Origin of the sequence: Bradyrhizobium hipponense, from assembly GCF_008123965.1 — a bacterium.
GTDB classification, from domain to species: Bacteria; Pseudomonadota; Alphaproteobacteria; order Rhizobiales; family Xanthobacteraceae; genus Bradyrhizobium; species Bradyrhizobium hipponense.
On sequence record NZ_VSTH01000035.1, the window covers coordinates 1 to 57,148 of the forward strand.

At 64.3% G+C, this 57,148-nt stretch carries 50 protein-coding genes and 1 tRNA gene (1 of these 51 cut by a window edge); 29 read left to right on the forward strand and 22 right to left on the reverse strand.

The features are described 5' to 3' along the window. Positions 1-99 precede the first annotated feature (99 nt). From FXV83_RS11200 to FXV83_RS11210, 3 genes are all read right to left on the reverse strand, one after another. Positions 100-891 (reverse strand): Bax inhibitor-1/YccA family protein, encoded by a 792-nt coding sequence (locus tag FXV83_RS11200; protein WP_187435826.1) that lies wholly within the window; start codon positions 889-891, stop codon positions 100-102. A 269-nt stretch (positions 892-1,160) separates the two neighbouring features. Continuing rightward, positions 1,161-3,731 carry an ABC transporter permease gene (locus tag FXV83_RS11205; RefSeq protein WP_148739236.1) on the reverse strand — a complete coding sequence of 857 codons (2,571 nt, stop codon included), beginning with the start codon at positions 3,729-3,731 and terminating at the stop codon, positions 1,161-1,163. Then, the gene (locus FXV83_RS11210; protein WP_148739237.1) at positions 3,728-4,450 is read right to left on the reverse strand and encodes an ABC transporter ATP-binding protein; all 723 of its coding nucleotides are present in this window, start codon (positions 4,448-4,450) and stop codon (positions 3,728-3,730) included. Before FXV83_RS11210 ends, FXV83_RS11205 begins: the two co-directional genes overlap by 4 nt. 55 nt (positions 4,451-4,505) lie before the next feature. Here FXV83_RS11210 and FXV83_RS11215 point away from each other — a divergent pair, with 55 nt between their 5' ends. The 12 genes from FXV83_RS11215 (at position 4,506) to FXV83_RS11270 (ending at position 18,646) form a co-directional block, all read left to right on the forward strand. After that, positions 4,506-5,150, forward strand: a complete 645-nt coding sequence (locus FXV83_RS11215; RefSeq protein ID WP_187435827.1) for an arylesterase — start codon at positions 4,506-4,508, stop codon at positions 5,148-5,150. 174 nt (positions 5,151-5,324) lie between these two features. Then, complete coding sequence (gene thpR / locus FXV83_RS11220) at positions 5,325-5,861, forward strand: RNA 2',3'-cyclic phosphodiesterase (RefSeq protein ID WP_148739239.1); 537 nt, start codon at positions 5,325-5,327, stop codon at positions 5,859-5,861. Between the two features lie 183 nt (positions 5,862-6,044). Beyond that, positions 6,045-7,232, forward strand: coding sequence for a cell division protein ZapE (gene zapE, locus FXV83_RS11225; protein ID WP_148739240.1), 1,188 nt, complete (start codon positions 6,045-6,047; stop codon positions 7,230-7,232). Between the two features lie 262 nt (positions 7,233-7,494). Next, complete coding sequence (gene mdh / locus FXV83_RS11230) at positions 7,495-8,463, forward strand: malate dehydrogenase (protein ID WP_148739241.1); 969 nt, start codon at positions 7,495-7,497, stop codon at positions 8,461-8,463. Between the two features lie 220 nt (positions 8,464-8,683). Beyond that, the gene (sucC, locus tag FXV83_RS11235; protein WP_148739242.1) at positions 8,684-9,880 is read left to right on the forward strand and encodes an ADP-forming succinate--CoA ligase subunit beta; all 1,197 of its coding nucleotides are present in this window, start codon (positions 8,684-8,686) and stop codon (positions 9,878-9,880) included. A gap of 4 nt (positions 9,881-9,884) precedes the next feature. After that, positions 9,885-10,364 (forward strand): DUF1579 family protein, encoded by a 480-nt coding sequence (locus FXV83_RS11240; protein WP_148739243.1) that lies wholly within the window; start codon positions 9,885-9,887, stop codon positions 10,362-10,364. A gap of 32 nt (positions 10,365-10,396) precedes the next feature. Then, on the forward strand, positions 10,397-11,281 hold the full coding sequence (gene sucD / locus FXV83_RS11245; RefSeq protein ID WP_148739244.1) for a succinate--CoA ligase subunit alpha: 885 nt from the start codon (positions 10,397-10,399) through the stop codon (positions 11,279-11,281). A gap of 137 nt (positions 11,282-11,418) precedes the next feature. After that, entirely contained in the window at positions 11,419-14,388 is a 2,970-nt protein-coding gene (locus FXV83_RS11250; protein WP_148739245.1) for a 2-oxoglutarate dehydrogenase E1 component, read from the forward strand. Positions 14,389-14,581: 193 nt separating this feature from the next. After that, positions 14,582-15,829, forward strand: coding sequence for a 2-oxoglutarate dehydrogenase complex dihydrolipoyllysine-residue succinyltransferase (gene odhB / locus FXV83_RS11255; protein WP_148739246.1), 1,248 nt, complete (start codon positions 14,582-14,584; stop codon positions 15,827-15,829). A 52-nt stretch (positions 15,830-15,881) separates the two neighbouring features. Then, complete coding sequence (locus tag FXV83_RS11260; protein ID WP_148739247.1) at positions 15,882-16,643, forward strand: SDR family oxidoreductase; 762 nt, start codon at positions 15,882-15,884, stop codon at positions 16,641-16,643. Between the two features lie 37 nt (positions 16,644-16,680). After that, positions 16,681-18,081 (forward strand): dihydrolipoyl dehydrogenase, encoded by a 1,401-nt coding sequence (gene lpdA, locus FXV83_RS11265; RefSeq protein WP_148739248.1) that lies wholly within the window; start codon positions 16,681-16,683, stop codon positions 18,079-18,081. A 34-nt stretch (positions 18,082-18,115) separates the two neighbouring features. Continuing rightward, positions 18,116-18,646, forward strand: coding sequence for a hypothetical protein (locus FXV83_RS11270; protein ID WP_148739249.1), 531 nt, complete (start codon positions 18,116-18,118; stop codon positions 18,644-18,646). Positions 18,647-18,830: 184 nt separating this feature from the next. Here the strand turns inward: FXV83_RS11270 and FXV83_RS11275 are convergent, their stop codons facing one another. Together FXV83_RS11275 and FXV83_RS11280 are read right to left on the reverse strand one after the other, a co-directional pair. After that, on the reverse strand, positions 18,831-19,421 hold the full coding sequence (locus FXV83_RS11275) for a DUF4337 domain-containing protein (protein ID WP_148739250.1): 591 nt from the start codon (positions 19,419-19,421) through the stop codon (positions 18,831-18,833). A gap of 83 nt (positions 19,422-19,504) precedes the next feature. Then, entirely contained in the window at positions 19,505-20,470 is a 966-nt protein-coding gene (locus tag FXV83_RS11280; RefSeq protein ID WP_148739251.1) for a tyrosine recombinase XerC, read from the reverse strand. A 122-nt stretch (positions 20,471-20,592) separates the two neighbouring features. Between FXV83_RS11280 and FXV83_RS11285 the strand changes: the two genes are divergently transcribed. Continuing rightward, complete coding sequence (locus FXV83_RS11285) at positions 20,593-22,803, forward strand: primosomal protein N' (RefSeq protein ID WP_148739252.1); 2,211 nt, start codon at positions 20,593-20,595, stop codon at positions 22,801-22,803. A gap of 254 nt (positions 22,804-23,057) precedes the next feature. Here the strand turns inward: FXV83_RS11285 and FXV83_RS11290 are convergent, their stop codons facing one another. Then, the gene (locus FXV83_RS11290) at positions 23,058-23,549 is read right to left on the reverse strand and encodes a septal ring lytic transglycosylase RlpA family protein (protein WP_148739253.1); all 492 of its coding nucleotides are present in this window, start codon (positions 23,547-23,549) and stop codon (positions 23,058-23,060) included. Positions 23,550-24,184: 635 nt separating this feature from the next. Between FXV83_RS11290 and FXV83_RS11295 the strand changes: the two genes are divergently transcribed. The 10 genes from FXV83_RS11295 (at position 24,185) to FXV83_RS11345 (ending at position 35,705) form a co-directional block, all read left to right on the forward strand. Next, on the forward strand, positions 24,185-24,745 hold the full coding sequence (locus FXV83_RS11295) for a F0F1 ATP synthase subunit delta (protein ID WP_148739254.1): 561 nt from the start codon (positions 24,185-24,187) through the stop codon (positions 24,743-24,745). After that, on the forward strand, positions 24,745-26,274 hold the full coding sequence (gene atpA / locus FXV83_RS11300; RefSeq protein ID WP_148739255.1) for a F0F1 ATP synthase subunit alpha: 1,530 nt from the start codon (positions 24,745-24,747) through the stop codon (positions 26,272-26,274). Before FXV83_RS11295 ends, atpA begins: the two co-directional genes overlap by 1 nt. 172 nt (positions 26,275-26,446) lie before the next feature. Further along, positions 26,447-27,322 carry a F0F1 ATP synthase subunit gamma gene (locus FXV83_RS11305; RefSeq protein ID WP_148739256.1) on the forward strand — a complete coding sequence of 292 codons (876 nt, stop codon included), beginning with the start codon at positions 26,447-26,449 and terminating at the stop codon, positions 27,320-27,322. Between the two features lie 54 nt (positions 27,323-27,376). Beyond that, positions 27,377-28,819: a F0F1 ATP synthase subunit beta gene (gene atpD / locus FXV83_RS11310; RefSeq protein WP_148739257.1), complete on the forward strand. Its 1,443-nt coding sequence runs from the start codon at positions 27,377-27,379 to the stop codon at positions 28,817-28,819. 115 nt (positions 28,820-28,934) lie between these two features. After that, complete coding sequence (locus FXV83_RS11315; RefSeq protein WP_148739258.1) at positions 28,935-29,342, forward strand: F0F1 ATP synthase subunit epsilon; 408 nt, start codon at positions 28,935-28,937, stop codon at positions 29,340-29,342. Between the two features lie 150 nt (positions 29,343-29,492). After that, on the forward strand, positions 29,493-31,124 hold the full coding sequence (locus FXV83_RS11320; protein ID WP_148739259.1) for an adenylate/guanylate cyclase domain-containing protein: 1,632 nt from the start codon (positions 29,493-29,495) through the stop codon (positions 31,122-31,124). A gap of 196 nt (positions 31,125-31,320) precedes the next feature. Continuing rightward, entirely contained in the window at positions 31,321-32,151 is an 831-nt protein-coding gene (locus FXV83_RS11325; protein WP_148739260.1) for an alpha/beta fold hydrolase, read from the forward strand. Positions 32,152-32,577: 426 nt separating this feature from the next. Continuing rightward, positions 32,578-33,783, forward strand: a complete 1,206-nt coding sequence (locus FXV83_RS11335; RefSeq protein WP_148739262.1) for an NAD(P)/FAD-dependent oxidoreductase — start codon at positions 32,578-32,580, stop codon at positions 33,781-33,783. Positions 33,784-33,878: 95 nt separating this feature from the next. Continuing rightward, positions 33,879-34,811, forward strand: a complete 933-nt coding sequence (locus tag FXV83_RS11340; RefSeq protein WP_148739301.1) for an MBL fold metallo-hydrolase — start codon at positions 33,879-33,881, stop codon at positions 34,809-34,811. A 147-nt stretch (positions 34,812-34,958) separates the two neighbouring features. Then, complete coding sequence (locus FXV83_RS11345; RefSeq protein WP_148739263.1) at positions 34,959-35,705, forward strand: SDR family NAD(P)-dependent oxidoreductase; 747 nt, start codon at positions 34,959-34,961, stop codon at positions 35,703-35,705. A gap of 263 nt (positions 35,706-35,968) precedes the next feature. On the opposite strand, the gene FXV83_RS11350 is transcribed toward FXV83_RS11345, so the two are convergent. The 9 genes from FXV83_RS11350 to FXV83_RS11390 form a co-directional block, all read right to left on the reverse strand. Continuing rightward, entirely contained in the window at positions 35,969-36,469 is a 501-nt protein-coding gene (locus tag FXV83_RS11350) for an RNA pyrophosphohydrolase (protein WP_148739264.1), read from the reverse strand. Positions 36,470-36,549: 80 nt separating this feature from the next. Further along, positions 36,550-37,053, reverse strand: coding sequence for an RNA pyrophosphohydrolase (locus FXV83_RS11355; protein ID WP_148739265.1), 504 nt, complete (start codon positions 37,051-37,053; stop codon positions 36,550-36,552). A 73-nt stretch (positions 37,054-37,126) separates the two neighbouring features. After that, a complete protein-coding gene (locus FXV83_RS11360; RefSeq protein WP_148739266.1) occupies positions 37,127-38,347 on the reverse strand; it encodes a divergent polysaccharide deacetylase family protein in 1,221 nt (406 codons plus the stop codon). Positions 38,348-38,502: 155 nt separating this feature from the next. Further along, entirely contained in the window at positions 38,503-39,861 is a 1,359-nt protein-coding gene (locus FXV83_RS11365) for a S41 family peptidase (RefSeq protein ID WP_148739267.1), read from the reverse strand. Then, entirely contained in the window at positions 39,858-41,189 is a 1,332-nt protein-coding gene (locus FXV83_RS11370) for a murein hydrolase activator EnvC family protein (RefSeq protein WP_148739268.1), read from the reverse strand. Before FXV83_RS11370 ends, FXV83_RS11365 begins: the two co-directional genes overlap by 4 nt. 31 nt (positions 41,190-41,220) lie before the next feature. Beyond that, positions 41,221-41,703 carry a 23S rRNA (pseudouridine(1915)-N(3))-methyltransferase RlmH gene (rlmH, locus tag FXV83_RS11375; protein WP_148739269.1) on the reverse strand — a complete coding sequence of 161 codons (483 nt, stop codon included), beginning with the start codon at positions 41,701-41,703 and terminating at the stop codon, positions 41,221-41,223. A gap of 109 nt (positions 41,704-41,812) precedes the next feature. Continuing rightward, positions 41,813-42,169, reverse strand: a complete 357-nt coding sequence (gene rsfS, locus FXV83_RS11380) for a ribosome silencing factor (protein WP_148739270.1) — start codon at positions 42,167-42,169, stop codon at positions 41,813-41,815. Positions 42,170-42,379: 210 nt separating this feature from the next. Next, the gene (locus tag FXV83_RS11385; RefSeq protein ID WP_148739271.1) at positions 42,380-43,024 is read right to left on the reverse strand and encodes a nicotinate-nucleotide adenylyltransferase; all 645 of its coding nucleotides are present in this window, start codon (positions 43,022-43,024) and stop codon (positions 42,380-42,382) included. Positions 43,025-43,043: 19 nt separating this feature from the next. Next, positions 43,044-44,339, reverse strand: coding sequence for a glutamate-5-semialdehyde dehydrogenase (locus tag FXV83_RS11390; protein WP_148739272.1), 1,296 nt, complete (start codon positions 44,337-44,339; stop codon positions 43,044-43,046). Positions 44,340-44,534: 195 nt separating this feature from the next. Here FXV83_RS11390 and FXV83_RS11395 point away from each other — a divergent pair, with 195 nt between their 5' ends. Together FXV83_RS11395 and FXV83_RS11400 are read left to right on the forward strand one after the other, a co-directional pair. Continuing rightward, positions 44,535-44,813: a type II toxin-antitoxin system ParD family antitoxin gene (locus FXV83_RS11395; RefSeq protein WP_148739273.1), complete on the forward strand. Its 279-nt coding sequence runs from the start codon at positions 44,535-44,537 to the stop codon at positions 44,811-44,813. Further along, positions 44,803-45,099 carry a type II toxin-antitoxin system RelE/ParE family toxin gene (locus tag FXV83_RS11400; protein ID WP_148739274.1) on the forward strand — a complete coding sequence of 99 codons (297 nt, stop codon included), beginning with the start codon at positions 44,803-44,805 and terminating at the stop codon, positions 45,097-45,099. The genes FXV83_RS11395 and FXV83_RS11400 overlap by 11 nt, the downstream gene beginning before the upstream one ends. Before the next feature lie 18 nt (positions 45,100-45,117). On the opposite strand, the gene proB is transcribed toward FXV83_RS11400, so the two are convergent. From proB to obgE, 3 genes are all read right to left on the reverse strand, one after another. Continuing rightward, a complete protein-coding gene (gene proB / locus FXV83_RS11405; RefSeq protein WP_148739275.1) occupies positions 45,118-46,239 on the reverse strand; it encodes a glutamate 5-kinase in 1,122 nt (373 codons plus the stop codon). A gap of 466 nt (positions 46,240-46,705) precedes the next feature. Then, entirely contained in the window at positions 46,706-48,340 is a 1,635-nt protein-coding gene (locus tag FXV83_RS11415) for an alkaline phosphatase family protein (protein WP_148739277.1), read from the reverse strand. Between the two features lie 254 nt (positions 48,341-48,594). Further along, on the reverse strand, positions 48,595-49,635 hold the full coding sequence (gene obgE / locus FXV83_RS11420; RefSeq protein WP_148739278.1) for a GTPase ObgE: 1,041 nt from the start codon (positions 49,633-49,635) through the stop codon (positions 48,595-48,597). Between the two features lie 362 nt (positions 49,636-49,997). On the opposite strand from obgE, the gene FXV83_RS11425 reads away from it, so the two are divergent. Beyond that, complete coding sequence (locus FXV83_RS11425) at positions 49,998-50,912, forward strand: DMT family transporter (RefSeq protein WP_148739279.1); 915 nt, start codon at positions 49,998-50,000, stop codon at positions 50,910-50,912. Between the two features lie 219 nt (positions 50,913-51,131). Here FXV83_RS11425 and FXV83_RS11430 read toward each other — a convergent pair whose 3' ends face one another. The 3 genes from FXV83_RS11430 to rplU all read right to left on the reverse strand — a co-directional run bounded on the left by FXV83_RS11430 (position 51,132) and on the right by rplU (position 52,633). Beyond that, positions 51,132-51,725: a GNAT family N-acetyltransferase gene (locus FXV83_RS11430; protein WP_187435828.1), complete on the reverse strand. Its 594-nt coding sequence runs from the start codon at positions 51,723-51,725 to the stop codon at positions 51,132-51,134. Positions 51,726-51,876: 151 nt separating this feature from the next. After that, positions 51,877-52,146: a 50S ribosomal protein L27 gene (gene rpmA / locus FXV83_RS11435; protein WP_008137923.1), complete on the reverse strand. Its 270-nt coding sequence runs from the start codon at positions 52,144-52,146 to the stop codon at positions 51,877-51,879. A 97-nt stretch (positions 52,147-52,243) separates the two neighbouring features. Continuing rightward, positions 52,244-52,633, reverse strand: a complete 390-nt coding sequence (gene rplU / locus FXV83_RS11440) for a 50S ribosomal protein L21 (RefSeq protein WP_148739281.1) — start codon at positions 52,631-52,633, stop codon at positions 52,244-52,246. Positions 52,634-52,966: 333 nt separating this feature from the next. Between rplU and FXV83_RS11445 the strand changes: the two genes are divergently transcribed. After that, positions 52,967-54,091, forward strand: a complete 1,125-nt coding sequence (locus tag FXV83_RS11445; RefSeq protein ID WP_148739282.1) for an ROK family protein — start codon at positions 52,967-52,969, stop codon at positions 54,089-54,091. 580 nt (positions 54,092-54,671) lie between these two features. On the opposite strand, the gene FXV83_RS11450 is transcribed toward FXV83_RS11445, so the two are convergent. Next, positions 54,672-55,535, reverse strand: a complete 864-nt coding sequence (locus tag FXV83_RS11450; RefSeq protein ID WP_148739283.1) for an alpha/beta fold hydrolase — start codon at positions 55,533-55,535, stop codon at positions 54,672-54,674. A 128-nt stretch (positions 55,536-55,663) separates the two neighbouring features. Here FXV83_RS11450 and FXV83_RS11455 point away from each other — a divergent pair. Beyond that, positions 55,664-55,753 (forward strand) — tRNA-Ser (locus FXV83_RS11455). 697 nt (positions 55,754-56,450) lie between these two features. Then, positions 56,451-57,148, forward strand: the 5' portion of a protein-coding gene (locus FXV83_RS11460) for a DUF4062 domain-containing protein (RefSeq protein ID WP_148739284.1). 376 nt of this gene lie beyond the right edge of the window; 698 of the gene's 1,074 nt are visible here — the first part of the coding sequence; the start codon lies at positions 56,451-56,453; its stop codon lies off the right edge, out of view.

Genomic DNA, 57,148 nt, shown 5'->3' on the forward strand with positions numbered 1-57,148 from the left:
GTCCCAACTCGCAATGACGGTGCTTGTGGGTGGAGCATGCCCAAACAAAAACCCCGGCCTTTCGGCCGGGGCTCGTGTCGTCCACTCTGAGCCGGGCGCTTAGTCGCGCTGGCCGAGGAGCTGCAACAGCAGCGTGAACAGGTTGATGAAGTTCAGGTACAGCGACAGCGCGCCGGTGATGGCCGCACGCTCTGCGATGTCACCGCCGGCCGAAGCGTAGCCGTAGATGTAGTCGTTCTTCAGCCGCTGGGTGTCCCAGGCGGTGAGGCCCGCGAACACCAGCACACCGACCACCGACACGATGAACTGCAGCATCGTGCTCGCCAGGAACAGGTTGACCAGGCTCGCGATGATGATGCCGATCAGACCCATGAACAGGAACGAGCCCATTCCGCTCATGTCACGCTTGGTGGTGTAGCCGTAGAAGCTGAGCGCACCGAACGTGGCAGCAGTGATGAAGAACACCCGCACGATGGAGGTGTGCGTGAACACCAGGAAGATCGATGACAGCGAGATGCCCATCAGCGCCGAGAATACCCAGAACAGGATCTGGGCGGTCGAGGGGGCGAGACGGTTGATACCCGCCGAGATCACGAACACCATGGCGAGCGGTGCCAGCATGAACAGCCATTTCAGCGGGCTGACGAACATCGCGTAGCCGAACGGCGTCAGGAACAGCTTGCCGACGCGAACGGCTTCCGCCGTCGGAACGTCGGTTACGGCGGCCATGTAGACGCCGAGCGCGGCCAGGCCGGTGATGGCGAGGCCAATGCTCATGTAATTGTAGATGCGCAGCATGTATGCGCGCAGGCCGGCATCGACCGTCGCGGCGTCAACACGCCCGGCGGCCCTGCCGAAAGGAGAAGCGTAGTTACGGTCTAGGTCCGACATGGTCGAATTCCCGTTGGTTGGCCGGTCCGGCATGAGGGTCGCCATGCCGCCGGTTCGTCAAACTCTATCTCGGATACCGATGCCTGCCGAGTAAATTTTGGCTCACAATCGGGGCTCCGAACCCATTCGATATGTGGGAAACTAACACATCCGCTGCAACCGTCCACGCGCGGCTGAATGTCGCCCTTAGCCACAATCCTGGCGAGCGGACGTGGTTAATCGCAGGAATCGTGCGATTCCGCTCCCGCGCGGCCACCCGCTACATTTTGTCACAAATTCCGCAACACCGTGGCGGGCTTTTTGTTCAACGCCAGCAGCGTACCGGCGAGCCCGAGCCCGACAGTGACGATCAGGGCGGCCGCGACCACGCCGGCAGCGCTTGGCGCCTGCCAGACGAAAGTGAGCGTCATCACCCGTGTAACGATGGTCCAGGCCGCGATGCTGCCGGCGATCACGCCGAACACAGCGGTGGCCAGCCCGATCAGGAGGTATTCGAGGGCGTAGGCGCCGAGCAGCCGCAGCCGGGTCGCCCCTAGCGTCTTCAGGATCACTGCATCGTAGACCCGGTGGCGGTGGCCGGCGGCAAGCGCCCCGCCCAGTACAAGAATCGCCGAGATCAGGGTCACGGCGCTGGCACCGCGGATCGCCAGCGCGAGATTGGTCACGACCGAGCCGACCGTCTCCATCACCTCGCGCACGCGCACGCTCGTGACCATCGGATAGGCGTCGGCGACCTCTGTGATGATCCTGCCGTCGCCGGCGGCGTCTCCGCCGGCTTGCGTCAGCGTCGCGATATGGGTGTGCGGCGCGCCCTTGAAGGCGTTGGGCGAGAACACCAGGACGAAATTGATGCCGAGCCCCTGCCAGTCGATCTTGCGCAAATTGCTGATCTTCGCCGGGATGTCGCGGCCGAGCACGTTGACCACGACCTCGTCGCCGATCTTGAGACCGAGCCCGTCGGCGATCTTCTTCTCCATCGAGACCAGGGGCGGGCCGGAATAATCGGCGCCCCACCACTCGCCGTCGATGACCTCTGAGCCTTTCGGCAGCTCGCCGGTGTAGGTCAGGCCGCGGTCGCTTTGCAGGACCCATTCGGAATCGGTCGACGGCTTCAGGTCTTCGGCACGGACGCCGCGCGCGGCGACGATGCGCCCGCGCAGCATCGGCACGTCCTCAACCTTCGCATCCGGCACGATTCCGCGCAGATAGTGGTCGAACTCGGCGGCCTGGGTGCTCGGGATGTCGATGAAGTAGAAGGACGGCGCGTGATCCGGGAGCGCTGCCAGAAACTGCCGGCGCAGATTGCCATCGATCTGGGTGATGGTGACGAGCACCGCGAGCCCGAGGCCGAGCGACAGCACCACCGAGGGCGTCAGCGCGCCCGGCCGGTGGATGTTGGCGATCGCGAGCCGCAGCATCGGCAGCCGCGTGCGCGGCAACCGGCGCGCGATCGTCATCAGTACGGCGGCGACGCCCCGGAGCAGCGCGAAAACGACGATGGAAGAGACCACGAACACCGCGGCGATGCGTTTGTCGAACGACAGCCCGATCACGACGGTGACGAGCAGGGCGACGACGACGCCCATGAAGGCGAGATAGCGCCAGCGCGGCCGGTGCCATTCGTTGCTGATGGTGTCGCGGAACAGGGCGGCGACTGGCACGTCATGCACCCGCCCGAGCGGCCACAGGCCGAAGGCGAGCGCGGTCAGCAGGCCATAGACGAAGGACAGTGCGAGCTCGTCAGCATGCACCGCCGGGATGACCGGCAGCGGCAGCAGCTTTCCGAACAGGCCGACGATGGCAAAGGGCATCGCGGCACCGAGCGCCAGCCCGATCGCCGAGCCGATTGCGGCCAGCAGCAGGACTTGCGCGAGATAGATGCCGAACACGTCGCGACCGGTGGCGCCGACCGCCTTCAAGGCCGCGATCACCTCGAGCTTGCGGTCGATGTGGCTCTTCACGGCATTGGCGACGCCGACGCCGCCGACCAGCAGCGCGGCGAGGCCGACCAGCGTCAGGAACTGCGTAAAGCGGCTGATATTGCGCTCGAGCTGCGGCGAGGCATTGGAGCGGCTGCGGATCTCCCAGCCGGCCTGCGGCGCGGCGTTGCGCGCATCGGCGATGAAGGCGTCAGTGGCGCGGTCGCTGTTGGCGATCTCCGGCAGCTTGACCCGGTAGACCCAGCGCACCAGACTGCCGGGCTGGATAAGCCCGGTGGCATGCAGGCCGGCCTCGCTGATCAGGAAGCGCGGGCCGAAGCCGATGCCGCCGGCGAGCTTGTCCGGCTCGGCTTCGACGGTGCTGCGAATCTGGAAGGTCGCGGACCCGATGGTGACGCGGTCGCCGGTCTTCAGCGAGAGCCGCGCCAGCAGTGTCGGATCGGCGCCGGCGCCGAATGCGCCGTCGCGCTCCGCGAGCAGGTCCGACAGCGGCATCTGCGGCGCCAGCGTCAACTGTCCCAGCATCGGATAGCTGCCATCGACAGCTTTCATCTCGACCAGCGCCAGCTTGCCTTCGGTCGAACGCGCCATGCCGCGCAGGGTCGCTGCGACCGAGACGGTGCCGCGCGAACGCAGGAAGGCGACTTCCTCCGGTTTGGCCTCGCGCTGAAACAAGACGAACGACACGTCGCCGCCGAGCAACGTGCGGCCCTCGCGTGCAAGACCGTCGCTGAGGCTCGCCGACACCGAGCCGACCCCGGCGATCGCCATCACGCCGAGCGCGATGCAGGCGATGAAAACGTAGAAGCCGCGCAGGCCTCCGCGCAATTCGCGCGTAGCGTAGCGCAGCGACAGCGCGGCGCCGTTGGGGCGCGCAAACGGTTCGGCTGCGGCGCTCATGCGGGCAGGGACTGCGTATCGATGCGCCCCGAACGCAGCCGGATCACCCGATCGCAGCGATGCGCGAGCGAGGCGTCGTGCGTGACCAGCACCAGGGTCATGCCGCGCTCGTCATGCTTGCCGAACAAGAGATCGACGATCTGCTTGCCGGTCGCCTCGTCGAGATTGCCGGTCGGCTCGTCGGCGACGAGGATGGCGGGATCGGGCGCCAGCGCGCGGGCCAGCGCGACGCGCTGCTGCTCGCCGCCGGAGAGTTGCGTTGGATAATGATGCAGACGGTCGCCGAGCCCGACCGATTGCAGCTCCTGCGCGGCGCGTTTGGCAGCATCCGGATTGCCGGCGAGCTCGAGCGGCACCGCGACGTTTTCCAGCGCCGTCATGGTTGGGATCAAGTGGAAGGATTGGAAGACGATGCCGACCTGGCGGCCGCGGAAGCGGGCGAGCGCATCCTCGTCGAGGGCATTGAAAGGCGTGCCATTGACCACCACCTCTCCGCTATCAGGACGCTCCAGCCCCGCCATCACCATCAGCAGCGTGGATTTGCCCGAGCCTGACGGGCCGATCAGGCCGATCGTCTCGCTCCGGCCGACCCGCAGGCTGATATCCTTGAGGATGTGAACGCGTGCCGCCCCCGTACCCAATGAGAGATTGACGTTGGAGATGGCGATGGTGTCCGGCGCAGTGCCGGCGAGCGAAGAGGATTCGATGCGAGTGTCCATGGTCCGGTCATATGGCAACTCCGCTGGCGCGGTCGAGAGGCGTTACGGATTGTTCATGCACATAGCCGTGTTGATGTTCGCTTTGATGACGGTCGCGAATGCGGCCTCGGCCCAGACGCAGCCTCCGGCGAAACCGATCAAGCTGGTGGTCCTCGGCGATTCCTTGAGCGCCGGTCTCGGGCTTGCCGGCCAGGAGGCGTTTCCTGCGAAACTTAAAAAAGCCTTGCAGGACAAAAGCATGGCGGTTGATATGGTCAATGCCGGGGTGTCGGGTGACACCACCTCCGGCGGCCGCGACCGGCTCGACTGGTCGGTGCCGGAGGGAACCGAGGGCGTGATCGTCGAACTCGGCGCCAACGACGCGCTGCGCGGCATCGATCCCGACCTGACACGCGCCGCGCTGACCGACATCGTCACGCGGCTGCAGGCGCGCAAGATCGCGGTGATGCTCTGCGGCATGCTGGCGCCGCCGAATTACGGCGCCGATTATGCCGCGCGCTTTAATTCGATTTATCCGGATCTGGCGAAAAAATTCGATGTGCCGCTCTATCCGTTCTTCCTCGACGGGGTCGCGGCCGACGCCAAGCTCAACCAGGCCGACGGCATTCATCCGACCGCGGCCGGCGTCGACATCATCGTCGGCAACATCATGCCCACAGTGGAGGCATTCTTGCGCAACATAAGCGAGCAACGGCGTTGAAAAGCAGGCAGCGCTAACCCTAATACCCAGGGTTTTACCGGGGTGGCTCGCGCGATGCTTCGCAGAGTCACACAACTGCGATAGGAATCAGGCTACCGGTGATTCGTCGCCGGCTCTAAAATTTGGATATGATCCTTCTCAGGGATCATGCCCAAGCATCGGGAGTGCGAAACGATGCCGCGTTTGTTCACTGGTCTGGAAATTCCGGCCGAGATCGGCCAGACGCTTTCCAATTTGCGGGGCGGCCTTCCGGGCGCCCGCTGGATCGATCCCGAAAATTATCACGTCACCCTGCGCTTCATCGGCGATATCGACGGGATCTCCGCCAACGAGATTGCCTCGATGCTGTTTCGCGTCAACCGCAAGCCGTTCGAGGTCAAGGTGCAGGGCCTCACGAGTTTCGGCGGACGCAAGCCGCGTGCGGTGGTCGCGACGATTGCGCCGAGCAAGCCGCTGATCGAATTGCAGGCCGAGCTCGAACGCATGATGCAGCGGATCGGCCTCGATCCGGAAGGCCGCAAATTCATCCCGCATGTCACGCTGGCCCGGCTGCACGATGCCTCCGACCAGGACGTGGCCGACTATCTTTCGCTGCGCGGCTACTTCCCGAGCAAGGCGTTTCTGGCCGAGCGCTTTGTGCTGTTCTCGTCCCGCGCGTCGACCGGCGGCGGACCGTATGTAGTCGAGGATGCCTATGAGCTGTGTGCGTGATACGGCTCTCGTGCCCCGGCCGCAGAGCCGGGGCCCATCGCTCCGCAGTGAATGAACGAAATAGTGGGTCCCGGCTCTGCGCAGCAGCGCAAGGGCGCTGCAGCGCGTCCGGGACACCAAATGCATACCCCTTCCCCCCATTCACGGGTTGCAATTTGCCGCCGTCTCTGGCGGTAAAGGGCCATGCTCTCGACCCCCAGTTCCTCATTCCGCGGGGCCTATCAGGCCCAGATCGCGTCCGGCGCGATCGAGCCCGACGCTGCGCAGGCCGAAGTCGCCGAGGCTTATGCGGCGCTCGACCAACGGCTCGCAAACTACAAGCCGCCGCGCAAGCAGGGCCTGCTCAGCCGTTTGTTCAACGGCGGCGACAAAGACGAGGCGCCGCGCGGACTCTACGTCCATGGCGAGGTCGGGCGCGGCAAGACCATGCTGATGGATCTGTTCTTCCAGCACTCCTCCGTCGAGCACAAGCGGCGCGCGCATTTCCACGAGTTCATGGCCGAGGTGCACGAGCGCATCTATGGCTATCGCCAGAACATCGCGCGCGGCGAGATCGCCGATGGCGATGTCATCGCGCTGACCGCGCATGCGATCTTCGAGGAGAGCTGGCTGCTCTGCTTCGACGAATTCCACGTCACCGACATCGCGGACGCGATGATTCTGGGGCGTCTGTTCGCCAAATTGTTCGAGCTCGGCACCGTCGTGGTCGCGACCTCCAACGTCGCGCCCGACGATCTCTACAAGGGCGGATTGAACCGCTCACTGTTCCTGCCCTTCATCAAGCAGATTATCGACCACATGGACGTGCTGCGGCTCGACGCGCGCACAGACTTCCGGCTCGAAAAGCTCCAGGGTGTGCCGATGTGGCTGACGCCGGCGGATGCCGACGCGGACACGGCGCTCGACCGCGCCTGGTCGAAGATGACCGGCAGCGCCAAATGCAAGTCGCGCGATATTTCGATCAAGGGCCGCATCCTGCACGTGCCGTGCTCGGCCCATGGCGTGGCGCGGTTCAGTTTCGCCGATCTCTGCGAGAGTCCGCTCGGGGCATCCGACTATCTCAGGCTCGCGCACGACTATCACACCATCCTGGTCGACCATATTCCAGTGATGGACCTGTCTCGACGCAATGCTGCCAAGCGCTTCATCACGCTGATCGATACGCTCTATGACAATGCCGTAAAGCTGATGGCCTCGGCCGAGGCCAATCCGGTGTCGCTCTATCTCGCCGACGAGGGCAACGAGGCCAACGAGTTCAAGCGGACCTCGTCGCGTCTGATCGAGATGAGTTCGGAATCCTATCTGGCGCTGGCCCACGGCCGCAAGGATTCCACCGCCAGCGGCTCGACCAAGGGCCTGGTGGAGACTTAAGTCCTATTTCACCATTTTCTCAGCTGTCATTCCGGGGCGCGACAAAGTCGCGAGCCCGGAATCCATCGCGCCAGCAACTCTGCTGCCCGATGGATTCCGGGCCTGCGCCTGTCGGCGCATCCCGGAAATGACGGACTGGGTGTGTTGGCTGCTATCTCGGCAAGCCCGACAATTGGGCATCCGGCGACTTGAACGGGGGAGGCGAAAGGGATAACCACCCTGTCAGTTTTCCCCTCCTTACGTGTCTAAAGGACAGGTTCACATGGCGCGCGACAAGATTGCTTTGATTGGCTCCGGTCAGATCGGCGGAACGCTGGCTCATCTCATCGGCCTGAAAGAGTTGGGCGACGTCGTGATGTTTGACATCGCCGAGGGCGTGCCGCAGGGCAAGGCGCTCGACATCGCGCAGTCCTCGCCGGTCGACGGTTTTGACGCGCACTACACCGGCGCCAATTCCTACGAGGCGCTCGACAACGCCAAGGTCTGCATCGTCACCGCCGGCGTGCCGCGCAAGCCCGGCATGAGCCGCGACGACCTCCTCTCCATCAACCTCAAGGTCATGGAGCAGGTCGGCGCCGGCATCAAGAAATACGCCCCCGACGCCTTCGTCATCTGCATCACCAATCCGCTCGACGCCATGGTCTGGGCACTCCAGAAGGCCTCGGGTCTGCCGCACAAGAAGGTCGTCGGCATGGCCGGCGTGCTGGATTCGTCGCGCTTCCGCTATTTCCTGGCCGACGAGTTCAACGTCTCGGTCGAGGATGTCACCGCATTCGTGCTCGGCGGCCATGGCGACACCATGGTGCCGCTGGTGAAGTACTCCACGGTTGCCGGTATTCCGCTGCCCGACCTCGTCAAGATGGGCTGGACCTCGCAGGCGCGGCTCGACGAGATCGTCGACCGCACCCGCAACGGCGGCGCCGAGATCGTCAATTTGCTCAAAACCGGCTCGGCCTTCTATGCGCCGGCGGCCTCCGCGATCGCGATGGCCGAGAGCTATCTGCGTGACAAGAAGCGCGTGCTGGCCAGCGCCGCCTACCTCAACGGCGAATACGGCGTCAAGGACATGTATGTCGGCGTGCCCGTCGTGATCGGCTCCAAGGGTGTCGAGCGCGTTGTCGAGATCGAGCTTACCGGCAAGGACCGCGAAGCCTTCGACAAGTCGGTCGGCGCGGTGCAGGGTCTCATCGACGCCTGCAAGAAGATCGCGCCCGACCTGCTCGGCCGCTAAGAGCAACAATCCCCGCCGAAGATCGAAACCCGGTCTTCGGCGGTTTTTCATTTCCGGAGCCCGGCTGCACCACTTGTTGAAGGCTGGCGGGTTCCGGATGCGTCCAGAAATCGATGTCAAAGAATCCGGGTTGCAGTTCCTGTGGTATATGGTATGCCAGCCACAAGACTGAGGTGGGCCTCCGAGGTCACCGCCCGCGGGTTCAGGGAGCGACCATATTATGAATATCCATGAATATCAGGCCAAAGCGCTGCTGAACGAGTTCGGCGTGCCGATCTCCAAGGGCGTTCCGGTCCTGAAGGCGGCTGACGCCGAGGGTGCGGCCAAGGCATTGCCCGGCCCGGTCTGGGTGGTGAAGAGCCAGATCCATGCCGGCGGCCGCGGCAAGGGCAAGTTTAAGGAAGCCTCGGCCGGCGACAAGGGCGGTGTTCGCATCGCCAAGTCCGCCGCCGAGGTCACCGAATTCGCCAAACAGATGCTCGGTGCCACGCTGGTGACGATCCAGACCGGCCCGGCCGGCAAGCAGGTCAACCGCCTCTACATCGAGGACGGCTCCGACATCGACAAGGAATTCTATCTCTCGATCCTGGTCGACCGCGAGACCTCGCGCGTTTCCTTCGTGGTGTCGACCGAGGGCGGCGTCAATATCGAGGACGTCGCGCACAACAGCCCTGAGAAGATCGTCACCTTCTCGATCGATCCCGCCACCGGCATCATGGGCCATCACGGCCGCACTGTTGCGAACGCGCTGAAACTCTCCGGCGATCTCGCCAAGCAGGCCGAGAAGCTCACCGCACAGCTCTACGCTGCCTTCGTCGCCAAGGACATGTCGATGCTGGAGATCAACCCGCTGGTCGTGACCAAGCAGGGCCAGCTCCGTGTGCTCGACGCTAAGGTCTCCTTTGACGACAATGCGCTGTTCCGCCACCCCGAGGTGCTCGCGCTGCGCGACGAGACCGAGGAGGACGCCAAGGAAATCGAGGCGTCCAAACACGACCTCAACTACGTCACCCTCGACGGCAACATCGGCTGCATGGTCAACGGCGCCGGTCTCGCCATGGCGACGATGGACATCATCAAGCTCTACGGCATGGCGCCGGCCAACTTCCTCGACGTCGGCGGCAGCGCCAGCAAGGACAAGGTCGCGGCCGCCTTCAAGATCATCACCGCCGATCCCAACGTGAAGGGCATCCTGGTCAACATTTTCGGTGGTATCATGAAGTGCGACGTCATCGCCGAGGGCGTCACGGCCGCGGTGCGCGAGGTCGGCCTCAGCGTACCGCTGGTGGTCCGTCTCGAAGGCACCAATGTCGAACTGGGCAAGAAGATCATCCGTGAATCCGGCCTGAACGTGGTGCCGGCGGACAATCTCGACGACGCCGCGCAGAAGATCGTGAAGGCCGTCAAGGGAGGCTAAGGCCATGACCCAAGACCATCTCGCCGCATCATCCCCGCTGCCGGAGCACGCGCGCCTTGCCGCGTTCGCCGGTGAATGGAATGGCGAAGAGGTGGTCTTTCCGTCGCGCTGGACCGCCGGCGGGCCGGCCACCTCGCACACCGTGGCGCGTATGGATCTCAATGGGTTCTACCTGATCCAGGACTCGGTCCAGATGCGCGACGGCAAGCAGGTCTTCGCCACCCACGGCATCTTCACCTTCGACCGCGAGGACCGGACCTACAAATTGTTCTGGTACGATTCGCTCGGCTACACGCCGCCCTCGCCCGCCTCCGGCGGCTGGGTCGGCAAGACACTGACGCTGGTGCGCGGCTCGCTGCGCGGCAATGCGCGCCACGTCTACGAGATCATCGACGACAATTCCTATTCGTTGAAGATCCAGTTCTCGCCGGACGCGGAAGGCTGGGCCGACGTGCTCACCGGCGTCTACCGCCGCATCCACTGACCTCTCACTGTTAGTTCGCGAAAGCAGACCTCATGTCCATCCTGATCGACAAGAACACCAAGGTCATCTGCCAGGGCTTTACCGGCAAGAACGGCACCTTCCATTCGGAGGCCGCGCTTGCCTACGGCACCAAGATGGTCGGCGGCACCTCGCCGGGCAAAGGCGGCTCGACGCATCTGGGCTTGCCGGTGTTCGACACCGTGCGCGAGGCGCGCGAGAAGACCGGCGCTGATGCATCGGTGATCTACGTGCCGCCGCCGGGTGCGGCCGATGCGATCTGCGAAGCCATCGACGCCGAGACCCCGCTGATCGTCTGCATCACGGAAGGCATCCCGGTCCTCGACATGGTACGGGTGAAGCGGTCTCTGGCCGGCTCCAAGTCGCGCCTGATCGGGCCGAACTGCCCGGGCGTCATGACCGCCGGCGAGTGCAAGATCGGCATCATGCCGGCCAACATCTTCAAGACCGGCAGCGTCGGCATCGTCTCGCGCTCGGGAACGCTGACCTATGAAGCCGTGTTCCAGACCTCCCAGGAGGGCCTCGGCCAGACCACTGCGGTCGGCATCGGCGGCGACCCTGTCAAGGGAACCGAGTTCATCGACGTGCTGGAAATGCTGCTGGCCGACCCCAAGACCGAGTCGATCATCATGATCGGCGAGATCGGCGGCTCCGCCGAGGAGGACGCGGCTCAGTTCCTCAAGGACGAGGCCAAGCGGGGCCGTAAGAAGCCGATGGTTGGCTTCATCGCCGGCCTCACCGCACCTCCCGGCCGCCGCATGGGCCATGCCGGCGCGATCATCTCAGGCGGCAAGGGCGACGCCGGCTCCAAGACCGACGCGATGAAATCGGCAGGAATTACAGTCTCGCCGTCTCCCGCCCGCCTCGGACATACGCTTGCCGAAAAGTTGAAGGCTTAGTTCACTTCTTCGCACTTTTCCGGGCGAAGTTTCGTAGCAAATAGGATAAATGGTGCCTGTCGCGCCGAGCCTCTGCCGGGGAGCTCGGCGCCAGCGCCGTTTGTTATGCGCGAACCGAAATCGCCAGGAACTCAAGTATGTCTCGCCAAGACGCGAACGCAGCCTTTGCCCTCTCCTCTTTTTTGCAGGGCACCAACGCCACCTACATCGATGAAATCTACGCCCGCTACGAGAACGATCCGTCCTCGGTCGACGCCGAGTGGCAGGACTTCTTCAAGAGCCTGAAGGACCAGCCGGACGACGTCCGCCGCAACGCCCAGGGCCCGTCCTGGGAGCGCGCCAACTGGCCGCTGACGCCGCAGGACGACCTGACCTCCGCCCTCGACGGCAATTGGGCGGAAGTCGAGAAGGCGGTCGGCAGCAAGATCGCTGCTAGGGCGCAAGCCAAGGCTGGCGACAAGGGCGCCGGCATTTCGTCTGCAGAAGTGCTCCAGGCCACGCGCGACTCGGTCCGGGCGCTGATGCTGATCCGCTCCTACCGCATGCGCGGTCACTTCCATGCCAAGCTCGATCCGCTCGGCATCGAAGCCCAACGCAACCGCGAAGAGCTCGATCCGCGCACCTACGGCTTCAGCGAAGCCGATTTCGACCGCAAGATCTTCCTCGATCACGTGCTCGGCCTCGAATATGCGACGCTGCGCGAGATCACCGCGATCTGCGAGCGCACCTATTGCCAGACGCTCGGCGTCGAGTTCATGCACATCAGCAACGCTGCGCAGAAGGCCTGGATCCAGGAGCGCATCGAAGGGCCGGACAAGGAAATCTCGTTCACCCGCGAAGGCCGGCGCGCGATCCTCATGAAGCTGGTCGAGGCCGAGGGCTTCGAGAAATTCTGCGACACCAAATTCACCGGCACCAAGCGCTTCGGCCTCGACGGCGGCGAGTCGCTGATCCCGGCGCTGGAGCAGATCATCAAGCGCGGCGGCAATCTCGGGGTGAAGGAAGTCGTGGTCGGCATGCCGCATCGCGGCCGCCTCAACGTGCTAACGCAGGTGATGGGTAAGGCGCATCGCGCCCTGTTCCACGAGTTCAAGGGCGGCTCGGCCAACCCGGACGCGGTGGAAGGCTCGGGCGACGTCAAGTATCACCTCGGCGCATCCTCGGACCGCGAGTTCGACGGCAACCGCATCCATCTGTCGCTGACCGCGAACCCCTCGCATCTGGAGATCGTCGATCCCGTGGTGCTCGGCAAGGTCCGCGCCAAGCAGGACCAGCACGGCGATCCGCCCGACATGCGCATTTCGGTGATGCCGCTCTTGATGCACGGCGACGCAGCCTTCGCCGGCCAGGGTGTTGTCGCCGAATGCTTCGGCCTGTCGGACCTGAAGGGCTACCGCACCGGCGGCTCCGTCCACTTCATCGTCAACAACCAGATCGGCTTCACCACCTATCCGCGCTACTCGCGCTCCTCGCCCTATCCGTCGGATGTGGCGAAGATGATCGACGCGCCGATCTTCCACGTGAACGGCGACGATCCGGAAGCCGTGGTGTTCGCGGCCAAGGTCGCGACCGAGTTCCGGCAGAAGTTCCACAAGCCCGTCGTCATCGACATGTGGTGCTATCGCCGCTACGGCCACAATGAGGGCGACGAACCGGCCTTCACCCAGCCGGTGATGTACAAGCGGATTGCGGCCCATCCCTCGACACTCACGCTCTACTCCAAGCGCCTGATCGCCGAAGGCGTGGTCACCGAGGGTGAGGTCGACAAGCTGAAGGCCGACTGGCGCGCGCGGCTCGATGCCGAGTTCGAGGCAGGCACCAGTTACAAGCCGAACAAGGCCGACTGGCTCGACGGCAAGTGGGCGGGCTTCAAGATCGCTGACCAGGAAGAGGATGCGCGGCGCGGCGTCACCGGCGTCGACACTGCTGCTCTGAAGGAAATCGGCCGCAAGATCACCAAAGTGCCGGACGGTTTTCGCGTCCATCGTACCATCCAGCGTTTCCTCGACAACCGCGCCAAGGCGATCGACACCGGCGTCGGCATCGACTGGGCGACTGGCGAGGCGTTGGCGTTCTGCACGCTGCTCAACGAGAACCACCACGTTCGCCTGTCGGGCCAGGATTCCGAGCGCGGCACGTTCTCGCAGCGTCATTCGGTCCTGATCGACCAGGAAGACGAGAGCCGCTACACGCCGTTCAACCATCTCGGCCACGAGCAGGGCCATTACGAAGTCATCAACTCGCTGCTGTCGGAAGAGGCGGTGCTTGGCTTCGAGTACGGCTATTCGCTCGCGGAGCCGAACACGCTGACGCTTTGGGAAGCCCAGTTCGGCGACTTCGCCAACGGCGCCCAGGTCGTGTTTGACCAGTTCATCTCCTCGGGTGAGCGCAAATGGCTGCGCATGTCCGGCCTCGTCTGCCTCCTGCCGCACGGCTATGAGGGGCAGGGACCGGAACACTCCTCGGCGCGTCTTGAGCGTTACTTGCAGATGTGCGCCGAAGACAACATGCAGGTGGTCTACCCGACCACGCCGGCGAATTACTTCCACGCGCTGCGGCGCCAACTCCATCGTGAGATCCGCAAGCCGCTGATCGTGATGACGCCGAAATCGCTGCTGCGTCACAAGCGCGCGGTGTCGCGTCTGGAGGAGCTCGCCAGGGGCACCACGTTCCACCGCATCCTCTATGATGATGCCCAGATGCAGCCGAGCGAGGCGACAAAGCTCGTTCCGGACGAGAAGATCCGTCGCATCGTGCTGTGCTCCGGCAAGGTCTATTACGACCTCTACGAGGAGCGCGAGAAGCGCGGCATCGACGACATCTATCTGATGCGCGTCGAGCAGCTCTATCCGGTGCCGCTGAAGGCGCTGGTCGCCGAGCTGTCGCGCTTCAAGAAGGCCGAGGTGATCTGGTGCCAGGAAGAGCCGCGCAACATGGGTGCGTGGCACTTCATCGAGCCCTATCTGGAATGGGTGCTGAACCAGGTCAGCGGCGCGAGCCGGCGTCCGCGCTATGTCGGCCGCGCCGCTTCCGCCGCGACCGCCACTGGTCTGATGTCCAAGCATCAGGCGCAGCTGAAGGCGTTCCTGGACGAAGCATTGAGCTGAGAAGTTTTTACACCTCGTCATGCCCCGCCTTGTGCGCAATTGCGCACGGGGGCGGGGCATCAAGTATCCCGCGCCGCCGTCGTTATCACGACCGTCACGGCGTACTGGATCGCCCGCCCGGTGCGCAAGCGCACAAGGCGGGCGATGACATCCGCACTTATGACCGCATTGGCGATCCCTTAAGGAAAAGACCATGACTGAAATTCGTGTGCCGACGCTCGGCGAATCCGTCACCGAGGCCACCATCGGCCGCTGGTTCAAGAAGGCCGGCGATCCCGTCGCCGTCGACGAGCCCCTGGTGGAGCTCGAGACCGACAAGGTCACCATCGAAGTCCCGGCCCCGTCCGCCGGCACGCTGAGCGAGATCGTCGCCGCCGATGGTGCGACCGTTGCTGTCGGTGCGCTGCTCGGTCAGATCACCGAAGGGGCAGCCGGCGCCGCCAAGCCGGCCGCCGCGCCCGCCAAGCCCGCCGCTGCCGCTGCGCCCGCCGCCGCTGCGGCCGCGCCGGCTGCGGCCGCGAAGGCGGCCCCGCCGGCCGATGCGCCGCTCGCGCCTTCCGTGCGAAAACTCTCCGCCGAGACCGGCATCGACGCCTCGACCGTTCCCGGCTCCGGCAAGGACGGCCGTGTCACCAAGGGCGACATGCTCGCCGCGATCGAGCGTGCGGCTTCCGCGCCGACCCCGATCAACCAGCCCGCCGCCGCCGTTCAGGTGCGCGCGCCGTCGCCGGCCGATGACGCCGCCCGCGAAGAGCGCGTCAAGATGACCCGGCTGCGCCAGACCATCGCGCGCCGCCTCAAGGATGTGCAGAACACCGCGGCGATGCTGACGACCTTCAACGAGGTCGACATGACCAACGTCATGGCGCTGCGCGCACACTACAAGGACGCATTCGAGAAGAAGCACGGCAGCAAGCTCGGCTTCATGGGTTTCTTCACCAAGGCGGTCGTGCAGGCGCTGAAGGACATCCCGGCCGTCAATGCCGAGATCGACGGCACCGACCTGATCTACAAGGATTACTACCACATCGGCGTCGCCGTCGGCACCGACAAGGGCCTTGTCGTCCCCGTCGTGCGCGACTGCGACCACAAGTCGATCGCCGACATCGAGAAGGGCATCGCCGATTTCGGCCGCCGTGCCCGCGACGGCCAGCTCAAGATCGACGAGATGCAGGGCGGCACCTTCACCATCACCAATGGCGGCATCTACGGCTCGCTGATGTCGACCCCGATCCTGAACGCGCCGCAGTCCGGCATCCTGGGCATGCACAAGATCCAGGAGCGGCCGATGGTGATCGGCGGCAAGATCGAAGTGCGCCCGATGATGTACCTGGCGCTGTCATATGATCACCGCGTGATCGACGGCAAGGAAGCCGTCACCTTCCTGGTTCGCGTCATGGAGAGCCTGGAAGACCCGGCGCGGCTGGTGCTGGACCTCTGATCCCTGATGCCTGGCGAGCGCCGTCGCGTGACGCGACGGCGCGTGTTGAACCATGGAGGCGAGCGTGACGGATAAGGTTGCGATCATCACCGGCGGCAGCCGCGGCATCGGCCGCGCGACTGCGATCGCGGCGGCTGCGCGCGGCTTCCGCGTCGTCGTCGGCTACGTCAGCAACAAGACGGCCGCCGACGAGGTGGTCAGCCAGATCGAGGCCAGCAACGGCAAGGCCATCGCGGTGAAATGCGATGTCGCCGAGGAAAGCGACATCTTGAAGCTGTTCGAGGCCGCCGATCAGTTCGGCACGTTAGGTGCGCTCGTCAACAATGGCGGCATCGTCGGGACCAGCGGCGTGCGCGTCGACGAGATGTCGGCCGAGCGCATCCAGCGCGTCATGGCGGTCAACGTCACCGGCTCCATCCTCTGCGCCCGCGAAGCCGTGAAGCGGATGTCGACCAAGCACGGCGGCCAGGGCGGCGTCATCGTCAATCTGTCATCGGTCGCTGCCAGGTTAGGTGCGCCCAACACCTATGTCGATTATGCCGCGTCCAAGGGCGCGATCGATTCCTTCACCGTCGGCCTCGGCCACGAGGTCGCGGGCGAGGGCATTCGCGTCGCGGGCATCCGCCCCGGCCTGATCGACACCGAAATCCATGCCGCCGGCGGCGAGCCCGACCGCGCCCATCGTCTGGCCCATATGGTGCCAATGAAGCGCGTCGGCACCGCCGAGGAAATTGCCAACGCCATCGTCTGGCTGATGTCGGACGATGCCTCCTACGTCACCTCAGCCATTCTCGATGTGTCCGGCGGACGCTGACACATCCATTCACGCTAAACTTACGGGACTTCCTCTCATGGCTACCTACGATCTCGTCGTCATCGGCACCGGACCGGGCGGTTATGTCTGCGCGGTACGCGCCGCGCAGCTCGGAATGAAAGTGGCCGTGGTGGAAAAGAACGCCACGCTCGGCGGCACCTGCCTCAATGTCGGCTGCATGCCGTCGAAGGCGCTGCTGCACGCGTCCGAAATGTTCGAGGAAGCCGCGCATTCCTTCGCCAAGATGGGCGTGTCGGTCTCGGCGCCGAAGCTCGAGCTGCCGGCGATGATGAACTTCAAGCAGCAGGGCATCGACGGCAACGTCAAGGGCGTCGAGTTCCTGATGAAGAAGAACAAGATCGACGTGCTCAAGGGTACCGGCAAGATCCTCGGCACCGGCAAGGTGGAAGTGTCCGCCGACGGCAAGTCGCAGCTGGTCGAGACCAAGAACATCGTCATCGCCACCGGCTCCGACATCGCGCGGCTGAAGGGCATCGAGATCGACGAGAAGCGCATCGTGTCCTCGACCGGCGCGCTGTCGCTGGACAAGGTGCCCGGCAAGCTGCTGATCGTCGGCGCCGGCGTGATCGGCCTCGAGCTCGGCTCGGTCTGGCAACGCCTCGGCGCCGAAGTCATCGTCGTCGAATTCCTCGACCGCATCCTGCCCGGAATGGACGGCGAGATCGCCAAGCAATTCCAGCGCATCCTGGAAAAGCAGGGTTTTGCCTTCAAGCTGGGCTCGAAGGTCACGGGTGTCGAAGCGAACAGCAAGGCATTGCTCGCCAAGGTCGAGCCGGCTGCAGGCGGCGCGGCGGAGACGCTCGAAGCCGACGTCATTCTCGTCTGCATCGGCCGCGTGCCCTACACCGATGGCCTCGGCCTGAAGGAAGCCGGCGTTGCGCTCGACAATCGCGGCCGCGTGCAGATCGATCCGCATTTCGCCACCAGCCTCAAGGGCGTCTATGCCATCGGCGACGTCGTCGCGGGTCCGATGCTCGCGCACAAGGCCGAGGATGAAGGCGTTGCGGTCGCGGAGATCATCGCGGGCCAAGCCGGCCACGTGAACTACGACGTTATCCCAGGCGTCGTGTATACCACGCCCGAAGTGTCCTGCGTCGGCAAGACCGAGGAAGAGCTGAAGCAGGACGGCGTGGCTTATACCGTCGGGAAGTTTCCCTTTACCGCCAATGGCCGTTCCAAGGTCAACCAGACCACTGACGGCTTCGTGAAGGTTCTCGCAGATGCGAAGACCGATCGCGTGCTCGGCGTCCACATTATCGGCCGCGAAGCCGGCGAAATGATCCACGAAGCGGCCGTTCTCATGGAGTTCGGCGGCAGTGCAGAGGATCTCGCCCGGACCTGCCATGCGCATCCGACCCGCTCCGAGGCCATCAAGGAGGCCGCGCTTGCGGTCGGCAAGCGGGCCATCCATATGTAAGGGACGCCGCGAGCCGAATCGGGCGGGACAACACATGCTGCGCCGCCTTCTTCAACCGGTCTGGATTCTGCTTGCGATCGTCTTCCTGATCGAAGCCTGGCTGTGGGACCATCTCGAGCCGATCGTCGCGCGGGTGGTCGCAGCGATCCCGCTCGCGCGGTTCAAGCAGTGGCTGACTGAGCGTGTCGATACGCTGTCGCCGGCCATGACGCTGATCGTGTTCGCGGTCCCCATCATCCCGCTGTTTCCGCTCAAGCTGGTCGGGCTGTGGCTGCTCACGCATGAATACTGGACCAGCGCGGTCTTCACGATCGTGTTCGCCAAGATGCTCGGCGTCGGCGTCACCGCCTTCGTGTTCGATGTGACGCGCGACAAGCTGATGGAGATGGCCTGGTTCGAGCGGCTCTATGTCCTGGTGCTGAAGCTGCGCGTCAAGGCGGCCGAGCTGGTCGATCCCGTCAAGCAGCGCATCAGGGAGCTCGTTGCCGGCAACGGCGAAGGCTGGTCCTCGCGCACGCTCCGCCTGATCCAGCGCTTCCGCAAGAGCGTGCACGAAGCGCGGTGAGTGCTGCAACTCCATCTATCACCGTCACCCTGAGGTGGCCGCTTCTTCAGCGGCCCTCGAAGGGCGGCGGCCCGGCTGCATCCGGGCCGTTCATCCTTCGAGGCTCGGAACGCAGTGCGAGCGCACTGCGCCCCTCGCGCCTCAGGGTGACGGAATTAATGCAACGTTGTTGAACTCACCTCACTCAATGCAAATGCAGCAGATGCGGCCACCACAGGCCGAGCGCGGTCATGACGATGCCGGCGACACTGAGGAGGCCGCTGACATAGGCCAGCGCCAGCATGCCGGTGATGATGGTGGCCGATGCCAGCACGATGCCGATCTGGAAGGCGGCGGACGCAAGCTCGAAATGATGATACTTCGCGGTCGCCTCGTCACGCTCGTGCTCGGCGTGTTTGGCCTTCTCGGCCAGCTGTTCGGTGCCTTCGCCGGTCTCCGGCTCGGAGCGGTAGCGTGCCGCGGTCTTCTGCCAGTCCTCGATCTGCTTCTGCGCCGCCGCCTTGATGGCGTCGTCGGTCGCCGCGCCCAGCGTCAATTTGCCCTGGTCCGCTGCGGTCTGCACCACGGTGCGGCGGATGCTCTTGGCCTGGAAGAAGGCCCAGAGGTTGGACGCCTCGACGTTCTTGCTGATCGATTCGGTCTGTGCGCCCTTGCCGAGCGTCTCGGAGATCGCCAGGAACAGCGCCAGCACGGCGATCAGCAGGGCGATGTTCTTGTTCGAGCCGGACGCGTGCTCGGCGTGCTCGGCGTGCTCCATGCTTTCATGTGCGCTCATGATGTCCCTCCTGCCTCGGTTCCCCACGATTGACCGAACCGCGGGCGACGCGCAAGAGGCAAGCAAGTTATGACGTCAGTGTGTCACCGCCGCGGATGCGCGCTGGCATAGACTTCCAGCAGCCGCTCGGAATCGATGCCGGTATAGATCTGCGTGGTCGAGAGCGAGGAATGGCCAAGCAATTCCTGGATCGCGCGCAAATCGCCACCGCGCGACAACAGGTGCGTGGCGAAAGAATGCCGCAGCGCGTGCGGCGTCGCACTGTCGGGCAGGCCGAGCGCACCGCGCAGCCGCTCCATCGCGAGCTGAATGATGCGCGGGCTGAGCGGGCCGCCGCGCGCGCCGAGGAACATCGGGCCCTCGGCAGGCAGCGGATGCGGGCACATCGCGGCATACTCTTGAACGAGCGCGAGCACGTTTTGCAGCACCGGCACCATGCGGGTCTTGTTGCCCTTGCCGGTGACGACGAGCACGTCGCCTTCGCCGGGCCGCGGCACTTCGCGGCGTTTCAGGCCGAGCGCTTCGGAGATGCGCAGGCCCGAGCCGTACAGCAGCGCCATCACCGCGGCGTCGCGGGCCAGGATCCAGCTCTCGCGCTCTTCGCCGGCGCGCTCGTCGGCGTCCGCAAGGCGTTTTGCCGATGCCATCGGCAGCGGCTTCGGCAGGCTTTTTGCGACCTTCGGCGCGCGGATCGCCGAGAGCGCGCCGACCTTGCCCTTGCCTTCGCGCTCGAGGAAGCGTCCGAACGAGCGCATGCCTGCGAGTGCGCGCATCAGCGAGCGGCCGCCAATATCGTCGGCGCGCCGCATCGCCATGAAGGCGCGGATGTCGGTGGCCTCGAGCGCGGCGAAGCGCTGAAGCGTTACGCGCTCGCCCCAATGGGTGCAGAGAAAATCGAGACATTGCCGCAAGTCGCGGGCATAGGCCTCCAGCGTCTTCGGCGACAGCCGCCGCTCAGTGCCGAGATGCGACAGCCAGCGCGCCATCTCCTGCGCGATGTCAGGATTGGCGCTGGCGAGCTCGATTTGTGGGGCGGCCGCTCTGCTCATGCGCTCTGGACGTGGTGATTCCGCTCAGTATATCGCATCACACTCGTTTACTGTTCGCTAAGGCGGCCTCGCGTCGCTAGCATTGAAGGCCCCGGTTCCGATTCTTCGCCCAAAGACCATTCATGGATCAATCACCGCGCAGCAGCACCGCCTCCGCCAACGCGACCCGCATGGTCGACGTGCTGGTGCCGGTTGCGCTTGACCATGCCTATTCCTACCGCGTGCCGCGCGGCATGGAGCTCAAGGCGGGCGATCTCGTCAGTGTGCCGCTCGGCCCGCGCGAGGTGCTTGCCGTGGTCTGGGCGGATAATACCAATCCCGATCCGCGCCTGCACAACCGCCTGAAGGACGTCAGCGAGAAGCTCGATCTTCCGCCCCTGAAGGGCGAGCTGCGCTCGGTGGTCGACTGGGTCGCCAACTACACACTGAGCCCGCGCGGCATGGTGCTGCGCATGTGCCTACGGATGGGCGACAACCTCGGCCCGGAGAGGGTGCGCGCCGGCGTGCGCCTGGTCGGCGATCCGCCGCGGCGGCTGACGCCGGCGCGGCAGCGCGTGCTCGAGGCGCTGTCGGACCGGCTGCTGCACGGCAAGTCGGACGTGGTGAAAGAAGCCGGCGTATCGGCCGGCGTGATCGACGGCCTGGTCGACGAAGGCACGCTCGCGGTCGAGCCGCTGCCGCCGCCTCCGCCGCCGCCGGCGCCCGATCCCGGCTTTGGCCGGCCGGATTTCACACAGCTCCAGCTTTCTGCGGTCGACACCATGCGTGCGCTCGCGGCCAACGGCACCTTTCACGTTGCCCTGCTCGACGGCGTCACCGGCTCGGGCAAGACCGAGGTCTATTTCGAGGCCATCGCCGAGGCCATCCGCCGCGGCAAGCAATCGCTGATCTTGATGCCGGAGATCGCGCTCACCGGCCAGTTCCTCGACCGCTTCGCGCAGCGCTTCGGCGTGCGGCCGCTGGAGTGGCATTCGGAGCTGACCCCGCGCACCCGCGCACGCAACTGGGCTGCGATCTGCGACGGCAGCGCGCCGGTCGTGGTCGGCGCGCGCTCGGCGCTGTTTTTGCCCTATGCCAATCTCGGACTCATCGTGGTCGATGAAGAGCACGACCAGGCCTACAAGCAGGACGATGGCGTGCATTATCACGCCCGCGACATGGCGGTGGTGCGGGCGCATATCGCAAAGATTCCGATCGTGCTGGCGTCCGCGACGCCGTCGGTCGAGTCCGAAGTCAACGCCCGCAAGAACCGCTATCAACGCATCGCGCTGCCCTCGCGCTTCGGCGGTCAGCACATGCCGCATATCGAGGCGATCGACCTGCGCCGCGAGCCGGCTGCGCGCGGCCGCTTCATCTCGCCGCGCCTGGCGTCCGAGATCAGAAGCGCGATCGAGCGGCGCGAGCAGGCGCTATTGTTCCTCAATCGCCGCGGCTATGCGCCGCTGACGCTGTGCCGCGCCTGCGGCCATCGCTTCGCCTGCACCATCTGCGACGCCTGGCTGGTCGATCATCGCTTCCGCCAGCGGCTGGTCTGTCATCATTGCGGCTTCTCGATGCCGCGCCCGCAGGCCTGCCCGCATTGCGCGGCGGAGGAATCGCTGGTGGCGGTCGGGCCCGGCGTCGAGCGCTTGCAGGAGGAGGCGGCCGCGCTGTTTCCGGAGGCGCGCACCATGGTGCTGTCGAGCGATCTCATCACCTCGATCGAGGCGATGCGCTCGGAGCTGAACGACATCGCCGAAGGCCGTGTCGACATCATCATCGGCACGCAACTCGTCGCCAAGGGGCACAATTTCCCGCGGCTCAATCTGGTCGGCGTGGTCGACGCGGATCTGGGCCTCTCCAATGGCGACCCGCGCGCGGCGGAACGCACCTGGCAATTGCTCAACCAGGTGATCGGCCGCGCCGGGCGCGAGCAGGGCCGCGGCGTCGGCTATCTCCAGACTCATCAGCCCGATCATCCGGTGATGAAGGCGCTGATCGCCTGCGACCGCGAGGCGTTCTACGACAGCGAGATCGATTTGCGCGAGCGCACGCTTTATCCGCCGTTCGGTCGGCTTGCGAGCCTGATCATCTCCGCGGGCGATCGCCCGAGCGCGGAAGGATTTGGCCGCAGGCTGGTTGCGTTGGCGCCGCGCGACGAGTGCGTGCAGGTGCTGGGGCCCGCGGAAGCGCCGCTCGCGGTGATCAAGGGCCGTTACCGCTTCCGCATCCTTGTGAAGGCGGCGCGCGGCTTCGACCTGTCAGATTATTTGCGCAACTGGCTCGCCGTCAGCCCGAAGCCGAAGGGCAACCAGAAGCTCGAGGTCGACGTCGATCCGCAGAGCTTTTTGTAGCGGCTGTGCACCCTCTCTCCACGTCATTGCGAGGAGCTTTTGCGACGAATCAATCCAGAGTCTCTCCGCGGAAAGATTCTGGATTGCTTCGCTGCGCTCGCAATGACGGTGTGGGAGCAGTGCGCGCCTCCATCCTCGTTGCGTGCCTCGCAATGACGGCGGCAAACAAAAAGCCCGCCGTCCCCCAAGACGGCGGGCTTGTTTCACGCGCGCGGCAAGCTGCTCATGCTGTGCTGCGCGGCGCGTCGAGGGTCTTAAGAGACGACCTCTGCGGTGACGCGGCCGACGCCGGCGCCGGTGAGGCCGATGGCGCGGGCAGCGCCCGTGGAGAGGTCGAGGACGCGGCCGCGAATGAACGGGCCCCGATCATTGATGGTGACGATGACGCTCGAGCCGCCATGGGTCACACGCAGCTTGGTGCCGAACGGCAGCGAACGGTGCGCCGCGGTCATGGCGTTCTGGTTGAAGCGCTGGCCCGACGCGGTCTTGCTGCCGGACTCGTTGCCGTAGAAGGAGGCCATGCCGGAGAAGCTGCGGCCCGTGCCGGTCGACGGCGTCATTGCCGCGTTGGCATTGCGCCAATCCGAATTGGTCTCGGTCTGGGCGTGGTGGCGGTGATGGTGCCGGTGGTGCCTCGACTTGGCTGATGCCTCGGTGGCAGTTCCACCGATCAGAAGGGTTGCGGCGACGAAAGCGAGCGCCGTGCGAGGCCGGGTGATGTACCCCAGCGCCTTAAATGACAGCATTTAATGGTCCCTACGCTAGTATTGCCACATCTGTGGCTAATGGAGCCCCTATCAAGTTGTGAGCGGGATGGCGTTTCGTTGCGCAATGCGGCATGAATTGGGCAGTAGTTCCAGTATGTGTGCGGTTGAAACATCTTGTTACTCGAGCCGGTATTCCAGGGAAGTTCCGCAATATTCTGCTTTAACTATTTATTAACTTCATCAATACTTATGAATACTGTAATCCGAAGTCATCGCCCTCGGAGTTTAGAATTGGGTAAGTATTCGCCGAGTGGAACGGCCGCGCCGAATTCACGCCTCAGCGAGCCGTGTTCATGGCCGCTATGCGCTGAGGGCAGGAACGAATGGGCGAGAAGCCGCCGCGCCTCCGGTGTCAATTCCGTCGCCTGGCAGGTGGTCGCCGACGCAGCGCGGGGTGCGACGAACTGGCGTCAGAACGCGGGTCTTTAACTTGGCGTCATGTTGCACGTGCGCGCCTGCTATGTTAGCAAAGCCGCGATTTTAACGAGCCCGGCACTTCCCTGTGTCGGTCGGAAATCGAAGTCCCGCTTGAATTCCAAGGGCTTGGATCGCTAGGCGCCGCTTCGTGGCGACGGTTTTTCCCTTGCGAATTTGACAGCTAAAAGAGCGCGTCTGTGGCTGCTGAAGATACGTCCGTTTCCGGTGTGTCGGGCCGTTATGCAACGGCCTTGTTTGAATTGGCCCGCGACCAGAAAGTGGTCGACGAGGTCAAGGCCGATCTCGAGCGGTTCGAGGGCCTGCTGAACGAAAGCGCTGATCTGAAGCGCCTCGTCCGCAGCCCCGTGTTCGCGGCCGAGGCCCAGTCCAGGGCGCTCAGCGCAGTGCTGGACAAGGCCGGGATCGCCGGCATTTCCGCCAATTTCCTCAAAGTCCTGACCGCCAACCGCCGGCTGTTCGCGGTGGCCGACGTCATCCGCGCCTACCGCGCCCTGGTCGCCAAGTTCAAGGGCGAGGCGACTGCGGACGTCACCGTGGCGGAGGCGCTCTCTGACAAGAATCTCGACGCTCTCAAGGTCGCCCTGAAATCGGTGACCGGCAAGGACGTCGCGCTGAACGTGAAAGTCGATCCCTCCATCATCGGTGGCCTCGTGGTCAAGCTTGGCAGCCGCATGATCGATAGTTCGCTTCGCACCAAACTCAATTCGATCAAGCACGCGATGAAAGAGGCAGGCTGATGGACATCCGCGCCGCGGAAATTTCCGCGATCCTCAAGGACCAGATCAAGAATTTCGGCCAGGAAGCTGAAGTCTCCGAAGTCGGACAGGTGCTGTCCGTCGGCGACGGTATCGCCCGCGTCTACGGTCTGGACAACGTCCAGGCCGGCGAAATGGTCGAGTTCGAGAACGGCACCCGCGGCATGGCGCTGAACCTCGAAACCGACAACGTCGGTATCGTTATTTTCGGCGCCGACCGTGAGATCAAGGAAGGCCAGACCGTCAAGCGCACCCGCGCCATCGTGGACGCGCCGGTCGGCAAGGGCCTGCTCGGCCGCGTCGTCGACGCGCTCGGCAACCCGATCGACGGCAAGGGCCCGATCCAGGCCGACAAGCGCATGCGCGTCGACGTCAAGGCGCCCGGCATCATTCCGCGCAAGTCGGTGAGCGAGCCGATGGCGACCGGCCTCAAGGCGATCGATGCCCTGATCCCGATCGGCCGCGGCCAGCGCGAGCTCATCATCGGCGACCGCCAGACCGGCAAGACCGCGATCGCGCTCGACACCATCCTCAACCAGAAGCCGCTCAACGCGCAGCCGGACGAGAACATCAAGCTGTATTGCGTCTACGTCGCGATCGGCCAGAAGCGTTCGACCGTCGCCCAGTTCGTCAAGGTGCTGGAAGAGCAGGGCGCGCTTGAATATTCGATCATCGTCGCCGCGACCGCATCCGATCCGGCGCCGATGCAGTACATCGCGCCGTTCACCGGCTGCACCATGGGCGAGTATTTCCGCGACAACGGTATGCACGCCGTCATCATCTATGACGATCTGTCCAAGCAGGCCGTCGCCTACCGCCAGATGTCGCTGCTGCTGCGCCGCCCGCCGGGCCGCGAAGCCTATCCGGGCGACGTGTTCTATCTGCACTCCCGCCTGCTCGAGCGCGCGGCGAAGCTCAACAAGGATCAGGGTTCGGGCTCGCTGACGGCGCTGCCGGTCATCGAAACCCAGGCCAACGACGTGTCGGCCTACATTCCGACCAACGTCATCTCGATCACCGACGGCCAGATCTTCCTGGAAACCGACCTGTTCTTCCAGGGCATCCGTCCCGCGGTGAACGTAGGTCTGTCGGTGTCGCGCGTCGGCTCTTCGGCGCAGACCAAGGCCACCAAGAAGGTCGCCGGCAAGATCAAGGGCGAGCTGGCGCAATACCGCGAAATGGCGGCGTTCGCGCAGTTCGGCTCCGACCTCGACGCCTCGACCCAGCGCCTGCTCAACCGCGGCTCGCGCCTGACCGAGCTGTTGAAGCAGCCGCAGTTCGCGCCGCTGAAGATGGAAGAGCAGGTCTGCGTGATCTGGGCCGGCACCAACGGCTATCTTGATCCGCTCCCGGTCAGCAAAGTGCGCGCGTTCGAAGACGGTCTGTTGTCGCTGCTGCGCGGCAAGAACGCCGAGATCCTCAACGCGATCCGCGACAGCCGCGATCTGTCAGACGATACCGCCGCCAAGCTGAAGTCGCTGGTCGAAGGTTACTCCAAGAGCTTTGCTTAAGAGACACGCTCCGGCCGGGCGAAAGTGCGAAGCACATCTTCGCAACTGAAGTCCCGGCCATCCACGCATCACCGCGTGGAGACGAAGACGTGGATGCCCGGGACAAGCCCGGGCATGACGATAAGATAGGGTCGCGGTCCAGCCACAGGCTGATCGCCGGGGTGAACGAAGAATGGCGTCACTTAAAGACATGCGGGTCCGCATCGCCTCCACCAAGGCGACGCAGAAGATCACCAAGGCCATGCAGATGGTCGCAGCGTCCAGATTGCGCCGCGCCCAGCAAGCGGCCGAGGCGGCGCGGCCCTATGCCGACAAGATGAGCGCGGTGATCTCCAATATCGCCGGCGCTGCTGCGGGCTCGCCCGGTGCGCCGGCGCTGCTCGCCGGCACCGGCAGGGATCAGGTTCACATGCTGCTGGTCTGCACTGGCGAGCGCGGCCTGTCCGGCGCCTTCAACTCCTCGATCGTGCGCCTGGCGCGCGAGCGCGCGCAGACGCTGATTGCGCAGGGCAAGGAAGTGAAATTCTTCTGCGTTGGCCGCAAGGGCTATGAGCAGCTCCGCCGCCTGTACGACAAGCAGATCGTCGAGCATCTCGACCTGCGCGGCGTTCGCCAGCTCGGCTTCGTCAACGCCGAGGACATTGCCAAGAAGCTGCTGGCCCGTTTCGACGCCGGCGAGTTCGACGTTTGCACGCTGTTCTATGCGCAGTTCAAGTCGGTGATTGCGCAAATCCCGACCGCGCAGCAGATCATTCCGCTGATCGTGGAAGAAAAGGCGGCGAACGCACCGTCGACCTCCTACGAATATGAGCCGGAGGAGGACGAACTCCTGTCCGGCCTGTTGCCGCGCAATATCGCGGTGCAGATCTTCCGCGCGCTGCTGGAGAACAACGCCTCGTTCTACGGCGCGCAGATGAGCTCGATGGACAACGCCACCCGCAACGCGGGGGAGATGATTCGCAAGCAAACCCAGATCTACAACCGAACCCGTCAGGCCCAGATCACCAAGGAGCTGATCGAGATCATCTCCGGCGCCGAAGCGATCTGAGGCACGAACCAAACGACGGTCGTTCAAGTACAGAATTCCGAAGGAGAGCAATTCATGGCCACAGCAGCTAACCAGGTCGGTCGCGTCACCCAGGTCATGGGCGCAGTCGTCGACGTGCAGTTCGAGGGCCACCTGCCGGCCATTCTCAATTCGCTGGAAACCAAGAACGGCAACATCCGCCTGGTGCTGGAAGTCGCCCAGCATCTCGGCGAGTCCACCGTGCGCACGATCGCGATGGACGTGACCGAAGGTTTGGTGCGCGGCCAGGAAGTGACCGACACCGGTCAGCCGATCGCGGTTCCGGTGGGCGCGGGCACGCTTGGCCGCATCATGAACGTGATCGGCGAGCCGATCGACGAAGCCGGCCCGATCCAGTTCGAAGGCAAGCGCGCCATCCACCAGGAAGCGCCGACCTATACCGACCAGTCGACCGAAGCTGAAATTCTTGTCACCGGCATCAAGGTCGTCGATCTTCTTGCTCCGTACGCGAAGGGCGGCAAGATCGGCCTGTTCGGCGGCGCCGGCGTCGGCAAGACCGTGCTGATCCAGGAGCTGATCAACAACGTCGCCAAGGCGCACGGCGGTTACTCCGTGTTCGCCGGTGTCGGCGAGCGTACCCGCGAGGGCAACGACCTCTATCACGAGTTCATCGAATCCAAGGTCAACGCCGATCCGCACGATCCGGATCCGAGCGTGAAGTCGAAGTGCGCGCTGGTGTTCGGCCAGATGAACGAGCCTCCGGGCGCGCGCGCCCGCGTCGGCCTCACCGGTCTGACCGTCGCCGAGCATTTCCGCGACCAGGGCCAGGACGTGCTGTTCTTCGTCGATAATATCTTCCGCTTCACGCAAGCCGGTTCGGAAGTGTCGGCGCTGCTCGGTCGTATTCCGAGCGCCGTGGGTTATCAGCCGACGCTCGCCACCGACATGGGCGCGCTGCAGGAGCGCATCACCACCACGCACAAGGGCTCGATCACCTCGGTGCAGGCCATTTACGTGCCGGCCGACGACTTGACCGACCCGGCGCCCGCGACCTCGTTCGCGCATCTGGACGCGACCACGGTGTTGAACCGCGCGATCTCGGAAAAAGGCATCTACCCCGCGGTGGACCCGCTCGATTCGACCTCGCGCATGCTCTCGCCGCTCGTCGTCGGCCAGGAGCACTACGACACCGCGCGCCAGGTCCAGCAGGTGCTGCAGCGCTACAAGTCGCTCCAGGACATCATCGCCATTCTCGGCATGGACGAGCTTTCGGAAGAGGACAAGCTGACGGTGGCGCGCGCCCGCAAGATCGAGCGCTTCCTGTCGCAGCCGTTCCACGTCGCCGAAATCTTCACCGGCTCGCCCGGCAAGTTCGTCGACCTCGCGGACACCATCAAGGGCTTCCGCGGCCTCTGCGAAGGCAAGTATGACCACCTGCCGGAAGCTGCCTTCTACATGGTCGGCACCATCGAAGAGGCGGTCGAGAAGGGCAAGAAGCTGGCGGCCGAGGCCGCTTAAGCTTTCTCATCTCGTCATCGCCGGACTTGATCCGGCGATCCATCGACAGAGAATCTTGATGGATGGACCCGCGGGTCGAGCCCGCGGGTGACAAGCAGAAAACAACGGATAGTCCATGGCCACCTTCCACTTCGATCTCGTCTCTCCGGAAAAGCTCGCATTCTCGGGCGAGGTCGACCAGGTCGACGTCCCCGGCGTCGAGGGTGACTTCGGTGTGCTGGCCGGACATGCGCCGGTCGTGGCTGCGATCCGGCCCGGCATTCTCACCGTTACCACCAGCGGCAAGCACGAGAAGATCATCGTGCTCGGCGGCCTTGCCGAAATCTCCGAGAAGGGCCTCACCGTGCTCGCCGACGTCGCGACGTCGCTGGCCGAACTCGACCGTGCCCGGTTCGCCGAGACCATCTCGGAGATGGAAGAGAATCTCAAGGAGCACGAGGGCGGCGAGCTCGATCGCGCCATCGAACGGCTCGACCACTTCAAGAGCATCCAGCAGCAGCTCAACTCCACGGCTATGCACTAAGCCCCGGGGCACCGCTCCGGGGCTCGAACACAAGATTTCTGGCTACATTCAGCGCTCGTCACGGCCGTGGCGGGCGCTGAAACTTTGTTGCACCGCGCCGCCGATAGCGGCATTCTGATCCGCGGAAATTTGTTCCGGGGCCGGTAGCAGATGAAACGCAAGATTGCGGCGATCTTCGCAGCCGATATTGCCGGGTATTCGAGACTTGTCGCGGAAGATGAGGAGGAGACGCTGCGGCGTCTGGCCTCCTACCGCGAGGTCGTCGACGACTTCATTGCGAAAGCGGGCGGACGAATCTTCAATACCGCCGGCGATGCCGTGCTCGCGGAATTTCCCAGCGCAGTTGATGCGGTGCGCTGTGCGATCGACATCCAGGAGTCGCTGCGGACCCGCAACATGGCCTATCCGCCGAGCCGCCAGATGTCGTTTCGTATCGGCATCACCATCGGTGACGTGGTCGAGCGCGACGGCGATCTGCTCGGCGATGGCGTCAACATCGCAGCGCGGCTGGAAGGTCTCGCCGAGGTCGGCGGCATTTGCGTCTCCCGCGCCGTGCACGAGCAGGTCGCCAACAAGCTGTCGGTGCAGTTCGCCGATATCGGCGCGCAAGAGGTCAAGAATATCCCGACGCCCGTGCATGCCTACATGGTGGCGATGCGGCGCGAGGACGGCAGCTACAACACGCCGCAGGTGAAGAAGGTCTCGGGCAAGGCCGCGTCCGCGCCGAACTGGATGTGGCCGCTGGTCGTCGGCATCGTCTCCATCGTCGCCATTGGCGTTGGCGGCTTCCTCTATTTCACCAAGCTCGAAACCGCCAAGGCACCGGCAAGCGCCGGGGCAGCGCCGGCTGCGGCGTCAAGCCCGGCCGCCAGTACGGCGGCTGCCGCAGCACCCGGCCCGACGCCGACCATGGCCGCGGCGAATCCGGCGCCGGTCCCTTCGCCGCCCGCGGCCTCAGGCGGCAAATTCCCGGCTGACATGGTGCCGTTCATCGGCGAGCGTGTACGCGCCTATCTTTCCAATGAGTATTCCACCGCCGGCGACTACAAGGCCTTTGCGCTCAACATCGGCGGCTTCACTGGTTCGGCACTGAACCAGCCGAATGAGGAAGCCGCGCGCAACGCTGCGCTCGAGCAGTGCCAGAAGCGCGCCGATGCCTCGCAATCGCCGCGGCGCTGCGAGCTCTATGCGGTCGGCAACGCCGTGGTCTACGCCCACGGCAGGCCGCCGATGCCGCCGCAGCCCTGGGTCCGGCATGACACCGTGACCGAGCGTCGCTTCGCCTCGAAGGACTTTCCGATGGTGCGCGATCCCGCCAAGCTTCGCCTCGAGAACATGTATGTTCCGGCTGCGAAATCGCGCTCGGTCGCGCTGAGCCCGGGCGGACAATATTTCATGGTGATGGGGGCGCCGTCGGCCGACGACTCGACGCGGCGCTCGCTCGAATCCTGCGGTGCACTTGCCGGCGTGGCCTGCATGATCGTGGCGGTCGATGATAATTTCGTGGTGCCGATCCCGACCTTGCTCAAGATCACCGGCTTCTTTCATGCCGCCAGCAACGCCTCGATTCTGGCGGATGCACGCGACGAGGTCGTGCGCAAGCTCGCTGACGCCACCGGCTGGAATGCGGTCGCTGTCGGCACCGCAGGCCGCCCCGGTCTCGGCCTGAAGGCCGCCGACGAGCAGACCGCCGTCAATTCGGCGCTGGCCGATTGCGCCCGGCGCGACAGCGATTGCCACGTCATCGGGATCGGCCCGTTCACGGTGGGGCCGGTTAATTAGGCCGTGAACCCATAAATCTGCCGGACGGGCGGCTTGCGAGGTCCGCTATGCCCCGAGCGATTGGCGGAGGCGCAGGCGTTAGCAGCAATCGCTCTATAGCGACGGCAATCGCTCTGGGGCAGCGGCACGCCAGGTTCGCTAGAGATCGTCGTGCCCACGCTGAGAGAGCGACACACGAACTCAAGGGACCAATCCTATGATCTCCGTCACCACCAACGATGGCGTCCAGATTTTCTATAAGGACTGGGGGCCGAAATCAGCCCAACCGATCGTTTTTCACCACGGCTGGCCACTGACCGCCGACGACTGGGATAACCAGATGCTCTTCTTCGTCAGCAAGGGTTACCGTGTCATCGCCCATGATCGCCGGGGTCATGGTCGTTCGATGCAGGTGAGTGACGGCCACGATATGGATCACTACGCAGCCGATGTCGCGGCCGTCGTAGAGCACCTTGATCTTCGGAATGCCATTCACATCGGCCATTCCACGGGCGGCGGCGAGGCCACGCGTTACGTTGCACGCCATGGCAGAAATCGCGTGGCGAAGCTGGTCCTGATCGGTGCGGTGCCGCCGCTGATGTTGAAGACGGAGACCAATCCGGGTGGCTTGCCCATCGAAGTGTTCGACGGCTTACGCCAGCAGCTCTCCGCCAACAGGGCGCAGTTCTACAGAGACTTCGCGAGCGGTCCATTCTATGGCTATAACCGCCCGGGCGCAGAAGCATCGCAGGCCGTCATCTGGAATTGGTGGCGCCAAAGCATGATGGGCAGCGCCAAGGCCCACTATGATGGCATCAAGGCTTTCTCGGAAACGGACTTCAGCGAGGACCTGAAAAGCATCACCCAGCCCACGCTCGTCCTGCATGGCGGTGACGATCAGATCGTACCCGTCGACGACTCCGCGCCCCTGTCGGCGAAGCTACTGAAGCACAGCACACTAAAAATCTACGATCGTCTGCCGCACGGCCTGTGCACGACACATGCCGACTTCATCAACGCCGACATTCTCTCCTTCATCTCGGCCTAGTCGGCGCCGATCAGGAACAGCGGGAGACAAATATGACCTGGAAGAGCCTCGCCAGCCCACTTGCAATCGAATCGCGACGTAGGGTCGTTGCCCCTGCCGTCTTCTACAGCCTCTCTCTGGCCGTTCGCTTCACTTCCGCGGCGGGCGAGGAGGTGGAAGTCGCGCCGCACTTCATGCAAACGCCGCACCCGCCGGTTTCGATGATGACCGGGGCTGGGTCCGGCCTTCCCTACCAGGACCGGAGTCCGAAGAGGTCTGCACCGGCTGCTTTTCGATACGGCTGGCCGCTGAGCTCGCCGTCACGCTGCATCGCGCCTTAAGACCAGCATTCACTTCACCTCTCGAAGCGCCGCCGAACGCTGCCCTCAACGGAGCAGCGGCGATAGCGCACAGACTTTCGACAAGTGCAAACCAAGGAGAAAATCCATGCGACTAGTCATTATCGGCTCCGGCTTCGCCGGCATGTACGCCGCCCTTTCCTCCGCCCGGCTGCGCGACATTCAGGGCGTTTCGCCTGACGATCTCGAAATCGCACTGATCGCACCGGAGCCGACGCTGGTGGTCCGCCCGCGGCTCTATGAGCCGAAGCCGGAAACCCTGACCGCGCCGCTGCTTGACGTCCTCAAGGCGATCGACGTCGACTACATCCAGGGCAGCGCCGAGACGATCAACACCGATGCTCGAACGGTGCAGATCACGACTCCAAACGGCCCGCGAAGGACTCTGTCCTACGACCGTCTCGTGGTGGCCACCGGCAGCCGCCTCTTCCGCCCCAACATTCCGGGCCTTACCGAGCACGGCTTCAGTGTTGACTCGCTCGATGACGCAATCGCGCTCGACAAGCACCTACACAGCCTGGCCGACCGGCCGGCCATCAACGGGCGCGATACGGTCGTCGTCGCCGGCGGCGGCTTCACCGGCATCGAGGCAGCAACCGAGCTGCCTGCGCGCTTGCGCGAAATCCTTGGCAAGGACGCCAAGACGCGCGTGATCATCGTCGACCGCAACAGCGCAATCGCACCCGATATGGGCGAAGGCCCTCGCCCAGTGATCGAGGAAGCGTTGCGCAAGCTCGGCGTAGAGACCCGGCTCGGGGCTCGCGTCGCCTCGCTCGACAAATCTGGCGTCACCCTTTCGGACGGCGAACGCATCGAAGCCGAGACCGTGATCTGGGCGGCCGGTATGCGTGCCGCTCCGTTGACGGCGCAGATCCCCGCCGAGCGCGACAGTTTCGGCCGCCTGCTGGTCGACCGCGATCTGCGCGTGCCGTCGGTGCCCGGCGTCTTTGCCACCGGCGATGCCGCACGCGCGGCATGCGACGATATCGGCAACTACGCGCTGATGTCGTGCCAGCACGCCACGCGGATGGGCGCCTTTGCCGGCAACAATGCCGCGGCCGAACTGCTGGGCATTCGTACCAAGCCCTACCACCAGAAGGCCTACGTCACCTGTCTCGATCTCGGCGAGGCCGGCGCGCTGTTCACGCGCGGCTGGGAGCGCAAGGTCGAGATGGTCGGCGACGTCGCCAAGAAGACCAAGCAGGAGATCAATACTGTCTGGATCTACCCGCCCCGGGCCGAGCGCGCCGCGGCGCTCGCATCGGCCGATCCGGAGCGCGTGACCAACGTCTAGAAGCCCCAGCGATGGCGGCCGCGCTCCCCTAACTGCGCGGCCTGTTCAACCAAGACCAGCCAGGACCTTTCACCATGAAGCAGGAGACAAAAACCATGAAGCATGAGACAAACATGAGCCTCGACAACACCTCACACTCCCCTACACGGGGCCCCGACGAATTAGTTCCGTCGCGCTACGCGGTGCGGGTCGGGGACATTGAAGTGTTGGTGGTCAGCGATGGTGTGCTGTTGCTGCCGGGCGCGATGTTAGCCCACAACGCCGAACCGGCCGTCCGGGCGGCCTGGCTGAAAGAAAACTTCCTACCGCCGGACGCTTTCGATTGGGCGCTGAACGTGGTCGTGGTGCGTAGCGGCGACCGGACCATCCTCATCGACGCCGGGATGGGGACGGAGTTTCCGGACCTGGAGCGATCCGGGCATGTGATCCATCGGCTCGAGGCCGCCGGAATCGATCTCGCATCCGTGACCGACGTGGTGCTGACCCACATGCACATGGACCATGTTGGTGGGCTGCTCATCGACGGGGTGAAGGAGCGACTGCGTCCGGATCTGCGGATCCACGTGGCGGCCGCCGAGGTCAAGTTCTGGGAAGCGCCCGACTTCTCCCGCGTCTCCATGCCGCCTGGATTCCCGGACGCGCTTCGCTCGACCGCCAAGCGGTTCGTGAAGGAGTACCGCAGCCAGTTGCGGACGTTCGAGGAGGAGTACGAGGTGGCGCCGGGAGTGGTCGTCACTCGCACCGGCGGCCACACCCCCGGGCATAGCGTTGTGCGCGTGACGTCCGGCGGCGACCGGCTGACGTTCGCCGGGGACCTCGTGTTCCAGGTCGGGTTCGAACATCCCGAATGGTACAACGGCTTCGAACACGACCCCGAGGAGGCGGCCCGCGTTCGTATCAATCTTTTGCGGGAGTTGGCGGCGACCGGCGGGCTGCTGGTGGCCACTCACATGCCGTTCCCGTCCATCGGCCATGTGGCCGTCGCCGGCGACGCCTTTCGTTGGGTTCCGGCCATCTGGGACTACTAACCGCTTGTTGGGTTAAGGCCGAACCAGAGCGCGTATGAATTCGCGCCCTGGTTCAAATACCTCGCAACCACTGAGCCGCTGAAACCGAAGTGGTCGCTTAATGCCCGCTTTGACCAACTTCCAACTTTACAGATGAGTCGAACGAACATGCAGAACGAAAAAGTCGTGATCATAACGGGCGGCAGCTCCGGCATCGGTCGGGCCGCCGCGCTCCGTTTCGCCAATCAGGGCGACAAGGTGCTCATCACCGGCCGCCGCGCCGGCCCCGTCGAGCAAACGGTAGCGGAGCATAAGAATATCGCGGGCATCGTTGCGAATACCGCCTCTGCTGAAGACGCCAGGCGGACCATCGCCACGGCGGTCGACAACTGGGGCCGAGTGGATGCGCTCGTCAACAACGCCGGCGCGGGCGCCATCCTTCCGTTATCGGATGCGACAGCCGATCGGATCACAGACATCTTTTCCGTCAACGTGCTCGGTCCGAGCCTGCTGGCCCGCGCCGCCCTTCCTCACCTGAAGGCGACGCAGGGCACCATCATCAACGTCTCCTCGACCTTCGGTCACCGGCCGGCGGCGGGACTATCCCACTACGCCGCCAGCAAGGCGGCGTTGGAACACCTGACCCGCTGCTGGGCGCTCGAACTCGCGCCGCTCGGAATAAGGGTGAATGCGGTCGCGGCCGGACCCACGGAATCCGGCGCCTTGACCGGGATGATGGGGCTATCTGCGGAACAGGCAGAAGCGGTCAAGGAAGACGAGCGCGCACGGATTCCGCTCGGTCGGCGCGGCGTTCCCGACGACATCGCGGAATGGATTGTCCAGCTTGCGGGCCCCGCCTCGCAATGGCTGACGGGCCAGGTTCTCGCCGTCGATGGCGGCTTGGGACTGGCTTAGTTTCCGCGCTGCCAATTGCGGTCCTGTAAGGGTCATTCGCTACAGGGGCGAACGAGTGGCAGGTCCAGCCATGTCCGTAATTAAATTCAGAGCATTAGCGACTGCGCGTTGGTCATGGCGAGTTGATGGCGCACTGTCGACCGGTCTTGCGGCGATTGCGCCATGCCCCCCGATTCTTTCTGAAATGTCAGTGGCTTCGCTGCGACCGCAGGGCAATGCGCCGACGGTGGCCGGCTACTGTGCATGGGGTTGTTTTCGCTGTTTTAGTTTGCGAACGCTGCGAACCCTTGCGCCACAGCCCGATAAACCTCGCGGCGGAAAGGCACGACCAACTCGGCGACACGATCGAGTTTCTCCCAGCGCCACGCATCGAATTCCGCCGGCTGTCCGTTGCGCGGCGTCAGCGGATCGATCTCGCCGTCCTGTCCAGTGAAGCGCAGTGCGAACCATTTTTGGCGCTGGCCGCGAAACTTCGCCAGCCGGTGTGACTGCGGTCCGTCATAAGGCGGGAATTCGTAAGTCAGCCAGTCGGTCTCGCCGAGATAGGCCGCACTCTTGACGCTGGTCTCCTCCCAGAGCTCGCGCAGCGCCGCATCGCGCAAATCCTCGCCTTCGTCGACGCCGCCTTGCGGCATCTGCCAATCGAGGCCCGGCAGGATGATCTCGGGTCCATCGCCCTTGAAGCGGTGCCCGATCAGCACGCGGCCATCGGCGTTGAATAGCGCGATCCCGACATTGGGACGGTAGGGCTTTTGCTCGATCACGGACCACCTTCTTCGTCATTCTCAGGTGTGCAATCGCGCACCATGGGACCTGCTTCGCATGCCCCGGATTGACGATGCAATCACTGCTCCGCGAGCGCGGCAAATTCCTTCACCACCCGCTCATAGACCGGGCGCTTGAAGGGAATGATCAGGCCGGTCAGGTTCTTCATCGGCTCCCAGCGCCAGCTCACGAACTCGGACTTGTGGCCGCCGCCCGGCTTCTCGACATTGATCTCGCTGTCCTTGCCGGTGAAGCGCACCGCGAACCACTTTTGGCGCTGGCCGCGGTAGCGGCCCTTCCAGGTGCGGCCGGCGACCGTGCGGGGAATGTCGTAGGTGAGCCATTCCGGAACCTCGCCGAGCCGCTCGACCGAGCGCACGCTGGTCTCCTCATAGAGCTCGCGCTTGGCGGCTTCCCAGGTGTCTTCGCCGGGGTCGACGCCGCCTTGCGGCATCTGCCAGACATGGGCGTCGTCGACGTGCTCGATGCCGCCGGCGCGGCGTCCGATGAACACCAGTCCGTCCTTGTTGAGCAACATCACGCCGACGCAGGTTCGGTAGGGCAGATCCTCGTAACGCGCCATTCCGCCGAACCTTTCGCATGCTGACCGCAGGCACGTCGGCCCCGCAGGACCCGTACCATACCAATCCGTTGATTTAGCTGGATTTTGATTTCAGCATCGCGGTTGTCAATGGCACCAAAAGGATGCCCCGGTCGCTCAATGTCTTGGTCCAGGTGCCGATCCGCTCGATCGAGACCGGCAGGGCGGAGGCGGTTCCGACCGCCACGCCGCGCTCGCGGGCCGCTGCCTCGAGCTTGTTCAGGGCGCGGTCGATCTCGGCCGGGGTCGGCACGACGTCGATCGCGATGTCGCCCTTGCCGAACGGCATCGCCAGGCTCGCGGCGGCCTGGGGCGCGATGCTGCGCGGCGAGGAGCCGTCGTCGAAGAAGCCAAGCCCGCGCTTGGCCGCCTCGCGGATGATCGGCTGCATCGCCGTCTCCGTCGCCACGAAGCGGGCGCCCATGAAATTGGTGATGCCGGCGTAGCCCTGCATCCGGCTCAGATGCCAGTACAGGCGGTCCATGTTCTGGTCGGCGCTCAGCGACGTCAGCAGCGTTTGCGGCCCCGGATCGTTGTCGGGGAAGTCGTAGGGCTCCATCGGGATCTGGAGGAAGATCTCGTGGCGCTGGGCGCGAGCCCGCTCGGCGAGCTTTCCGGGATCGGAGCCGTAGGGCGTGAAGGCCAGCGTCACCGCGGGCGGCAGCTTCATGATTGCGTCGGTGGTCTTGGCGGCGCCGACGCCGAGGCCACCGATCACGATCGCGACCACCGGCATCTTGGCGGTCTTGGCGCGGTCGGCGTCTGCGGCATAGACGGTGAACGGCTTCAGCCCGCCCGCGACCACGGGAATCATCCCGTAGCGCGACTTCTCGAGCAGCTTCTGGTCGACCCCCGTCATGACGGGCGGTGCCATGGAGGCCGCCTCGCTCTTGTCGGCGGCGTCGCCGCCGATCACCACGTCGTGGCGTGCACCGGAGGAGCCGTCGATGATGGTGACGGTCTTGTGCTCGCCGGAGGCGGCCGGTTTCGGCGCCTCCTTGGTCTCCTGCTTGCCTTCCTGGCCATGGTCGGAAGCGGCTGGCTTCTGCTCCGTGGCCTTGTCCGTCGCTTTGGGCTCGCCGATCGCGAGCCGGGTCATCGGCTCGCCGCCGAGCGGGTCCTTGTTGAAGATGGCGAAGCCGGCAAAGGTGACCAGGAACAGGCCGAGCAGCACGGCCAGCATCTGCATGGCCGTGAACGGCAGCCGCAGCCGGCGTTTCCGGCGCGGCTTGTCCTGTCCGAGCGGGGCGCTCAGATCATCGGCCGTTTCAGTCATGCGCGATCCCGAATCACTGGTGCCGACGATACCACGCCGAGGTCAAGGGGCGGCAGGCCGGGATAGGCCGGGGGCGGCAAGAGTTGGCAGGCGCTGCAAGCAAAAAGGGCGGCTCCAGGAGCCGCCCTTTTCGAGAGATCGCGTGATGCGACGACTTAGTTTGCCGCTTTGGGCTTGTCGGTCGCGCCCTTGTTGTCGCTGCCCGGCGTCGGCGCTGCGGAGGCGCTGTTCTTGATGCCGTGAAGCAGGTCGTCGGCCATCTTCAGGGCCTTGTCGTCCTTGGCGTCCGGCGGGATGTAAGACTGCGAGCCGGTCTTCTCGTCGCCGTCGTTCTTGAGATGGCCGCGCAGCGAAGCCTCGCCCTTGGTGTCGGTGCGCGACTTCAGCTCGTCCGGCACGTCCTGGAGCACCTCGATGTCGGGCACGATGCCCTTGGCCTGGATCGACTTGCCCGACGGCGTGTAGTAGCGCGCCGTGGTCAGCCGCAGCGCGCCGTTGCCCGAGCCGAGCGGAATGATGGTCTGCACCGAGCCCTTGCCGAACGAACGCGTGCCGACGATGGTCGCACGCTTGTGGTCCTGGAGCGCGCCCGCGACGATTTCCGACGCCGAGGCCGAGCCGCCGTTGACCAGTACGATGACCGGCTTGCCCTTGGTGAGGTCGCCCGCATGGGCGGTGCGGCGCTGGGTCTCCTCGGCATTGCGGCCGCGGGTCGACACGATCTCGCCCTTTTCCAGGAAGGAGTCGGAGACGGTGACCGCTTCCTCGAGCAGGCCGCCCGGATTGTTGCGCAGGTCGATGATGTAGCCCTTGAGCTTGTCGCCGATCTGGTTCGAAAGGCTGGCGACCTCACGTTTCAGGCCTTCGGTGGTCTGCTCGTTGAAGGTGGTGATACGGATATAGCCGATGTCGTCGGCTTCGATGCGCGCGCGCACCGAGCGGACGCGGATATTGTCGCGCACCAGCGTGACGTCGATCGGATTGTCCTGGCCCTTGCGGATGATCTTGAGCTTGATCTTGGTGTTGACCGGACCGCGCATCTTCTCGACCGCCTGGTTCAGGGTCAGGCCCTGCACGGCTTCTTCGTCGAGATTGGTGATGATGTCGTTGGCCATGATGCCGGCGCGCGAGGCCGGCGTGTCGTCGATCGGCGACACGACTTTGATCAGGCCGTCTTCCATCGTGACCTCGATGCCGAGGCCGCCGAACTCGCCGCGGGTCTGCACCTGCATGTCACGGAAGCTCTTGGCGTCCATGTAGCTCGAATGCGGGTCGAGACCGGTGAGCATGCCGCTGATGGCTGATTCGATCAGCTTGGTGTCATCGGGCTTCTCGACATAATCGGAGCGCACGCGCTCGAACACGTCGCCGAACAGATTGAGCTGGCGATAGGTGTCCGCGGTGGCGGCCCGTGCGCTCGAACCCATGAACACCGCGCGCGGCTGGGTCACGAACAGCGTCAGCGCCGCACCGGTGGCCGCGCTGAGGAGGATAACTGAAGTCTTGCGCATCATCCGCGAACCTTCTCGCCTTCATTTGCGGCCCACCATGGGCCTGGATCGATTGGAGTGCCGTCTTTGCGGAACTCGACATAGAGCACAGGTTGACTCGCGTTCGTGGCGAGAATGGAGGCGACTTGAGAAGTCGACCCCATGGTCGCGACCGGCTCCCCCGTGAGCACAAACTGGCCGATGTTTACCGAAATGCGCTCCATCCCGGCGATTAAGACATGATACCCGCCACCGGCATTGAGGATCAAGAGTTGTCCATAGCTGCGGAACGGGCCGGCATAGACCACCCAGCCATCACACGGCGTCGTGACCTGGGCGCCAGACCGACTCGCCAGGGAAATGCCCTTCTGGACCCCGCCGACGCCGTCGGAACCGCCAAAATCCCTGATCTTGTTACCGTTAACCGGAAGAGGCAGGAGGCCCTTGGCCGACGCGAAAGCGATTGCCGGGGTGGTCCGGGATCGGTCCTTGAAAGCGCCCGGGCCGGGCTTGGCGCTGGCGTTGGCTGCCGCCGTTGCCTCGGCCTGCTTTGCGGCCTCGGCCGCCTTCTCAGCAGCCTTGGCAGCGCTTTGCAGGTCCTGCTCCATCTTGGCGATCAATCCTTGGAGATCGCCGACTTGCCGGGATAGCGCGATCGCGCGCGAATTCTCGGCGTCGAGGTCCTTTTCGCGCGACGCCTGTTGGCGCTGCCGCTCGTCGACCAGGGCGGTGAGCCGGGTCTGGTCATTGCGGACCTTGTCGCGATCGGCGGCGAGCTGGTCGCGCTCGGTGGCGATGCTCTTGCGCAAGGCCACGAGCTCGCCGAGCTCGCCTGCGATCTTCTCGGCACGGGTGCGCAATTCCGGCACCACGGCGCCGAGCAACATGGCGGTGCGCAGCGATTGCAGCGCATCTTCCGGCCGCACCAGTAGTGCAGGCGGCGATCGCCGGCCGGCGCGCTGCAAGGCCGCCAGCACCTCGACGATGTCGGCGCGGCGCGAATCGAGCGAGCTGCGCATCGCCTGCTCGCGGCCGTTCAGCGTGCGCAGCCGCGCTTCGGCTTCGTCGATCTTGGTCTCGACGGCGCGCACGTTCGCCGCGGTATCGATCAACTGCTGATTGAGCTGGGTGCGGTCCTGACCGAGCGAGGTGATCTCGGCCTTGAGCTTGGCCTGGGCTTCCTCCGCACTCTTCTGCCTTGCGCGAGCGGCTTCCAGCTCCTGCTCGCGCTGCTTGATCGCGTCAGGCGAGATCGCCGCGGTCTGCGGTGCCGGCGCTGCCGTCTGAGCTTGCGCGAGGCTTGCGCCGGCGAGCATTGCGATCAGCAACAGGTTGAGAATCGGCGCTCGCATCGTTTCGGCAAAGGTGCTCGTGTGGCGCGCATCACGCGCGATGATAGGGATGGCCGGCCAGGATGGTTGCGGCCCGATAAAGCTGTTCCAGAAGCATGATGCGAACCATTTGGTGCGGCCAGGTCGCAGAGCCGAACGCGATCGCGAGCTTGGCCTTACGGCGCAATTCGGGCGAAAGTCCGTCCGCCCCTCCGATCACGAAGATAGTATGTCCGGCGCCCTCGTCGCGCCAGCGGCCGAGATTCCGTGCGAATACGGTGGAATCCAGACTTTGTCCGCGCTCGTCCAGCGCCACCAGGACCGACTTGTCGGGAACATGCGCGCCGATCGCCGCGGCTTCCTCGGCCATGCGGGTCGCGGCGTCGCGCGCCCGGCTCTCGGGAATTTCATGGACAGTGAGCTCGCGGAATCCAAGTTTGCGGCCGACCTCGTCGAACCGCGCGAAATAGCGATCGGCAAGCTCACGCTCGGGGCCCTGCTTCAGCCGGCCCACCGCAATGACGGCAACACGCATGACGTCTCTAGGACCACGTCTTCAGGGTCGCGTTTTCCAGACCGCGCACATCATGCGCGCGCACGACGCTAGCATGCGCGCCAGCCGATTCGAAATCGGCTCTCTAAGTCTAGATCGCCTTCGCCGCCCCTGGGCCCTGCGTATACAATCTCTCAAGATTGTAGAACTCACGGACCTCGGGTCTGAACACGTGCACGATCACATCGCCGGAATCAATCAGCACCCAGTCGCAATTGGGCAAGCCCTCGACATGGATGGTCTTGATGCCGGTTTCCTTGAGGCTCTTCGTGACGTTCTCCGCGATCGCGCCAACGTGCCGGTTGGCCCGGCCCGTGGTGACGATCATGTAGTCGGAATACGCCGATTTGCCGCGAAGGTCGATGGTGACCGTCTCTTCCGCCTTCATATCGTCGAGGCGGGAGAGGATCAGGTTCAGCGTCTTGTCGGCGTCGGGTTGCGCCTTCAAGGCCGCAGCTTTGGTCGATGTTTTACGCGCCGGTTTAGCTACCTTGGGTAAAACAGACTTGGACAATACAGACGTGGTCAGGGACCATTCCTTTCACTGTATCGCGAGGGCCGAATCCGGCGCTCACTGGTTACACTACATCATGTGGGGTTAAGGGTTTCAATATGCCAGAGAGCCCAAAGCCCCATACTCCGTCCGCATAAGTCCGTCTCACTTCGTACCTTTCCAGCTCCCGTCCGGGTTCCGCAGGCCGGTCGAGGACAGATTCAGCTTCAATCCTGTCAGGAAGACCCAGGCCGGCGCTGGCCGGTCCGCAAGCAGCGCCGCCTCCCTCTCGGGCAGGCGATAGCGCGCGAGCGCCTGGGCGGCGGGCGAGGCAAGGGCGCGAAAACTCTGTGGCGGGCGATCGATGATTGCAATCGGCACCTGGCCGGCGATCCGGCGCCAGTCCTGCCAACGGTGGAATTGAGCGAGATTGTCGGCGCCCATGATCCAGACAAAGCGCAGGCCGGGGAGGCGGCGGCGCAAGGTGTTGATCGTGTCGATAGTGTAGCGCGTACGGATGACGGATTCGAGACAGCTCACCTCGATCCTGGGATCGCCAGCGACGTCGCGCGCCGCCTGCATGCGCGCGCCGAGCTCATGCAGCGAGCCGTTTTCCTTGAGCGGATTGCCCGGCGTCACCAGCCACCACACGCGGTCGAGCTGAAGGCGCTTCAGCGCGAACTGACTGATGGCGCGATGAGCCTGATGCGGCGGATTGAACGAGCCGCCGAGCAAGCCGATGCGCATGCCCTGGGTGTAGGGTGGTATGGCCTGCGCCACGAAGCGTGGCGCGACGAAATCGTTGCTCAATGCCCCGCGCCTTGCGACGTTACGGCCGCGTCTGCCCTGTGCCGTGGACGCGATATTTGAAGCTCGTCAACTGCTCGGCCCCGACCGGGCCGCGAGCGTGGAATCGGCCGGTGGCGATGCCGATCTCGGCGCCGAAGCCGAACTCGCCGCCATCGGCGAACTGCGTCGAGGCGTTGTGCAGCACGATCGCGGAATCGACCTCGCTCAGAAATTTCTTCGCGGCGGCCTCATCCTGGCTCACGATGGCATCGGTGTGGTGCGAGCCGTGGTTCTGGATGTGCGCGATCGCGCCGTCGACGCCGTCGACCACCTTTGCCGCGATGATCGCATCGAGGTATTCGGTGTCCCAATCGTCCTTGCTCGCGGGTTTCACGCGCGCATCCGTTCCTTGCACCGTTTCGTCGCCGCGCACTTCGCAGCCGGCTTCGATCAGCATCTCGATCAGTGGCTTCAGGCTCTTTGCGGCGCCGGCGCGGTCGACCAGCAGCGTCTCGGCCGCGCCGCAGACGCCGGTGCGGCGCATCTTGGCGTTGAGGACGATCGATTTCGCCATGGTAAGGTCGGCGCTGCCGTCGATATAGACGTGGTTGATGCCTTCGAGATGCGCGAACACCGGCACGCGCGCTTCAGCCTCGACCCGGGCGACGAGGCTTTTTCCCCCGCGCGGCACGATCACGTCGATGGCGCCATTCAGTCCGGACAGCATCATGCCGACCGCCGTGCGGTCGCGCGTCGGCACCAGTGTGATTGCAGCTTCCGGCAGCCCCGCTTCGCGCAGGCCTTGCACCAGGCATTGATGGATCGCGCGGCAGGAGCGGAAACTGTCGGAGCCGCCGCGCAGGATCACGGCATTGCCCGCCTTCAGGCACAGCACGCCGGCGTCGGCCGCAACGTTGGGCCGGCTCTCGAAGATCACGCCGACGACGCCGAGCGGCACACGCACGCGTTCGATGGTCATGCCGTTCGGCCGCTGCCAGCTCTCGGTGACGATTCCGATCGGATCGGCAATGCCGCGCACGATGCCGATGCCTTCGGCCGTTGCCTCGACGCGCGCGGGCGTCAGTGTCAGGCGGTCGATGAAGGCGGAGGTGGCGCCGCCGGATGCGCGGGCCTCAGCGACGTCCTCGGCATTGGCGGCGAGAATGCCGGATGCATTGTTGCGGATCGCCCGCTCCATGGCCTCGATCGCCCGGTCCTTCTGCTCCGGCGGCGCCAGCGCCAGCACCCGCGCCGCAGCACGAGCACGGGTGCCAAGATCGGTCATCAGCGCCTGGAGATCGGCATTGCCGTCGAGGGCTTTGAGGGGAGCGGCCATAGCGGTTTGAACCTTCTGCTAAGGCGGTGTCCTAGCACGGAAATCCGGTAATTGCGAAGGCCGGCGAGAGCATGGCCGGGGCCCGGTTCGCGCCGGCGGGTCGGCCAATGGCCTCGTTGTACCGGAGGCCAGACGAATCCTTGCGGGCGGCCCGAATATCAATAAATATCATATACTGATAACGGAGCCTTTTCCATGGCGAGCAGCTACAGCATTGGCAAGCATTTCGAGGACCTGATCGACAACCTAGTCGAGAGCGGCCGATATGCCACTGCGAGCGAGGTGATGCGCGAGGGTCTTCGCCTGATCGAGGAGCGCGAAGAGCGACGCAAGGCCAAGCTGGAAGCGCTGCGGGCCGAAATCCAGAAGGGCGTTGACAGCGGGCCAATGGAGGAGGTCGATCTCCACGATTGGATGAACGACATCAGAGCGCGGGGACGGCAACGGTTAGCCGCGCGCAAACGTGGCGAATAGATTTCGCAAAGCCCCACAAGCAGACCACGATCTCGATTCGATCTGGGACTTCATCGCTGCGGACAGCGTTCGTGCCGCCGACCACCAGATGGCGCGCATCGGCGAGATTTTCGAAATGCTCGTGGACAACCCACTGGCCGGACGGGAGCGACGGGAATTGCGTGCGGGCCTCCGCAGCTTTCCAGCCGGCAACTACGTGATCTTCTATTTTCCGTTGCCCGACGGCGTCGAGATCATTCGGGTGATGCACGGCCGGCAGGACATCGATCCCGACGACATGCAATAGCCGAGCGCCGGCTCGGCCCTACCCGCCCACCACCAGATCGTCGCGGTGGATTATCTCGGCGCGGCCTCTGATGCCGAGGATCGCCATCACATCGGGGGAGGAGCGGCCCTTGATCCGTTCGGCATCCTCGGCGTCGTAGGCGATCAGGCCGCGGCCGATCTCGCTGGTGTCGGGGCCGCGCACGATCACGGCATCGCCGCGGGCGAACTGGCCCTCGACCTTGATGACGCCCGCCGGCAGCAGGCTGGCACCCGCGCGTAGCGCTGTGACCGCGCCGGCATCGATCGTCAGCGTGCCCTTCGGCTCCAGCGAGCCCGCGATCCAGCGCTTTCGCGAGGTGATGGGGTTGGCCGGCGTCAGGAACCAGGTGCAGCGGCCGCCGTCGGCGATTGCCTGCAGGGGGTGCTCGATCTTGCCGGACGCAATCAGCATATGCGTGCCGCCTGTCGTGGCGATCTTGGCGGCCTCGACCTTGGTGCGCATGCCGCCGCGCGACAGTTCGGACTCGGCATCGCCCGCCACAGCCTCGATCTCCGAGGAGATGCTATCGACCACGGGTATGAGCTTGGCGTTCGGATTGGTCTTCGGCGGGGCGTCGTAGAGCCCGTCGATGTCGGACAGCAGCACCAAGAGGTCGGCGCTCGCCATGGTGGCGACGCGCGCGGCGAGGCGGTCATTGTCGCCGTAGCGGATCTCGTTGGTGGCGACGGTATCGTTCTCGTTGATCACGGGGATCGCGCGCCATTCCAGCAGCTTGCCGATGGTCGAGCGCGCATTGAGATAGCGGCGGCGCTCTTCGGTATCCTGGAGCGTCACCAGAATCTGGCCGGCGCCGATGCCGTGCGCCCCGAGCACCTCCGACCAGATCCGCGCCAGCGCGATCTGACCGACGGCGGCGGCGGCCTGGCTCTCCTCAAGCTTCAGCGGGCCGCGCGGCAGCTTGAGCCGGCTGCGGCCGAGCGCAATCGAGCCTGAGGAGACCACGAGGACGTCGCGACCCTCGTGGTGCAGCTTGGCCATGTCGTCGGCGAGCGCGGCCAGCCAGGATGCACGCACCTCGCCCCTGTCGGAATCGACCAGCAGCGCGGAGCCGACCTTGACCACGATGCGGCGGAATTGACTGAGTTCGGGGCTGGCCATGGCGCGGGGGTCGAGTTGCTCTGCACTAGGAAACGGCGGAGCGAAGGGCGGCGCCGGTGAAGCCTGCTTTTGCAGCAGGACGATGGCCGGCGCAAGGCGGTCAGGGGGTAAACGGCGCCACCGCCGGATTTCAAATCGTTCGCGGCCTGGCTGAAGGCGCACCCGGACAAGACGTCGTTCGGCGCGACGGGGTACAAGATCGAGAATTAGTCTCCGATGGCGCCACACAGGCCGTCGTCAGGGTCGGGCCTGTCTCGGCCATCCACGCGCATCCGCGATTGAGGCGAGACGTGGATGCCCGGGACGAGCCCGGGCATGACGAGCCGAGAGAGCCTCGCGACTCACTCCATCCTCTCGTCCTGAGGAGCGCGCTCCTGGCGCGCGTCTCGAAGGATGCAGGTCGAGGTGCGAGAGCCGGGCCTGCATGGTTCGAGTCGGCGCTTACGCGCCTCCTCACCATGAGGGTCTACATCTTCGCGCGCTGCGCCATGCCGTCCTTGATCGACGCTAGCTCGGCTTCATCCCACACGCCGATCAAAATCCCGCCCTTCATCTGGAGCTGGTTATCCGCATAGTTCGCGATCTTCTCGCGAGGCGTGGTGATGTGGTCGTTTGGATGCAGCGCCCAGTCGAACAGCTCGGCCTGCAACCGCGCGATGATGCCTGCGCAATCAGGGTCGTCGCCGCGATCCAAAAACTCTTCCGGATCGGTCTCGAGATCATACAGCATCGGACGGAAGCCCGAGGCGTGGATGTACTTCCAGCGGCCGTCGAACACCATGAACAGGCGGCAGCGCTCGATCGGCTGATTCAATTTCAGCCGGACGTCCTGCATGGCGTAGTCGTATTCGGAGAATGCCACCTTGCGCCAGTCGGACGGCGTCGGCCCGCGCAGCAGCGGCAGCAGCGAGCGTCCTTCGAGGATGTGTCCCGGCACCTTGCCGCCGAAATAATCGACGAAAGTCGGCGCGAGATCGATGCCTTCGACCAGTGCGTCGCATCGCGTGCCGCGCGTCGCATCCGCGTCCGTCGATGGATCGATGACGATCAGCGGGATCTTCGCCGACTGTTCGTGGAACAGGTCCTTCTCGCCCATCCAGTGATCGCCGAGATAGTCGCCATGATCAGAGGTGAACACGATCATGGTGGTTTCCAGGAGGGCGTGCTCCCTTAGAAACTTCATCAGCACGCCCATCTGGTCGTCGATCTGGGTGATCAGGCCCATATAGGTCGGGATCACTTTCTCCCGGGCATCGTCGCGCGCCATGTTGCGGGAGTAGCGCATGTCCATATAGGCGCCGAACACCGGATGCGGATTTTGCCGCTCGCGCTCGGAGCGCATCACCGGCAGCATGTCCGATGTCGAATACATGCTGGCATAGGGCTCGGGCGCGATATAGGGCCAGTGCGGTTTGATGTAGGACAGATGCAGGCACCATGGCTTGCCGTCGGTCTCGGCCTCGGCGATGAAGTCCATCGCGCGCCGCGTCATGTAAGGCGTCTCGGAGTGTTCTTCCGGCACGCGTGCGGCCTTGTCGGCATGCGTCAGCAACCAGCCGTTCTGCAAGCTGCCGTCGTCGGCGGCGCCGGAATTGGCCCAGTGCTCCCAGGGGTTCGTCGCCTCGAAACCTTGCTGGCGCAGATAGTCGTCGTATTTCGGACGCGGCCGTCCGGTCGGATGCAGGCCGTCGTCACGCTCATAAGGCTCGAAGCCGCATTCGGCGACATGCACGCCGATGAGGGATTCCGGTGGGATGCCGAGCCGCTTCATGCCCTCGAGGTCGGGCGCCATGTGCGTCTTGCCGACCAGCACGTTGCGCACGCCGATTGACTTCAGGTGATCGCCGAGCGTGGGTTCGCCGACCCGCAGCGGCCAGCCGTTCCAGTGCGAGCCGTGCGAGCGCATGTAGCGGCCGGTGTAGAACGACATCCGCGACGGCCCGCAGATCGGCGACTGCACGTAAGCCTTGGTGAAGAGCACGCCGCGCTTCGCCATGGCGTCGATGTTGGGCGTCTTCAGCGTGGGATGGCCGGTGCAGCCGAGATAGTCGTAGCGGAGCTGGTCGCACATGATCCAGAGAACGTTCTTCGCGCGCGCCATGCGTCATCCCTGCCGTTTCTTGATTGTGTGATGCTGCGCGATCGATGGCGCGATAGCAACCTGCTAGTGACGGGCGTGCCCGCCGCCCAACATTCCAGCGTCGTCCCGGCGAAGGCCGGGACCCATACCGCGTGATCTGTCGGTTGCGGGTGGTCGTAGTACCGACCGACCAGTCTTCGCCAAACTACGTCCTGGGGTTATGGGTCCCGGCCTTCGCCGGGACGACTCTGGAGAGAGAGTGCCGTTGCTTCTCTTTAGGCCGACCAGGGCTCCGCTTCAGCCGCGCTCTTCGCCTTGGCGGATACGGGGTTCTCGCCGATCACCTCGACGAGTGCGCGCAGCGCTTCCTGGACGCCCTGGCCGGTGGCGCCGGCGAGCAGCAGCGGCGTCTTCTTGGCGGCGCGCTTCAGCCGGTCCTTCTGCTTCTTCAGCTCGTCCGGCTCGACCGCGTCGATCTTGTTCAGCGCCACGATCTCGATCTTGTCGGTGAGCAGGCCGCCATAGGCATCGAGTTCCGTACGCACGGTCTTGTAAGCCTTGCCGGCATGTTCGCAGGTCGCATCGACGAGATGCAGCAGCACACGGCAGCGCTCGACATGGCCGAGAAAACGATCGCCGAGGCCCGCGCCTTCATGCGCGCCCTCGATCAGCCCGGGAATGTCGGCCAGCACGAATTCGCGGCCGTCGGAGTTCACGACGCCGAGCTGCGGATGCAGCGTCGTGAAGGGATAGTCGGCGATCTTCGGCTTGGCCGCGCTGACTTTGGAAAGGAAGGTCGACTTGCCGGCGTTGGGCAGGCCGACCAGGCCGGCGTCCGCGATCAGCTTCAGCCGCAGCCAGATCCAGCGTTCCTCGCCCACCTGGCCGGGATTGGCGTTGCGCGGCGCGCGGTTGGTCGAGGTCTTGAAATGCGCATTGCCGAAGCCGCCATTGCCGCCCTCGGCGAGCACGAACTTCTCGCCGACATTGGTGAAGTCGTGGATCAGCGTCTCGCGGTCTTCGTCGTAGATCTGCGTGCCCACGGGGACCTTCAGCACGATGTTCTTGCCGTTGGCGCCGTGGCGGTCCGAGCCGCTGCCGTTTTCGCCCTTCTGGGCCTTGAAGTGCTGTTGGTAGCGATAGTCGATCAGCGTGTTCAGCCCGTCGGCGACCTCGATGACGACATTGCCGCCGCGGCCGCCATTGCCGCCGGAAGGACCGCCGAATTCGATGAACTTCTCGCGGCGGAACGCCACGCAGCCGTTTCCGCCGTCACCGGAGCGGATATAGACCTTTGCTTCGTCAAGGAATTTCATGGGCCATAGGTAGGCCAGCCGGTCCCGCGCGGCAACCCGAATTGGCCCGCGAATCGGCCCAATCTTTGCGATTTTTGCCTTAATCCGTCGGCCGCCGGCGGATCAGGGGAGTGCGACAATCCGCTCAATTTGAGGTGGCGGGCTTGTCGCTGTTGCTCACGTCATTAAAACAGTCACAAGCGAGTCTTGTCGCCGGTTCCTGACGCTCCCTCCGCCCGTCATTGCGAGGAGCCCTTGCGACGAAGCAATCCAGACTGTTTTCGCGATGACAGACTGGATTGCTTCGCGGAGCCTGTCATCGGGCCGCGCTTTGCGCGGACCCGTTGGCTCGCAATGACGATCTCTCTCACTCAGACTTGTTCATGCCCCTGTTCAAAACCCTCTCCGCCTATGACGAGCGCTCGGCGCGACTGGCCGGCATTGGGCTGATGCTGCTGTCGATCTTCATGTTCTCGTTCGGCGATGCCATGGGCAAGTTCCTGGTCGGGACTTATTCGGTGGGCCAGCTTCTGTTCCTGCGCGCCTGCGCGGCGCTGCTGCTGCTGTCGCCGATGATCTGGCGGCAGCGTCATGATTTCCTGCACCTGGAGCGCCCGTGGCTGCAGCTGTTTCGCGTCACGCTGTCGACGCTGGAAGTCGCCGCGTTCTTCCTTGCGACCGTCTATCTGCCGCTCGCCGACGTCATCACCTATTATCTCGCGGGCCCCATCTTCGTCACCGCAATGTCGGCGGTCTTTCTTGGGGAGCGCGTCGGCTGGCGGCGCTGGACCGCGATCCTGATCGGCTTCTGCGGCGTGCTGATTGCACTGCGGCCGTCGGCGCAGACGGTCAGCCTGCCGGCGCTGATCGCGCTCGGCGGCAGCCTGTCGTTTGCAACGCTGATGCTGATCACGCGCAGCCTGCGCAAGACGCCCGACATCGTGATGGCGTCCTCGCAATTCGTCGGAACGTTCCTGCTCGGCGCCGTGCTGTCGGCGTTCCACTGGGTGCCGCCGAGCCCCGGCAGCCTCGTGATCTTCGCGCTGGCGGGATGTGTCTCGGTCACGGCGCTGTTCTGCGTCAACCGCTCGCTCAAGCTCGCGCCGGCCAGCGTCGTGGTGCCCTATCAATATTCGATGATCGTCTGGGCCGTGATCTTCGGCTTCGTGGTGTTCGGCGACGTGCCGCAGCTCGCCACCCTCGTCGGTGCCGCCATCATCATCGCTGCGGGGTTCTACATCTATCTGCGCGAGCGCGATCTCGGGCGTGGGGCTGTGGACGTTAATCCGCCGGCGTGAGGTGCAGCCGAATAGTTTTGTCGTCGTCCCGGACAAGCGCAGCGAAGCGGAGCGCTGATCCGGGACCCATACCCACAGGAAGTGGTTTTGCGAAGACTCGGAGTGGGAATCTTCGCGCCACCAGCATTCGTGGTTATGGGTCCCGGCTTTCGCCGGGACGACGGCTGTGTTTGAGGCCGCGCTTCTGACTACCTCAGTCAAGAATGACGCCGCTCCCGCCTACCGCACCCTTCTTGCACTACTCCAGCTCTTCAGCGACGCCCACACGCCGCGCGAGAGGCGGAAGCAGTCGACGGGCGTGGAGGAGCCCAGCGCCAGGAAGCGGTGCAGCTGAACGCCGCTCCACTGGAAGCCGCACTTCTCCAGCACGTTGCGCGAGGCCGGGTTGGTGACGCGCGCGCCCGCGTAGAGATGATCGTCGTCGAACTCCTCGAAGAAGAAGTCGATCGCGCCGCGCGCGGCCTCGGTGGCGAAGCCCTGGCCCCAGTGCTCGACGCCGAGCCAGTAGCCGAGTTCCGCATTGTCCGGCGTCGAGCAGTCGATGCCGACCATGCCGACCGGCCCGCTGTCGTGCTCGATCAGGAACACGGTCTCGCTGCCGATCGCCGCGGTGGCGCGGATGAATGCGACGGCATCGTCTTGCGAATAGGGATGCGGCAGGCGGCGGGTGTTTTCCGCGATGCGGCGGTCGTTGGCGAGCTTGGCGATGGTCCCGACGTCGGCGAGCGTCGGTCGGCGCAACGTCAGCCGCTCGGTGGAGACGACGCTCGGTCTCGCCTCCTGCAAGGTCACGCTCGAAAAATCCTGCAACATGTCCGGCTCCGTCGAAGTCACTAAGTTAAAAGTGAGCAAGTCAAACGAAAGGGGAGGCCGGTTTCCCGCCTCCCCTGGAGCCCTGATCTTTTTGATCTGAAGGACTCCGCCGGTTTGGTAGGACCCGGCGGACTCCAAATTGATCCACCGTCTATTCAGCCGCCTCAGCGAGCGGGAGCACCGATACGAAGGTGCGGCCGTTGGCTTTGGCCTGGAACGTAACGCGACCCTCGATCTTGGCGAACAAAGTGTGGTCCGTGCCCATGCCGACATTAAGGCCGGGATGCCAGGTGGTGCCGCGCTGACGCGCAATGATGTTGCCGGGAATGACGACTTCCCCGCCGAACGCCTTGATGCCAAGGCGCTTGCCCTTTGAATCGCGACCGTTGCGCGATGAACCGCCTGCTTTTTTGTGAGCCATGGCTCGTCTCCGAAATCCTGCTTAGTTCTAGATCAATTCCTTGACGGAATCATTTCACATTTTCTCACGCATCAATTCGTGAATTGGCGTGATCAATTTATGCGGCTTCTTCTTCCTTCGCCGCTTCCTTGGCGACCTTTTCGCGCTTCGGGCGCGGTCCGATCGAAGGCTTGGCGTCGTTGGTCAGGATCTCGGTGATGCGCAGCACCGTGATCTCGTCGCGGTAGCCGCGCTTGCGGCGCGAGTTCTTGCGGCGGCGCTTCTTGAACGCGATCACCTTCGGCCCGCGCTTGTGGTCGAGCACCTCGGCCGCGACGGACGCGCCTGCCACCGTCGGCAGGCCCAGCACCGGCGTGTCGCCGCCGACCACCAGGACTTCATTCAGCTGCACGATCGTGCCGACTTCGCCGGCGATCTTGCCTACTTCCAGGACATCATCCGGAACGACGCGGTACTGCCGGCCGCCGGTTTTGATGACTGCGAACATCGTTTTCTTCCTTCGTGTTCAATCCCGGCCTCGCGACAGGATGTCCGGGCCGGCTTTTTGTCAGTCGCTATGGGTTTTGCGAGTTTTGCGCGGGTGGGAATTATCCGTTTGAAAACCCACGCAAAAACAGGCGGCGCGAGAAACGCCCCGCGCCGGTTGCGGGACTTATAGCCGGCGAACGCCGAGAGTCAAGGAAAACCGCCGGAAAAGGCCCGGATCTGAAGGATTTGGGCCGCTTCCCCGTCCGGAAATCGTTTCTCGGGTCCGGCTGCAACCAAACAGGTTCCCCCGCCGTTGTTCACGCGAAATTTCGCGCGCGGGCAAGGGCTTTCCATGGCAACAGACGAACTGGTCAAGACGACAGGGATCGCCACCCACGGCGCGGCGCGGCTGCCGTCGGTGGACATCGACAGCTTCAATATCGAGATGAAGGACGAGGACGGTTTTCTCGGCGACCGCGCCAGCAAGGGCGCGTTCCGCGACATTCTCGAGCGCTGGCGCAAGCCGCTGCGCAAGACCGGCGAGGATCCGTTCGGCAGCGAGCCGTCGGAGGAGATCAGCAAGAAGACGCTGGACGACATCCTGGTCGGCGATGACACCGAGGCCTCGGCCGTAGTGCACAGCGCGATCGAGGATTTCGCCCAGGAGCTTGCTTATGTCACGCGCCGCTTCCTCAAGTCCAAGGCCTGGGCCAAGACCGAGCGCATCGTGGTCGGGGGCGGTTTTCGCGATTCCAGGCTCGGCGAACTCGCGATCGCGCGCGCCGAGATCATCCTGAAGTCCGAGAACTCCAAGATCGACTTGCAGCCGATCCGCCATCATCCGGACGAGGCTGGCCTGATCGGGGCGCTGCATCTGGCGCCAACCTGGATCTTCGAGGCCTATGACAGCATCCTCGCCGTTGATATCGGCGGCACCAACATCCGCTGTGGCGTGGTGGAATCCAGCTGGAAAAAGGCGAAGGATCTCTCGAAGGCCTCGATCTGGAAATCCGAGCTGTGGCGTCATGCTGACGACGAGCCGACTCGCGAAGCGGCGGTGAAACGGCTCGCGAAAATGCTGAAGGGACTGATCGCGGAAGCCGAAAATGAGGGCTTCAAGCTGGCGCCGTTCATCGGCATCGCCTGTCCCGGCGTGATCAACGAGGACGGCTCGATCGAGAAGGGCGCCCAAAACCTGCCGGGCAATTGGGAGAGCAGCAAGTTCAACCTGCCGGCGAGTCTGGCCGAGGGCATCCCGCAGATCGGCGAGCACGACACCGCGATCGTGATGCACAATGACGGCGTGGTGCAGGGCCTTTCCGAGATTCCGTTCATGCAGGACGTCGAGCGCTGGGGTGTGCTGACCATCGGCACCGGACTTGGCAACGCGCGCTTCACCAACCGCCGCAAGGACGGCGGCAACGGCAAAGACCGGGACTCTACGGAGAACGGCAAGAAAAAGAGCAAAGGCGACTAGCCAGCGTTTTCGAGCGAAGTGGATCCCGGTTCGCGTCAAGAAAACGCGGCAAAACGAGAATCTGGAGCCATTCCGTTCCGGATTCATCGGAACGGAATCGCTCCAGAGTAACCTTGACTGGTTAGGTTAAGGGACGGATTGCGTTGCGGGATGGCAGACGCACGCTAGGGTCGAATTGTCGCCTCACCTGGCCGGCGAAGCCGCCCTTCCCAGCCAGTATTGCAATGAGCGGCACGGGACCGCCAGTGTTTACCGCGTCTGGCGGTCCCACCCCATCTTCGGATTCCCCGCAGGGCTATCGTATATATATATATAGATTTCACGAAGATAGTCCGCGGGCTTGCTCCGCCTCTCCCGCTTGCGGGAGAGGCCGACGCGCCCCGGGCGATGCGAAGCATCGTCCAGAGCGCGGCGGGTGAGGGTTCTCGCCGCGCTGGGATGTCTTCCGCAATCCCTGGCAATCCCGACGCGGAGACACCCCCACCCCGGCCCTCCCCCGCAAGCGGGAGAGGGAGTTCAGTGCCGATGCCGAAGCATCATGCACACCATCTGCGATAGCCCTTTGGATTCCCCGGGGGCTTCAGCTCCAGCCAATTCTCCCAAAGAACGCGGCGATCTCCGTTGCCGCGCGATCCGGATCCTCGCGATGCGGGAAGTGGCCGACGCCGGGAAACATCGCAAGATCGAGCTCGCTGAAAGTCTCCTTGAGCCGGTCGGTCCAGGCATAGGGAAACAGCGGATCGTGCTCGGCCCAGCGCACGCAGGTCGGCGTTGTGATTGGCGGCAATGGCGGCGCTTCGCCCTTCATCATCGCGATACGCCCGGCATGCGCGGCGCGATAATACGCAAATCCGTCGGCGAGGTTGCCGTCCTTGAGGAAATTGTCGGCGAACTCGTCGAGAACGTCGTCGAAGGCGTTCTTGCGATGCGCCCAGCCCTTGAGGAAGTGGCCGATATAAAGCCGGCAGCTCTCGCGGCTCGCGCCGACGAGCCGCTCGGCCATCTCCAGCTGGTGGAAGGACTGGTACCAGATGTGGTTGAGCCGGTCGGGCGCCGCCATCCGCGGCCCGATGCCGGGATAGACGAAATCGAACAGGAACAGCCCGGCAAGCCGCTCCGGCGCCTGGCGCGCCAAAGGCTGCATCACGGCGCCGCCGACATCATGGCCGACGACGCCGAATCGGCTGATGCCGAGCCCCTGCATCAGCGCCAGCATGTCCGCGGCGTGACCGTCCGATCCGTAAGGCCCGTCCGGCTTGTCGCTGTCGCCAAAGCCGCGCAGATCGGGCGCGATCAGCATGTACCGGTCCGCCAGCCGTGCCATCACCGGCTCCCAGGTCAGCCAGAATTCCGGCCAACCATGCAGCAAAAGCAGCGGTTTGCCCCGCCCGCAGCGGGCGAGGTGGAAGCTGGCGCCATTGGCCTTGATGGTCAGATGCTCCATGGCAGTTCCTTCCGGGCGAAGGGCAGGGGTGGCTGCGGATTTTCGCCTTTCGCGCCTTGTCTCACTCGCCGTCCTCGCCTATTACACGCCCCGACCACAGGGGTTCCTGCCCCTCATCGGCACTTCAAGGAGAGGTGGCAGAGTGGTTGAATGCACCGCACTCGAAATGCGGCATAGGTGCAAGCCTATCGGGGGTTCGAATCCCTCCCTCTCCGCCACGAACCATCGATCTTAGTAAGAAATTTGGCGTAAACTCTGTAAGCCTACCCGGCTTGGAGGGGTGCTAGGGAAGCCTGTAGGAGGCCGTCCATTCGGCCGCTGCAAAGGCGCGACGGGCAAGCCAGTCCACAGACGCGGCACGCTGCGTGCCCAGCGTCCTGTTTCAGCGGAATGGCGTTATTGTCAGTTGCCGCATTGGATCAAGGCGGCAGCGACGCGCTCGAAGGCCGGGTCGGGCGGAGCGCTCGAAGCGTGCCCTTTTGTTCCTCATCCGTCACGCTGAAGCCACAGTAGCACGGCGTGAAGCTCTTCTCGTCTGCCGATCAAATGGGCGCCGCTGTGCGCTCATGGCTCGCATCAAGGTCGTCGGGCAGGGTTGAACCAACTTCGCTCGGCGAACTAGCGTGCGGCGCATAGCAAGGCGTCTGCTTAAGGACGGTTTCGCTTTCAATTGAAGAGTCCGCGCCTTACATTCTAAGCGGGCGGGGAAGACACCATGTTGAGCGTCAACATCGGACTCCTAGTGCTGCTCGCAATCTGTGCCGCAGCAGGGGTCATCCGGAAGATACGCGGTGGTCGGCTCCTACCCGTACCGGAGAACATCGATGGCATCGACGAACCGCAGTCGTTGCGAGAACTTGCACAGCGCCGCCGCCGCGCGAAACAGGCGCAGAAGCCCGAACACAGCAGAGACCTATGTCGTTCACCGCGAATGCTATCCGCGTCCTCATTGCATCACCGTCTGACCTTCCGGAGGAAAGAAAGGCCGCAATTGAGGCCGTCTACGAATGGAATGCTCAACACGCCTTGGCCGAGTCGGTCGTCTTGCTGTCCGTCGCGTGGGAAACACATTCGGTCCCACGCTCCGGCGTTCGACCGCAAGCGGCGATTAACGAGCAGCTTACTGAGTCGGCCGACATTTTGATCGGAATGTTTTGGACAAAGCTCGGCACTTCCACTGGCGCCGCCGAGTCAGGCACTGTCGAAGAAATAGATCAGTTTGTCGCGCAGGGGAAACCCGCACTCCTATATTTTTCTCACAGGCCAATTGATCCAAACAAAATCGACCTAAGGCAGCACAAGCGGCTGAAAGCTTTTCAAGCTGCTACCTACAAGAATGCATTGGTAGGTTCGTTCACGTCCCCCGACGATTCGAAAGCTACCGTCAGTCGCAATTTGCTCGCGCAAGTCCGACAGATGAGCCTTGCGAAACCACCGCGGCGACGGATGCCGAAAATCGACGAAGCGATGAAGCTCACGGAGTTGATGGTCGCGCACAAGACGCACAACATCACGCCAGAAATCTATAATGACTTCCGCGAAGCGCTATTCGGCAAATCAAAGTCGAAGGCGCCGCCGACTGTTCCTTCTGCAACTAGCGAGGTCGGACCCAA

Bases quoted from the DNA above. Each gene is read 5' to 3' on its own strand.
- FXV83_RS11275 (WP_148739250.1), bottom strand. From the start codon at position 19,421: ATGAGCGCACATGAAAGCATGGAGCACGCCGAGCACGCCGAGCACGCG.
- FXV83_RS11305 (WP_148739256.1), top strand. From the start codon at position 26,447: ATGGCGTCACTTAAAGACATGCGGGTCCGCATCGCCTCCACCAAGGCG.
- thpR (WP_148739239.1), top strand. From the start codon at position 5,325: ATGCCGCGTTTGTTCACTGGTCTGGAAATTCCGGCCGAGATCGGCCAG.
- sucC (WP_148739242.1), top strand. From the start codon at position 8,684: ATGAATATCCATGAATATCAGGCCAAAGCGCTGCTGAACGAGTTCGGC.
- FXV83_RS11335 (WP_148739262.1), top strand. From the start codon at position 32,578: ATGCGACTAGTCATTATCGGCTCCGGCTTCGCCGGCATGTACGCCGCC.
- FXV83_RS11345 (WP_148739263.1), top strand. From the start codon at position 34,959: ATGCAGAACGAAAAAGTCGTGATCATAACGGGCGGCAGCTCCGGCATC.
- FXV83_RS11320 (WP_148739259.1), top strand. From the start codon at position 29,493: ATGAAACGCAAGATTGCGGCGATCTTCGCAGCCGATATTGCCGGGTAT.
- FXV83_RS11425 (WP_148739279.1), top strand. From the start codon at position 49,998: ATGCCCCTGTTCAAAACCCTCTCCGCCTATGACGAGCGCTCGGCGCGA.
- FXV83_RS11325 (WP_148739260.1), top strand. From the start codon at position 31,321: ATGATCTCCGTCACCACCAACGATGGCGTCCAGATTTTCTATAAGGAC.
- FXV83_RS11210 (WP_148739237.1), bottom strand. From the start codon at position 4,450: ATGGACACTCGCATCGAATCCTCTTCGCTCGCCGGCACTGCGCCGGAC.
- FXV83_RS11260 (WP_148739247.1), top strand. From the start codon at position 15,882: ATGGAGGCGAGCGTGACGGATAAGGTTGCGATCATCACCGGCGGCAGC.
- FXV83_RS11205 (WP_148739236.1), bottom strand. From the start codon at position 3,731: ATGAGCGCCGCAGCCGAACCGTTTGCGCGCCCCAACGGCGCCGCGCTG.
- FXV83_RS11250 (WP_148739245.1), top strand. From the start codon at position 11,419: ATGTCTCGCCAAGACGCGAACGCAGCCTTTGCCCTCTCCTCTTTTTTG.
- FXV83_RS11370 (WP_148739268.1), bottom strand. From the start codon at position 41,189: ATGCGAGCGCCGATTCTCAACCTGTTGCTGATCGCAATGCTCGCCGGC.
- FXV83_RS11415 (WP_148739277.1), bottom strand. From the start codon at position 48,340: ATGGCGCGCGCGAAGAACGTTCTCTGGATCATGTGCGACCAGCTCCGC.
- atpD (WP_148739257.1), top strand. From the start codon at position 27,377: ATGGCCACAGCAGCTAACCAGGTCGGTCGCGTCACCCAGGTCATGGGC.
- FXV83_RS11280 (WP_148739251.1), bottom strand. From the start codon at position 20,470: ATGAGCAGAGCGGCCGCCCCACAAATCGAGCTCGCCAGCGCCAATCCT.
- sucD (WP_148739244.1), top strand. From the start codon at position 10,397: ATGTCCATCCTGATCGACAAGAACACCAAGGTCATCTGCCAGGGCTTT.
- FXV83_RS11340 (WP_148739301.1), top strand. From the start codon at position 33,879: ATGAAGCATGAGACAAACATGAGCCTCGACAACACCTCACACTCCCCT.
- FXV83_RS11290 (WP_148739253.1), bottom strand. From the start codon at position 23,549: ATGCTGTCATTTAAGGCGCTGGGGTACATCACCCGGCCTCGCACGGCG.
- FXV83_RS11270 (WP_148739249.1), top strand. From the start codon at position 18,116: ATGCTGCGCCGCCTTCTTCAACCGGTCTGGATTCTGCTTGCGATCGTC.
- rplU (WP_148739281.1), bottom strand. From the start codon at position 52,633: ATGTTCGCAGTCATCAAAACCGGCGGCCGGCAGTACCGCGTCGTTCCG.
- FXV83_RS11430 (WP_187435828.1), bottom strand. From the start codon at position 51,725: ATGTTGCAGGATTTTTCGAGCGTGACCTTGCAGGAGGCGAGACCGAGC.
- FXV83_RS11200 (WP_187435826.1), bottom strand. From the start codon at position 891: ATGTCGGACCTAGACCGTAACTACGCTTCTCCTTTCGGCAGGGCCGCC.
- FXV83_RS11445 (WP_148739282.1), top strand. From the start codon at position 52,967: ATGGCAACAGACGAACTGGTCAAGACGACAGGGATCGCCACCCACGGC.
- FXV83_RS11315 (WP_148739258.1), top strand. From the start codon at position 28,935: ATGGCCACCTTCCACTTCGATCTCGTCTCTCCGGAAAAGCTCGCATTC.
- odhB (WP_148739246.1), top strand. From the start codon at position 14,582: ATGACTGAAATTCGTGTGCCGACGCTCGGCGAATCCGTCACCGAGGCC.
- rlmH (WP_148739269.1), bottom strand. From the start codon at position 41,703: ATGCGTGTTGCCGTCATTGCGGTGGGCCGGCTGAAGCAGGGCCCCGAG.
- zapE (WP_148739240.1), top strand. From the start codon at position 6,045: ATGCTCTCGACCCCCAGTTCCTCATTCCGCGGGGCCTATCAGGCCCAG.
- FXV83_RS11395 (WP_148739273.1), top strand. From the start codon at position 44,535: ATGGCGAGCAGCTACAGCATTGGCAAGCATTTCGAGGACCTGATCGAC.
- FXV83_RS11450 (WP_148739283.1), bottom strand. From the start codon at position 55,535: ATGGAGCATCTGACCATCAAGGCCAATGGCGCCAGCTTCCACCTCGCC.
- proB (WP_148739275.1), bottom strand. From the start codon at position 46,239: ATGGCCAGCCCCGAACTCAGTCAATTCCGCCGCATCGTGGTCAAGGTC.
- FXV83_RS11365 (WP_148739267.1), bottom strand. From the start codon at position 39,861: ATGATGCGCAAGACTTCAGTTATCCTCCTCAGCGCGGCCACCGGTGCG.
- FXV83_RS11215 (WP_187435827.1), top strand. From the start codon at position 4,506: ATGCACATAGCCGTGTTGATGTTCGCTTTGATGACGGTCGCGAATGCG.
- FXV83_RS11355 (WP_148739265.1), bottom strand. From the start codon at position 37,053: ATGGCGCGTTACGAGGATCTGCCCTACCGAACCTGCGTCGGCGTGATG.
- FXV83_RS11240 (WP_148739243.1), top strand. From the start codon at position 9,885: ATGACCCAAGACCATCTCGCCGCATCATCCCCGCTGCCGGAGCACGCG.
- atpA (WP_148739255.1), top strand. From the start codon at position 24,745: ATGGACATCCGCGCCGCGGAAATTTCCGCGATCCTCAAGGACCAGATC.
- FXV83_RS11390 (WP_148739272.1), bottom strand. From the start codon at position 44,339: ATGGCCGCTCCCCTCAAAGCCCTCGACGGCAATGCCGATCTCCAGGCG.
- mdh (WP_148739241.1), top strand. From the start codon at position 7,495: ATGGCGCGCGACAAGATTGCTTTGATTGGCTCCGGTCAGATCGGCGGA.
- FXV83_RS11285 (WP_148739252.1), top strand. From the start codon at position 20,593: ATGGATCAATCACCGCGCAGCAGCACCGCCTCCGCCAACGCGACCCGC.
- lpdA (WP_148739248.1), top strand. From the start codon at position 16,681: ATGGCTACCTACGATCTCGTCGTCATCGGCACCGGACCGGGCGGTTAT.
- obgE (WP_148739278.1), bottom strand. From the start codon at position 49,635: ATGAAATTCCTTGACGAAGCAAAGGTCTATATCCGCTCCGGTGACGGC.
- rpmA (WP_008137923.1), bottom strand. From the start codon at position 52,146: ATGGCTCACAAAAAAGCAGGCGGTTCATCGCGCAACGGTCGCGATTCA.
- FXV83_RS11360 (WP_148739266.1), bottom strand. From the start codon at position 38,347: ATGACTGAAACGGCCGATGATCTGAGCGCCCCGCTCGGACAGGACAAG.